We start from the raw sequence: 57,161 nt of genomic DNA, 5'->3' as shown, positions 1-57,161 counted from the left end.
TATCCAGATGCGACGGTGCTGGCACGCGCACGCAACCGCCAGCATGCGTGGCGGTTGATGGACATGTCGGCCGAACCGTTCCGCGAAGTGTTCGGTACCAGCCTGGAAATGAGCGGGCGCGTGCTGACCGCGCTGGGCGTGGCCCCGAACGTGGCCGAGCGCCATGTGCAGCAGTTCCGCGAACACGACGAGAAGCTGCTGCGCGACCAGTACCTGGTCTACGACGACGAGGCGGCGGTGATCCAGACTTCGCGCGATGCGCGCAACGACCTGATGCACCTGTTCGAAGCGGACGCGGAAAGCGACGACAAGTAGATCCACGCCATGCGTGGATGTTTTTGTTTCCGTGCGCGGCGATCATCCACGCATGGCGTGGATCTACTGAAAGCATCCTGCCGACCAACGGTCGGCACCCACCCTATGGAGTGCGACCTTCAGCCGTTGTCGCGCAGGAACCTGGCCATCGACGATACGCCCGGCACGCGCGGCTCGAACTCGGCGGCGACGTCGATGAAGCCGCGCATCACCGCGATCTCGCGCGGGCTGCGGTTCAAGCCATCGCGCGCTTCCGGATCGGCACCGGCGCGCAGCAGGCGCTGCACCAGCAGCGGCAACCCGTGCAGGGCGGCCAGGTGCAACGGACCGAAGCCGCGCGGATCGCGCACATCCAGGCTCACGTCTTCATCCAGCAGGCGCTCGACAGCGGCCATCACCACCTGCTCGTCGCAGGCGGTGCCCGGTTCGGCGCGCGCGCCCATCAGCAGCAGCAGCGGCGTGACCGCACCGGCAGCGGCCTGGTCCGGCTCTGCACCGGCCAGCAGCAGGGTATCGAGCAGCGCCAGCAGGCGCGAACGGTCGCGCGCACTGAAGCCATACAGGGCTGCGCAGTGCAGCGGCGCCAGCTGCTGGGCATCGCCGGCATGCACGTCGGCACCGGCGGTGAGCAGGCGCGCCACGATGTCCGGCAGGCCCAGCGCCGAGGCCAGCATCAGCACGGTGACCCCGCCTGGCAGGCGGTGTTCGAGCTGCGCCCCGGCATCGAGCAGGGCTGAGACGATATCGACCTGGCGCATGCTGACCGCCGCCGACAACGGCGTCGCACCACTGGCAGCGGCATGCTGCGGATCAGCACCGCGCGCCAGCAGCAGGTCGACCACGGCCAGATGGCCACCGCCGGCAGCACGCAGCAGCGCGGTGCAGCCCTGCGCGTCGACGGCGTCGATGGCAAAGCCCAGATCATTCAAACGACGCACGGCATCGACATCACCGGCCATCGCGGCGGCCGGCAGATCGCCTTCGCGCAGGGTCCTGCGCGGCAGCGGCCAGACCCGCCAGTCCAGCCAATCAGCCAGATCGCGACGACCGATCGACAGCGCCACGCCCAGCGGCGTCTGCCCGTCGGCAGCACGCGCTTCGGGCGAGGCGCCGTGCTGCACCAGCAGCTTCAGGGCGCTTTCGCGCGCCAGTGCGGTGGCCAGATGCAAGGCGGTCATGCCATGGCTGTCGCGTGCTTCGCGGTCCACGCCAGTGGCAAGCAGCGCCTGCTGCAGGCGCAGCCAGCCCAGACGCACGGCCAGTGACAGCGGCGGATCACCGGCCGGCGAGGCAGCAAACGGATCGGCGCCGCGTTCCAGCAGCTCCAGCGCCAGCTGTTCCAGGCCACGCGCCGCCTGGTCGTGCTGCGCACAGGCGGCCAGGAAACGCGCCAGGCCACCACGGCCGGCCGGCGACAGGCCATGCTGCAGCATCACCTGCAGGGCCGGCACGGCATCGATGCCACGCGACAGCAGCGCGAACATCGGTGTATCGGCACAGGCGTCACGCACGTACGGATCGGCACCGTGGGCGAGCAGCCAGTCGACCGCGCGCGGCTCCAGCGCCAGCTCCGGATCGAGCAGCAGACCACCCAGTTCTTCCGGCTGGCACAGCCTGGCCAGTGCGGCCATGCCATCGGTATTGCCGAACCCCAGCGCCTCGCGCAGCAGGGTCAGCGGCGGGCGATCGGGCAGCAGACCGCTGGCACTGGCCGTCTCACCGCGCTCGGTCAGGCCATCGCTGACGGCGGCAGGCAACGGGTAAGACGGATCCAGCAGGGCGACGATCGCCCAGCGACCGGCTTCGGCGGCGTAGTCCACCGCGCGTCGGCCGGCCGGATCGCTGCCATCGGCGGCGATGCCCAGTTCCAGCAGGCGCTTGATCAACAGCGGCGAAACGTCCTCGGCCATCGTTGCCAGCAGCACCGCGTTGCGGCCATCGGTGTCGACTGCAACCAGGTCGGGCTTGTGCGGCAGCAGGTGCTCGACCACGGCCGCGCGACCGGCACGTGCAGCTTCCAGCCACGGGGTACGGCCGAGCGCATCGCGCGCTTCCAGGTTGGCACCGGCGGCAAGCAGCACGCCGATGATGTCCACGTGGCCAGCCAATGCCGCTTCGTGCAGCGCGCTGCGGCGCTGGCGGTCACGCGCGTCGGCACGTGCCTTGTGCTTCAGCAGCAGCTGCACGCCGGCCGGATCATCGTCTTCGGTAGCGGCCGCGGCCAGCAGCACCGGGGTGCCGTCAGCCGGTTCGCTGCGGGCGCCGCGCTCCAGCAGGAAGCGCGCCAGGCGCCAGTTGCCGACCTGGCAGGCCACCGCCAACGGCGACCAGCCATCACGGTTCAGTGCGTCGACTTCAGCGGCCGCGTCACGCAGCAGCGCAGCCACGCCCGGGTCGGAACTGCGCGCGGCATGGTGCAGGGGCGTATTGCCCTCACTGTCGGTGGCGCGCGAATCGGCACCGTTGGCCAGCAGGGTCATCACCGCTTCCGGCCGCCCATGCCAGCTGTCGCGGGTCGCGGCCAGCAGCGGGGTCATGCCGCGATGCGGCGCGTTCACATCGACGCCGCGGCCGATCAGCTCACGCAGCAGGCGCAGGTCCGGCAGGACGGCGGCGAGCACTGCCAGGCTGCGCTGGTCGCGCCAGTTCGGGTCAGGCAGGGAATACGGATCGGCGCCGGCCTGCAGCAGTTGCAGCGTACGATCGATGCGGCCGTGGCGCGCGGCTTCGTACAGGGCCGGGGTCAGCTCCTGCGGCGCCAGAGCTTCCAGCGGCGTGGTGTCCACGACCGCGCTGAACAGCGTTTCGCGATCGACTGGCAGTTCCGCGCCAAGCGGGCTGCGCAGCGAGACCAGCGGCGCCGGTGCAATGCGCTGCAGCAGCAGGTGCAGCAGCGGCGACAGCAGCAGCACCGCCAGTGCCGACGGCCAACGTGCGCTTTCCGGCAGCAGGTCCGGCCAGGTCGGCAGTACCACCAGTGCCGCCAGGGCCATCACCAGTGCTGCCGCGCCAAGGCCACGCCAGGCGCTGAGGTCACGACCGGCCAACGCCTGCCAATGTTGGGCCAGGCCACCATCGAGACGCTCGACATCGTTCCACAGCGGCCAGGTGCGCCAGGCCGCCAGCAGGCCGGCGCTGACCAGCACGCTCAGGCCCAGCACCGCGGCAAGACTGCCGCTGTCGCGCAGCGCGGCCAGTGGCCAGGCCAGCAGCAGGGCCAGCAGCAACGGCGCTGCGGTCCACAGTGCCAGCAGCGCCGGCAGGTCCTGGCGGGCGATCACCTTCGGCGGCAGCAGCGTGCGGCTGCGTCGCCACCACGAGATTCCCAGTGCGAACGCCGGTTGCGCCAGGGCCGCCAGTACCGCACCGGGCAGGCCACCCAGCGCAGAACCCAGCGCCAGCAAGGCACCGAGGGTGAAGGCCAGCGACAGAGCGCGGGAGCGGGAAAGCTCAGTCATAGTGGCGCAGCATCATGCTGCTCACCGAGGGCGGCACCTGCAGGTAGAACCCGCGCTCGGTCAGTTCGCTGCGCACCTTGGCCGGGTCGGCCTGGGCCAGCCGGCGCTGCGCGTCCAGGGTCACTTCCAGCACGAAGACGAGCGCACCCAACGACGCCGACAGCGGCGCAGGCAAAGCGCTGAAGTCATCGCGTCGGGCGAGATAGACGTAGGTGTCCGGCTTGAGTTGGCTTTTATAGACGTAGGCGTGCATGTCCACGGGACGATAACCCGGGAAGAGCCGTGATTGTGTCGGAAAGCCGACACCGGGGAAAGCCGTCACGCGACGATGGCGGCGTGATCGACGGCGTTTCCCCGGTGAGGTTCAGCAATGTGGCGGCGCCGTTCAGCCAGCGGGCACGCTCAGTTGGCCGCCACGTCTTCGGTCATCAGCGGATCCAGGGTGGGTTGTTCGAGCCAGCGCGCCACATCGCCGCCCAGCGCTTCGGCGATCAGCTTCAGCGTGGTGCAGGCGCGGAAGGTGAAGGGCCGGCTGGTGGTGCGCTTGAAGCTGAAATTGCCGACCACGCGGCCGTCCTCCTTCAGTTCGCCATAGATCCGGCCCCACTTCGGCCCGGAGATGGCACCGCCACCGGCGGCATGGGCCTTGGTCACCACGATGTCCAGGCGCCTGCTCTCGCTGCCATCCAGCGGCGCGGCCACGACCCTGCCGGCCGCATGGCGCACGATGCTGTCGCTGAGGTAGCTGCCGAACCGGCACTCGCTGCGGATCAGTTCGCCGCCCACGTCGGTGCGGTAGGGAATATCGGCCGCGACGCGAATGGGTTCATCCGCGGCCTGAGCCTGCAGTGCAGGCGCGCACGCAAAAGCCGCTGCCAAGGCAGCGGCGGTCATCACTTTCATGCTGTTCCCCCTGTGGAACGTTGCCCCGGCACCCCGTGCCGGGGGCAGCGATGGCTTACTTGACCTTGGCGTAGGTGCCCTTCAAGGCCACGCCGGCGACAAAGGTGCCGGCCCAGCACTCGTAGTTGGTCGCGCTCTTGAACTCGTTCTTCTTGTAGTAGCTGACGATGTCGACCACGGCGTTGGCGCCGCGCGACTTGGCACCGTCCTGCAGCGCCAGCAGCGCCGACAGGGCCACCCAGTTGCAGGCCTCGACGTCGCTCTTGTTGGCGGCGTTGGTCTTCTTGTTGGTCACGTCTTCGCCCAGGCGCTGCTGCACGCTGACCGGCTGGCCGGCCAGGTAGAAGCGCACGCTGCCGTCGATGCCGGCATCTTTGGCGGCCTGCGAACTGATCAGTTCGCGCAGGGACTGCTCAACGCGGGTATCGCGCGCCGAAGCGGTGGAAGTCAGGGCCAGCAGCGCGGTGGCAGTGGCGATCAGCAGGGTGCGGCGCATCGGAACGTCTCCTTGTTGAGGTGCGGGTACGGCGGGATCACGCGCTCCAGCGACGGAACACCAGCGAGGTGTTGATGCCGCCGAAGGCGAAGTTGTTGCTCATCACGTACTCGGCCTGCAGCTCGCGGCCTTGCCCGGTGATGAAGTCGAGCTGGCCGCAACGCGGGTCCACCTCGACCAGGTTCAGGGTCGGCGCGAACCAGCCGGCGCGCATCATCTCGATGCTCATCCAGGCTTCGAACGCACCGCAACCGCCCAGCATGTGGCCGACGTAACTCTTCAACGAGCTGATCGGCACGCGGCTGCCGAACACCTGGGCGGTGGCCTGGGTCTCGGCGATGTCGCCGTGGTCGGTGGCGGTGCCGTGGGCGTTCACGTAGTCGATCTGCGCCGGCTGCAGGCCGGCGTCTTCCAGCGCCAGGCGCATGGCCTGGGCCATGGTGTCGGCGCTGGGCTGGGTGACGTGCTGGCCGTCGCTGTTGGTGCCGTAGCCCACGATCTCGGCAAGGATGGTCGCGCCGCGTGCCTGCGCGTGCTCCAGATCCTCCAGGATCAGCGTGCAGGCACCCTCGCCCAGCACCAGGCCGTCACGGCCGGCATCGAACGGGCGCGGAGTGGTGTGCGGTGCATCGTTGCGCGTGCTGGTGGCGAACAGGGTGTCGAACACGGCCGCGGCGGTGGCGTCGAGCTGCTCGGCGCCACCGGCCACCATCACCGTCTGCTTGCCGCTGCGGATCGCTTCGTAGCCCGCGCCCACGCCCTGGCTGCCCGACGTACAGGCACTGGAGGTGGTGTAGACACGCCCGGACAAGCCGAAGAACACGCCGATGTTGACCGGCGCGGTGTGGCTCATCATCTTCAGGTAGGTGGTGGCGCTGATGCCGTCGGTGGTGAACTCATGCAGCATGCGGCCGAATTCGCCGGTGGCCTCGTGGCTGCCCGACGATGAGCCGTAGGCCACGCCGGTACGGCCGCTGCGCAGCACCGGGTGCTCGAACAGGCCTGCCTCACGCAGGGCGACCTCGGTGGCGCGCACCGACATGATCGCGACCTTGCCCATCGAGCGGGTGGTCTTGCGGTTGTAGTTCGGCGGCAGCTCGTAGTCCTGCGCCGGCGCGGCAAGCTTGGTGTTCAGGCCCGCATATACATCCCATTCCGGCATCGAACGCACCGCGTTGCGGCAGCTGCGCAGATGGGCCTGGATGGTCGGCCAGTCGTGGCCGAGCGGACTGATGGCGGCGGCACCGGTGACCACCACGCGACGATCGGCGGCCATCAGATCATCCCTCCATTGACCGAAATCACCTGGCGGGTGATGTAGCCGGCCGGCTCGGACAGCAGGAACGCGACCGTCGCCGCCACTTCCTCGGGCCGGCCGACGCGGCCGGCCGGGATCAGCTTCAATGCGTGTTCGACCACTTCTTCGTTGAGCATGTCGGTCTCGATCAGGCCCGGGGCCACGCAGTTGACGGTGATCTGGCGGCTGGCCAGCTCCAGCGCCAATGCCTTGCTGGCGCCGATGATGCCGGCCTTGGCCGCACTGTAATTGACCTGGCCACGGTTGCCGGCCACGCCGGACACCGAGGACAGGGTGACGATGCGGCCCGGCTTGCGCCGCCGCACCATCGGCATGATCAGCGGATGCAGCACGTTGTAGAAGCCGTCCAGATTGGTGTGGATCACCTGGTCCCAGTCATCCTCGGACAGTGCCGGGAAGGCGCCGTCACGGGCGATGCCGGCATTGCACACCACGCCGTAATAGGCGCCATTTGCCTCCACGTCCGCTTCCAGCGCGGCGCGCGCGGCGGCACGGTCGGCCACGTCGAAGGCCAGCACGCGGGCCTGCTGGCCCAGTGCCTGGATCTCGTCGGCCACTGCCTGTGCTTCTTCCACACGGCTGCGGCAATGCACCACCACGTCGAAGCCATCGCGCGCGATACGCAGCGCAATGGCCCGGCCGATGCCCCGGCTCGCGCCGGTCACCAGCACGCTTCGATTCCCTGTCATGCCTGTCCACTCTCCAGATAGGCCATCGAGTCGGCCGGTTCGAACACCGACACGTTGGCAACCGCCCATTCTTCCTCGCCTGCCAGGATGCGGCAGGCGAACATCCCTAATCCATTGTCGCCCAACAGTTCGCAACGCGCCTGTACCTGCAGGCGGGTGCCGCTGGGGAAACTGCTGCGCGTGCTGGCATAGCGCCGGCTGCCGAGCAGGAAGCCCAGCTGCGGCGGGTTGCCGGCCGTGCGCGCACGGCAGCCGGCCCAGGCGGCGATGGCCTGGGCCATGTATTCGATGCCGACCCATGCCGGAACAGCGCCGTCTTCGATGAACAGGCCGGCCTCGGGCACCACCAGTTCCGCTTCGATGCCGTCCTGGTCCCAGCGCAGGATGCGGTCCAGCAGGCACATGTCCTGGCGGTGCGGCACCACTTCTTCGATGGCATACAACGGCATGTTCATCGGCGCTCCAGTGCCAGCACGGCATTGCTGCCGCCGAAGGCGAACGAATTGCTCAGCACCCGCCGCGGCAGCTGCGGCAGGAAGGTCGCCGGGGCGACCAGCGGCAACGCCGGCAGCGCCGGATCGGCCACGCCGTCCCACCAGTGCGGCGGCAGTTGCTGCTGCGGATTCTCGGCCAGCAGGATCCAGCACAGCGCCGCTTCGATCGCACCGGACGCACCCAGCGTGTGGCCGGTCAATGGCTTGGTTGAGCTGGCCGGCACATCGGTGCCCAGTACCTGCGCCACGGCGTGGCTTTCCATCGCGTCGTTGTGACCGGTCGCAGTGCCATGCAGGTTCACGTAATCCACTTCCGAAGCTGCCCAGCCAGCACGCTGCAACGCCTGCTGCAGGGCATCGATGGCGCCCAGACCCTGCGGGTCCGGTGCGGACATATGGTGCGCGTCGGCTGACTCACCCCAACCGGCCAGGCTGACCGGACCGGGTTCGCGGGTCAGCAGGAACAGCGCGGCGCCCTCGCCGATGTTGATCCCGCAGCGATGCTGCGAGAACGGATTGCAGCGCACGGCGGAGACCGATTCGAGCGCGCTGAATCCGGCGACGGTGAACCGGCACAGGGAATCGGCACCACCGGCGATGACAGCATCGACGATGCCCGAACGCAGCATGCGCGCAGCCGACATCAACGCCTTGGCGCTGGACGAACAGGCCGTGGACAGCGTCCAGGCTGGGCCCAGCGCGCCACTGCGCTCCCGCACGAACTGCGCGGCGGTACCCATTTCCTGCTGCGCGTAGTCGAAGCCTTCGGGCCAATGGCCGTGCTCGGCGCGGGTACGCAGTGCCTGTTCGGATTCACCGATGCCCGAGGTACTGGTGCCCAGCACCACGGCCACGCGCTCGGCACCGTAACGGCTGATGGCATCGGCAACGGCCGGCGCGATCTGCGCCAGGGCCACGTCCAGCAGCGCGTTGTTGCGGCCACGCAGGGACACCGGCAATGCTTCCAGCGTCGGCAACGGGCTGTGCACTTCGCCCAGCGCCAGGGTGCGACCTGGCAGCAGCGTGGCGTTGTCGCTCAGCCCGCCCGGCACGTCGGCAAACAGCGCAGCCGCCACCGCAGCGCGGCCGTCACCCAACGCGCAGACCACGCCGAGGTCGTTGAGGAAAATGGGCGCGCTCTTCATTGCTGGCCGGCCATGTCGATCGATTCGATGCGCAGGGTGTAGCCCTCGGCGCGGTTGTCCAGTTGCACGCTGCCATCGGCCAGACGCTGCAGCTGCAGCCACACGGTGCCGTCGCGCGACAGGCTGCGCTGGCGGCCGTCATCGCTCACCTGCCAGCCGGCCGGCAGCGCGGCGGCAATGGCATCGGTCGGCCACAGTGCGAACTGCAGGTCGTCCAGCACGCGTTCGGCGCGCACCTGTGGCGGCAGCCATGGTGCACGCTGCTGGGTCAGCTGCTGGCCATCCCACTGCAGGCGCACGCCGGTCTGGCCCATCGCCTGCACGGCCAGCCGCACCTGCTGCGCGTCAGCCTCCAGCAGCGCATCCAGATCACGCTCGTGGCTGCCGAAGCGGAAGTGCAGCTGCTGCTGCAGGGCCAACGGCGCCGGCAGGCTGGACGGTGCCAGCCGCAACGGCGGCAGTTCGACCAGCGGCCGCGGCATGCGGCTGGCACAGGCGGCCAGCAGCAGGCACAGCAGGACCGCAGAAAGGCGGACGATCAGGCGCTGCACAGTTCCTCCAGCACACGCATGCGGCGGCCGCTGTCGTCGGCCACATACGGATTGTTGGTGTCCCAGGCGTAGCCGGCCAGGATGGAGCTGATCATGTCGCGCACCTGCGGCTGCTGGTCGGGGTGGTAGATGATCTTCTGGAAGCCGCCCTGGTACCAGCTTTCGACGAAGCGGCGGAAGGTTTTCACGCCGGCACGCAGCGGAATCGAGAAGTCGTTTTCCCAGTCAACGGTCTCGCCCGCGTAGCGGCGCTTCAGGCATTCGCTGGCCAGTTGCGCGGATTTGAACGCGATGGTGACGCCGGAGGAGAACACCGGATCGAGGAACTCGCCGGCGTTGCCCAGCAGCGCATAGCCCGGGCCCCACAGCGAGCTGACGTTGGCCGAATAGCCGGTGATGCGGCGTACCGGCAGCACGGCCCATTCGGCGTTGGCCAGCAGCGAGGTCAGGTTCGGATCTTCGCCGACGATGGCCTGCAGCTTCTGCAGGTCGTCGCCTTCGTAGCGCTCGAAGAATGACGGCTCGGCAACGACACCCAGCGAGCAGCAGCCGTTGGAGAACGGGATCGTCCAGTACCAGACGTCGATGTGCTCGGGATGGGTGGTGATCAGGATCTTGTTGCGGTCGAAATCCGCTTCGGCCGGGATGTTGTCGCGCACGTGACAGAAGATCGCGCCACGCACCGGGAAATTGGACGGCGACTCCAGGTTGAGCAGGCGCGGCAGCAGCCGCGCGAAGCCGGAAGCGTCGAGGATGAAATCGGCTTCGATGCGGTACTCGCTGCCATCCGGGCGGCGCACGTTCACCACCGGCTGTTCGCCCGGCTCGACTGCCAGCACTTCGTCGCCGAAACGCAGGGTCGCACCCATGCGCTCGGCGCCGCGCGCCAGCACGTTGTCGAAGTCGGCGCGCTGCACCTGGTAGGTGGTGCCCCAGCCCGGCGAGAACTTCTTCCTGAAGTCGAACGCGGTGCGCGCTTCCCCGTGCACGAAGGCTGCGCCGTTCTTGTACTGGAAGCCCGCCTCGACCACGTCCTGCAGCAGACCCGCCGCTTCGATGTATTCCATGCTCTGCGGCAGCAGGCTCTCGCCGATGGAAAAGCGCGGGAACTGCTGGCGTTCCAGCATCAGCACCTTGCGGCCCTGCTGGCGCAGCATCGCCGCGGCCACCGAACCGGCCGGGCCGGCGCCGATGATCAGGATTTCGGTACGTTCCACGTCTTCGTGGCTGGAAGAATCAGCGGCATCCACAGCAGTAGTCATCGGTGCGTCCTTGTTGCTCGATCAGGTGGAAAAGCGGAGGAATCGGAATGAAGCGTGTCCGCTCAGGCCGGCGGAACATCATGCGGTGGCGGCCGGAACAGCGGCGAGATCAGCCAGACCAGGCCGATGCCGAACAGCAGGGTGAGCCCGAACGCGCGCAGCGCCGGCGTCTGCGAAAGACCCAGCAGGCCGAACGACAGCCAGGTGCTGGCCGCACCCACGCACACCGCCAGCCAGGCACTAGCGTCGCCGCGGTGCTCGATCAGGAAGATGCCGTAGTCGATGCCCATGCCCAGCAGCAGCATCAGTGCCAGCACATTGAACAGCTGCAGCGGCTGGCCGAACAGGCCAAGCAGGCCCAAGGTGAGCGCACCGGCCACCAGGGTGGGGGCGAATACGCGCCAGGCCTGCCGCCGATAACGCAGCCACAGGGCGCCGAACACCAGCGCGATGCCGACCAGCAGCAGGCCGCCCATCAGCTTGCGGTAATGGCCCAGCAGCTGCGAGAAATCAGCGGTGCGGTCGACCCAGCGCACGCCGTCCAGGCCTTCGGCAGCGCCACGCAGGGTGGCCAGCGCATCGGCACGCGACAGGTCATCGACCATCACCACGCTGATCATCTGCCCGCCTACGTTGCCCACCCACAGGTGGCGGAACGGCTGCGACGCCGGCGAAGCGAGGAAGGCCTCTGCGCTCAGCGGCGCCGCCGCGAATGCAGGGCGCTGCAAGGGCTCGCCCACCGCTTCGCCTACGGCGGCCAGTACACCCGGTTCCACCCGGGCGGTCAGCGCCGCATCGGCCTGCTGCCGCGCAGGCGACGGCAGCCAGTCGCTGATCGCGCGGTAACCGCCGATGCGCTTGTCGCTGGTCAGTTCACGCAGGCGCGTGGTCAGCGCTTCTTCGCGCTGCAGCAGTTGTGCGGCATCGCTGCCCTGCACCAGGTAGAACTGCGCCGGGCTGGGCATGCCCAGCAGCTGGCTGAGGCGGATCTGCTGGGCCATCAGCGCCGGTGGCGACGACTGCAGGCTGCGCAGGTCGTCATTGCTCTGCAGGCGGGCGATGCCGATGGCCGACACCAGTGCGGCCATGCCGAGGAAGATCGCCACCGGGCGACGCCCGTGCAGGCGCGGGAAGCGCTCCAGCGTATTGCCCAGCCACTGCGCGAAGCGGGTGGTACGGATCTCGCCACCGTCCAGCCACGGGAACCAGAAGATCACCGTGAGGAAGGCAGCGGCCAGACCGACCACCGAGAACAGCGCCATCTGCCGCAGGCCGGGGAACGGCGCCAGGCCCAACGCCAGGTACGCCAGCGCGCTGGTCAGCAGGGCAAGCCACAGCCCCGGCAACAGATGCCGCAGCAGCTTCCAGCGGCGGTCGGCCGGCTCGGCCTGGCGCGAAGCAAACCAGTGGATGCCGTAGTCCTCGGCCACGCCAACCAGCGAAGCACCGAACACCAGGGTCAGCACATGCACCTTGTCGAACACCAGCACGGTCACCGCCAGCGCCACACCACAGCCGATCAGCAGCGAGGCGGCAACCAGCAGGATCGGCCGCAGCGAGCGGAATGCCAGCCACACCAGCAGCAGCACCGCCGCCAGCGAACCCCAGCCGATGGTGTTGATTTCCTGATTGGCCTGCACCGCGGCTGCTTCGGCATGCAGCGGCACGCCGGCATGCAGGATCTCCAGGTCCGGCGCAGCGGCCTTGGCCACCTCTCCGGCGCGTTCGAGCAGGCCATCGAGATGGCGCTCGCCATCCAGCCTGAAGGCCGAGCCCGGTGTATCGAACTGCAGTGCCGCCCAGTGCTTGCCCTCGGCCTCCAGCAGACCGTCATCGCCCAGGCGCAGACCGGAGCCCTGGGCCTGCTGCTGCCACCACTGCGGCCACAGCGACAGCGGATCCTGCCGCCACTCGGTCAGGCGCGGCGCGCCCATCGGTCCGTACAGCGCACCCAGCGCCTGTTCGGCCAGCGCAGCGGGTTCGGCCTGCTGCAGCTGCTCGCGCTGGGCCGGGGTCAGCAGGCGGTCGCGGTATGGTGCGTAGAACGCACGCGCGTCATCGAACCAGCCTTCGATCGAACCACTGGGCACCAGCAGCGCGCTGTCGGCATCACTGGCCATTGCCGCAGCGAACGCCGCCTGCGCGCGCTTGGCAGCGGCACCGTCGGCGCTGCCGAGCAGCACCACCACCTGCCGCGAACTGCCATCGGCGATGCGCCGGGTGACGTCGCTGAGCAGGCGGTCATGCGCGTCCTGCGGCAGCAGGGCGAGGATGTCGGTATCGATCCGTGATTCCTGGCTCCACAGGCGCCACTGCTGCGCGCCCAGCACCAGCAACAGCAGCAGCCAGGCGATGCCCAGCCAGTGCCACCAGCGACGCAGGCGATCCGGCGCGGCGCTGTCACTCAAAGCGGCGCGCCTCGTCGGCGTTCAACGTGGCCGGCGCTTCGCTCAGGGCAGTGAACTGGATGCGGGTGCGATCCTGGTTGGCTTCGACGATCTCGACCACGCGCACGTAACGGTCGCCCTGCAGGGTCAGCGACTGGAAGGCCTTGGCCAGCATCGCCGACTTCGGCGTCAGCTTCAGTCGCCAGCCCTGCCCTTCACGCGTGGCCTCGACATTGAACTGGCTGGACAGTGCCTGCACGTCGCCGCTCATCAACGCGAACATGATCGCGTTGACCGAGCGCATCGCCGGCTGCTGGCGCGCGTCCAGTTCGACGCGGGTGCTGCCATCGCGCTGGCGGCTGAGGATGCGGTCGGCGGTGACCACCACCTCGGACGGGAACGGCTTGAGCGTGGACCAGATCACCCCATGCTTGCGCGCGACCACGAACTGGCCCTGCGAGCGCAGCGGGTTCTTGAAACCGCTGACCTGCTTTTCCTGGGTGAACTGCCCGCGCAGCACGTCCGGTCGGGCGACGGCCTGGGTGATGGCATCGACGGTGGGATCAGCTGCCTGCAGCAGCGGCGCGGCAACCAGCAGCAGCGCGCACAGCAGCACGCGCGGAAGACGAAGGGATCGGATCACGGGGCAGGCACTCCAAGACGCTGCCACAGCACCGGCGGGCACTGGTACAGCATTTCCTTGCTGGCCGCGTCGACCGCGACCTGGATGGTCATCGCGCGGGTCAGCACCTGGCCGCTTTCCGCATCGAGGATCTCATATTCGATCTTCAGCCGGTTCTCCCACTCGACGATGCGCGAGCGCACGCGCAGCGCCTGGTTGAACAGCAACGGCCGCACGTACTTCACCCGTGCGTCGACCACCGGCCACAGGTAGCCCGATTCGAGCATCTGCGGATAGTCGTAGTCGTAGCGCTTCAGCAACGCACAACGGGCGATCTCGAAGTACTTGAAGTAGTTGCCATGCCAGACCACGTTCATCGGATCGCAGTCATGAAATGCGGGGGCCAGCTCGATTTCGCCGACCAGTTCGTTGCCTTCATTCACCGACATACAGCTCCCAGCGTTGCGCGCGGATCTCCACCAGGAGTTCCCGCAGTTCGCGATCCAGCGCGCGGTCTTCTTCGACCAGGGCGATGCGCTGCCCCAGGTCGGCGTACATGTCGGCCAGACTGCCATGCAGCTGCGCGTTCATGCCAACCCGTTCGCGCAGCGCCAGCCCCTGGCGGGCGGCGATCAGCATGGCCGCCACCACCTGTTCAGTCAGCTCGATCACGCGCAGGCAGTCGCGCGCGGCGATGGTGCCCATGCTGACCTTGTCCTGGTTGTGGCATTCAGTGGAGCGCGAGAACACCGAAGCCGGCATGGTCTGCTTCAGTGCCTCCGCCGTCCACGCCGAAACGCTGATCTGCAGCGCCTTTAGGCCATGGTTGATCGCCGCACGCGGGCCGCTGGCCGCCGACAGGTTGGCCGGCAGGCCATGGTTGTAGCGGGCATCGACCACCAGCGCCAGCTGCCGGTCAAGCAGGTCGGCGATGTTGGCCACGGTGTTCTTCAGCGTGTCCATCGCCAGCGCGATGTGACCGCCGTAGAAGTGGCCGCCGTGCAGGATGCGCTCGCCGTCGGCATCGATCAGCGGGTTGTCGTTGGCGCTGTTCAGCTCGGTTTCGATCAGCTGGCGCAGGAACGGCAGGGTGTCTTCCAGCACCCCGATCACGTGCGGCGCGCAGCGCAGCGAGTAGCGGTCCTGCAGGCGTTGCTCGTTGCGCGGCGGGCGCTCGCTGTGCAGGTCGCTGCGCAGGCGCGCGGCAATGCGCGACTGCCCCGGGTGCGGCTTGGCGGCGAACAGGGTTTCATCGAAGTGGTGCGCGTTGCCGTCGCTGGACAGCACGTTGAACGCGGTCAGGCGCGTCGCCATGCGTGCCAGATAGTCGGCGCGCTGCCAGGCCAGGCAGGCCAGGCCGGTCATCACCGCCGTGCCGTTCATGATCGCCAGGCCTTCCTTCGGCCGCAGCTTCAGCGGGGTCATGCCGATCTTCGCCAGCACATCGGCAGCCGGCTGCACGCGGCCGTCGTGCAGCACCTCGCGTTCACCGCACAGCACGGCTGCCACGTACGACAGCGGGGTCAGGTCACCACTGGCACCCACCGAGCCTTCAGCGGGAATCAACGGCAGCACATCGTGCTGCAGCAGCGTGGCCAGGCCTTCCAGCAACGGCACGCTGACACCGGACATGCCACGCACCAGCGAGGCCAGGCGCGCAGCCAGCACGGCGCGGGTCTCGGCCGGGTCCAGGTAACGGCCCAGGCCACAGCCATGGTAGGTGTACAGGTGGTGCGGCAGCTCGGCGACCAGTGCCGGCGGAATGTTCACCGTGCACGAATCGCCGTAGCCGGTGGTCACGCCATAGATCACGCCATCCTCGCGCAGCAGGCGGTCGAGGAAGTCGGCACCACGCTGGATATGGGCGCGGAATGCCGGCACATCGCTCAGCGCGGCCTCGCACGTGCGCTGGGCCAGGGCGACCACGTCTTCGATGGTCAGCGGTGCATCGCCGAAACGGCACACGGGTACGGCGTCAATCGTCATGAGGAGCCTGATCCCAGAAGGGGAAGAAATTGAACCAGTCCAACGGGGACTGGATGACCTGGAGTTCCAGCCAGTGCGCGAAGCGCTGCGCCTGTTCGGCCAGTGCGGCATCGCGCGAACCGCGCGGCAGCACCACACGCTCGGCGAACTGTTCGAAGGCCACGCGATAGCCGTCGCCCTGGTGCAGGCACGACATCGTGTAGACCGGGCAGCCCAGCGCTGCCGCCAGCACGTAGGCGCCGATCGGGAACGGCGCACGGTGGCCGAGGAAATCGGCCATCACACTGCGCCCGCCCTGCACCGGCACGCGGTCGCCGACGATGGCCACGAAACCACCGGAGGCAACCTTTTCGGCGAGCATCACAGCCGTGGCCGGGCCCATTTCGGTGACCTGCACCAGCTCCACCGCAGCCAGCGGGTCCAGCCGCTGCAGCAGGCGGTTGAAGCGCTGCGCGTGCGCGGTGTGGACCAGCACGGTGATGCGGAACCCCGGCACCTGCTCGGCCAGCACCTGGCACAACTCCAGGCAGCCGATGTGCGCGGTCAGGATCAGGCCGCCTTCGCGGCGTGCGATCTTGCCCAGCACCAGATCGCGCTGCAGGTGAATGCGTTCGGGCGGATAGCGGCCGCCGAGGCCGAGAATCTTGTCCAGCATCGTGTCGGCGAAGCTGAAGAAGTGGCGCAGGCTGTCGCGCCGGGTCGGCGCATGGCCCAGCGCGCCGGTATGCGCCTGCAACCGCTGCAGGTACTGCATCGAGGCCTGGCGACCGACGCGGTTGCCGAGCCAATGGCAGGCCACCACCGGCCATACGCACAGGCGGAACGGCCAGCGCCCGAACCAGCGATGCACCCAGCACAGGAACAGCACGCCGGCCACCGAGGTGGACTCGCCGATATCGGCCCAGTGCGTGGCGTTCTGCGCGCGGCTCATCTCAGCCCTGCCCCTGCAGCCGGCGCCACAGCAGGCGCGGCGCACGCCAGAGCATGCCGAAGAACAGCCGGGTATGCATGCGGCTGATGCGCACGTTGTCGCGCCACACATCGAAATGCGAAACCCCGTCGGCGGGATAGGTCACGCGCGTGGCCAGGTGCTCGACCGGTACCTGCCGCCAGTAGAGGCGGACCATCACTTCGGTGTCGAAATCCATGCGCCGGCCGATGGTCTCTTCGCCGATCAGGCGCAGCACCGGCGGCAGCGGATACACGCGGAATCCACACATGGTGTCGCGCAGGTGCAGCGACAGCGTGTTGATCCACACCCAGATGTGGGTGGCGTAGCGACCGTACAGGCGCGCCTTCGGCACGCTGGCATCGTAGGCAGGAATGCCGCAGATCACCGCGTCCGGGCGCGCGCGTGCGGCATCGATGAAGCGCGGCAGGTCGCCGGTATCGTGCTGGCCGTCGGCGTCGATCTGCAGCACGTGGGTGTAGCCGCGACGCCGCGCTTCGGCGAAACCGGCCAGCATCGCACCACCCTTGCCCTGGTTCACGTCCAGCCGCAGCAGGTCGACGCCCGATCGCTGTGCCAGTTCCCGCAGCACCCGCGCGCAGGAGGACTGCGAGCCATCGTCGACCAGCAGGCAGGGCAGGCCCGCGGCCTGCACGCCGTCGACCACCGCGCCGATGGCATGTTCGTGGTCGTACACGGGAATGACCACCAGCGGCGCGAACGCGCCGCCAGCGGTGGCCGGCTCAATGCGCATCGGCGAAGACCACCCTGCCGCTGGCGTGCACGCCATGCACGGAGGTATAGCGGAAGGTCAGCACACCGCGTTCGGCGTCCCACTGCAGTTGCAGGGTCAGCTCGTCGCCGGGGCGGGCCACGCGCTGGAACTTCACTGCATCCATGCGCTGGAATCCGGTCGGCAGCACGAAGGCCTGGCGCCCGAAGCGCACCGCCCAGTCCAGCTGGGCCACGCCGGGCAGGATCGCCGCCTGCGGGAAGTGGCCCTGGAACGCGCGCAGCGCGGGGTCCAGCTTCATCCGCAGGGTGGCCTCCGCCTCTTCGCGACAGTCCCAGACCGGCACCGGCATCAGCGGCTGGAACAGCGCGACCAGCGCCGCCTGGGTGACCTTGCCCTGCGCATTGATCGGCAGCGATTCGACCAGGCGCCAGCGGCGCGGCCGGGTGACCGCGTCGTGGCCCTGCGCCAGCCGCGTGCCCAGCCGTTGCCCCAGCGCACGCCGTGCGCTGTCACCGGCACGTGCCAGCGCCGGATCGGCCGGCACCACCACGGCCGCCAGCTGCTCGCGCTGGCCCTGCAGGACCAGCACGCGCACGTCGTCGACTTCTGGATCCTCGCGCAGCGCGCGCTCCAGTGCGTCCAGCGAAACGCGACGTTCTTCGATCTTGACGATGCGGTCGGCGCGGCCCAGCAAGCGGAAGCGGCCATCGGCCAGTGCTTCCACGCGATCCTGGGTGCGCCACCAGTCCGACGTCTCCAGGTGCGGCGAAGCGACTGCGAGGCAGTCCTCCTCGATCCGCCACTGCACGCCCGGCAACGGCTGCCACGGCGGCGCATCGGTGTCCCAGCGCCGCCAAGCGATGCCACCGGTTTCACTGCTGCCATAAACCTCGGTGGGCGCCACGCCCAACCACTGGCGGACCTGGCGCGCTGCGTCCTCCGGCAGCGGGCCGCCGGAGGAAAACACAGCGCGTAGGCGACCGTGCAGGCTGGCCCAGTCGAGCTGCTCGGGCAGGCGCTTGAGATGGGCCGGGGTGGCGACCAGCACCGTATCGGTACCGGCCAGCGCGCCCACCAGGTCTTCGTGGAAGAAGCGCCGGGGCTGGATTGCGCGACCGGCCGCCAGCGGCCACAGCACGCGGAACAGCAGGCCATAGATATGCTGGTGGGACACGGTGCCATGCACCTGGGCGCCGTCCAGCTGGGCGCCGAAGGCAGCCTGCAGCGCATCGACCTCGCGCGCCAGCTGGTCCAGCCGCTTGCTGATCGCGCTGGGCTGGCCGGTGCTGCCGGAGGTAAACACGCACAGTTCGCAGGCGCGCTCGTCCAACGGCTCCAGCGGCGCATCGTCGGCGACGGCGGTCGCCTGCAACGGCTGGTAATCGGCCGACAGGTCACCTGCAAAACCACTCACCTGCGGCTGCATCGCCTGCAATGTCGCGGGCAGGTTGTCGGCGGCCAGGAACACCCGCTTGCCGGCATGCCAGGCACCGAACAACGCTGCAGCGAAGGCCACGGTGTCATCGAAGTAGAGCGCCCAGTCACGGCCCTCGGCAGTGCTGAAAGCGTCACGCCAGGCCAGTACGCACAGGCGGAAGCCGACGTGGTCGACCGCAATGCCATCGCAGACACCGATGTCGCGGCCGGGCTGCGCCGTGATCAGCAGCCGATCCAGGTCGATCCAGTCAGCCATGCGCGTGCGCTGCCTTGACCCGACGCCGTACCAGCCATTCGCCCCCGAACAACAATCCCATCATCACGTACGCCAACAATCCGTTGTAGAGCATCCAGACCCGGTCCGACGCATACAGCGCGGTGAGCAGGGCGAGACCACCATTGAGAACGAAAAAGCCGCACCACACCTGGGTGACGCGACGGGTATAGATCACCGCGAACGGTGGCAGGTCCGGCTCCTGCAGGCGCGCCAGGCGTTCCACCAGGGGCGGACCGAAGCGCAGGCTGGTGGCGAACACCGTCAACATCACCACGTTCACCAGCGCCGGATACAGCTTCAGCGGCAGCGCCTGGTTGAGCACGGTGGCCAGCCCGGCCAGCAGGCCCGCGCCGGCGGCAGCGGCCCACCACAAGGGTTGCCGGGTGCTCAGCGCGCGCAGCAGGGCCAGCGCAAACAGCAGCAGCGCCAGCCAGCGCGGCTCGAAGCGGCCCATCGCCGCGTAGACCAGCACCGGATAGGCAAGCGAAATCGCTGCCACCACGACCATGCGTGCCCGTGCCATGGTCGCGGCGTCCGTGCTGCTGTCAGGCAGCGGCCTGACCGGGCAGCAGGCCATGCACGACATCAACGATGTCCTGCACGGTGCGCACGGCCTTGAACGCTTCAGGCTGCAGGTTGCGGCCGAGCAGCGGCTTGAGCTGCACGATCAGGTCCACGGCATCGATGCTGTCGATGTCCAGGTCGTCGTACAGGCGCGACTCCGGGCTGATCCGCGCCGGCTCGATCTCGAAGCTGTCGGTCAGGATGCGGACGATGCGCTCGAACAATTCATTCTTGGTCATGGCAGTTCCTGGCGCCTTACGACTGACGGGCGGCGACGAACTCGCCGAGCGCGCGCACGCTGGAGAAATGGCGACGGGTTTCTTCCGAGTCGGCCGAGAGGCTGACACCGTACTTCTTCTGCAGCGCCAGGCCCAGTTCCAGCGCATCGATCGAGTCCAGGCCGAGGCCTTCCACGAACAACGGCGCGGTCGGATCGATGTCCTCCGGGGTGATGTCCTCCAGTGAAAGCGAGGAAATGATCAATTCCTTGATCTCGTGCTCAAGTGCTTGCACGGGTCGGATCTCCAGACAGGTCGAAATAACGAGTGAGGTGGTCGGTGACGCGACGGGCCGCCAGGGCATCCCCCCTTGGCGAGTCATCTTCGGCCAGAAACGGCGCGATCGGGATATCTTCGCCGATCTGCAGCTGAACGTGAAAACGACGTGAGGGCACACGATACCACTTCTGGCCCTTGGTCAACGTCGGCGGGGTGCAGGTGATGCGCACCGGGGTGATGTCCAGGCGCCCGCGCACGGCGATGTTGGCGGCGCCGCGCTGCAGCCGCAGCGGCTGCCCGGGCACGCTGCGGGTGCCCTCCGGGAAGATGACCAGGGTGCCGCCGGCATGCACGGCCGCCGCGCAGTCATCGACCAGGCCAGCGCCGTCATCATTGGAGATGTAGCCCGCCGCGCGCACCGGGCCGCGCATGAACGGGTTGCAGGCCACCGCCCGCTTGACCACGCAGTCAGCGTTGGGCAGCAGGGCGATCAGGCAGACCACGTCGATCAGCGTCGGGTGGTTGGCCAGCACCAGCAGGCCGTCGCGCTGCAGGCGTTCGCGCCCTTCGACCTGCAGGGTCATCACCCCCAGCCGGCACATCAGCCACACGTGGCTGGCGAAGGCGCGCTGGACCAGCCGGCGGGCCCGGCGGCGACGCGCCACCGGGTCGCGCATCAGCAGCAGCACCGGCATCACCAGCACGCCCAGCAGCAGTCCACCCACGCCGAACGCGGCGAAGCTGAAGCCGGTGCCGAACACCCGCCAAGCATGATCGAGGCGGCGCAGCGCCTCAGCCACGGCGGCGCCAGGACCAGCGCTGGCCTTGGGTCACATGCTGCAGCAGCGGATCCCCGGCCAGCAGGAAGCGGTGCAGGTCCAGCGCATGCGGCAACAGGCCCGGCGCGGTCGGATCGACGTCGTCGGCGACCTGCCAGGAAAGCGAAAGATCGGTGGCACCGGCGGTGCCGGCGGGTGCCAGACGCCAGCACCAGGCAAAGAACGGGTCGGGTTCGTCGGCGAATTCGGCGTAAACGTCGGGCAATGGGGACTCATAGACCACGATCCGCACTTCGCGTGCACCATCACCGAGCAGGCCGACGGCCTCCAGGCACGCCGCTTCCACCGTCGACTGGCCGGCAGACAACGCCAGGTAGTTGCCACGGTGGCCGCGGGCGATCGAGTACAGCGCGGCGATCGCGTTGTGCACCGACAGGCCGAAGCCGGTGGGCGACAGCGGCTGATCGGCCACCAGCGAGCCCAGCAGGTCCATCGAACGGGCGACATCGCCATGGCGGCTGGCGAACACCAGCGGCACCTGGCTGTCAGCGCCCTGCCCGTCCTCGCACCAGCACGCCGCCTGGATCGCCATGCGGCCCAGGCGCTCGATACGGCGGCGCTGCATGGCCGGAATCTCGGCCAGCGCCGGCGTGTCCTCGCCCTGCGGCAGGAACGGCGACCCGGCCCAGCCCATCCATTGGCTACGCTCGGTCAGGCCAGGCGCCCAGGCGGCCCAGTCGACAACGGAAAATTCGATCATTACCGGTGATGTTTCGATGGGCGAACGAGAGTCTCGAGCCATTACGGCGACACGCGGCTGCCCCCCATTCCTGCAGCCATGCATCCGTCCAGGACGTCGCCGGCTGCCCCCCTGGCTGCCGGAAAGGAGCGCACGCTAGCACGTCCGACACAGGGATGACATGTTTCACAAAACACAACGGGGAGCGGTCAGCGACCGCCCCCCGCGTGGACTGATACCAGCGAACGGATTCAGTGATAACCGGCGTCGGCGCGCACCTTGCCGCGGAACACCCGGTACGACCACGCCGTGTAGCCCAGGATCACCGGCAGCAGCAGCACCAGCCCGACCAGGGTGAAGCTGAGCGAAGAGGCCGGCGCGGCGGCCTGCCACAGCGTCATCGACGGCGGCAGCAGGTACGGCCACATGCCCAGCACCAGACCGGCGAAGCCGAGCACGAACAAGGCCAGGCTTAGCAGGAACGGCGGCAGGTCGCGACGCGGATGGGCGGCACTGCGCCACAGCGCGATGGCCACCGCCAGGGTCAGCAGCGGCACTGGCGACAACCACCAGAAGTTGCCGTCGCTGAACCAGCGGTCCATCAGCCGCGACTGCAGGAACGGCAGCCAGCTGCTGACCAGGCCCATCGCCGCGATCACCGCCACCACCAGCGGGCGGGTCATCTGCCGGGCCAGCGCCTGCACGCGCCCTTCCGTCTTCAGGATCAACCAGGTGCTGCCCAACAATGCGTAGCCGGCCACCAGCGCGGCACCGGTCAGCATGGCGAACGGGCTGAACCAGCCGAAGGCGCCGCCCTGGTACACGCCATCGATCAGCGGCAGGCCCTGCACCAGCGTGCCGAGGATCACACCCTGGGCGAAGGTGGCCAGCAGCGAACCGAGGCCGAACGCCACGCTCCACAGCCGCCGCGAGCGGTGCGCCTTGAAACGGAACTCGAAGGCCACGCCACGGAACACCAGCGCCACCACCAGCAGCAGCACCGGCAGGTACAGCGCCGACAGCAGCACCGCGTAGGCCTTCGGGAACGCCGCCATCAGGCCGGCGCCGCCGAGCACCAGCCAGGTCTCGTTGCCGTCCCAGATCGGCGCGGCGGTGTTCATCATCAGGTCCAGCTGTTCCTCGTCCTCGGCGAACGGAGCGAGGATGCCGATGCCGAGCACGAAGCCATCCAGCACCACGTACATCAGCACGCCGAAGCCGATCACCGCGAACCATGCCACCGGCAGCCAGGTCATCAGGTCCATGTCAGCGCTCCTCCAGCGGTTCGTCGGCGGCCGACAGCGGCCGCGCTGGGGTGTGGCTGCCATGGTCCAGCGACGGCCCTGCGTCGTACGGCTGCGGGCCATGGCGCAGGATCTTCACCAGGTACCAGATGCCCCAGCCGAACACGAAGGCATAACCGACCACGTACACCGTCAGCGACAGCGCGGTCATCCACGCGCTCTGCGGGCCGACCGCATCGGCGGTGCGCAGCACGCCGTAGACGACCCACGGCTGCCGTCCCATCTCGGTGACGAACCAGCCTGATATCAGCGCGATGAAGCCACTGGGCAGCATCCAGTTCCAGCCGCGCAGCAGCCACGGCGAATCCAGCAGCTTCTTCCGCCACAGCTGGATGGCCGAGACCCAAGCCAGCACCAGCATCAGCGTGCCCAGCCCGACCATGATGCGGAAGGCGAAGAACACCGGCGTCACCGGCGGCCGCTCGCTGGCCGGCACCGACGTCAGCGGATCGAACGTGCCGTCCAGGGTGTGGGTGAGGATCACGCTGCCGAGCTTGGGAATGGCCACTTCGAAATCGTTGCGCTCTTCCTTCTCGTTGGGCAGTGCGAATACCACCAGCGGCACGCCCTCGCCCTCCTTGGTCTCATGCCAGTGCGCTTCCATCGCCGCGATCTTCATCGGCTGATGCTTGAGCGTGTTCAGGCCATGCATGTCGCCAACGAAGATCTGCAGCGGCACGGTCAGCGCGGCGAACGCGACGGCGGCGATCAGCATCCGCCGGCCGGCCTCCACGTGCGTGCCCTTGCGCAGGTACCACGCACCGACGCCACCGATCACGAAACAGGTGGTGATGAACGAGCCCAGCGCCATGTGCGCCAGGCGGTACGGGAAGGATGGGTTGAACACCACCTGCCACCAGTCGACCGGATGCACGATGCCGTTGACCATCTCGTAGCCGGCCGGCGTATGCAGCCAGCTGTTGGACGAGAGGATCCAGAACGTCGAAAACAACGTGCCCAGCGCCACCATGCAGGTGGACAGCCAATGCAGGCGCGGCGACACCCGACCCCAACCGAACATCATCACGCCGAGGAAGCTGGCTTCCAGGAAGAACGCGGTCAGCACTTCGTAGGTCAGCAGCGGGCCGATGACCGTGCCGGCCACTTCGCTCAGCCGCGGCCAGTTGGTGCCGAACTGGAAAGCCATGACGATGCCGCTGACCACGCCCATGCCGAACGACACCGCGAAGATCTTCTGCCAGAAGAAGTACATCTCGCGCCAGACCGGCAGCTTCGTGCGCAGCCAACGCCATTCGATGAAGGCCAGCCAGCTGGCCGTGCCGATGGTGAAGGCCGGGAACAGTACGTGGAAACTGATGACGAATCCGAACTGGATCCGCGACAACAACAACGCGTCCAAGGGACGCCTCCTGCCAGGAGCCGGTGGGATACCAGACCACTTTAGGGGGATATCGTTAAGCCGGGATGCGACCGGATGACGCGCTGCTTCACTTTGTCGCAGGAAGGGGGACAAAGGATAAATGGGACCTGCAGCTCAGCTGCATTGCCCGCTGAATGGCTGGAACCAAAACAATCCTAGCCGTTCAGCGGGCAACTCGTCCTCGCGGGGAAATCGCTAATGAGGCAGCGGCTGCCGATGCTCAAGGAGGTAGTGCTCCACCTCGGGCATCAGCTCCAAACGCTGCTTGACCTCGATCAGATCGTCGTCTGTGATGCTGAAAGGCGCACCTTCTGGAATCAATTTCACCTTTGGAGTGGTCTGAGGGTTGGTAATGAACCACACATATCCCTTCTCCGTATCCAGCCTCGGTAATCCCAGAACATCGGCATTGGTATCTTCGTCGCGCGCTTTGATGATGAACGAGCTGTCGTGGGCCATGTCTCTTCCACGGAACTCATACCCTTGCAGGACCGAATATTCGTGAGCAGCACCCAATTCTCCATCAGCAAAATGGAGCACAGCAGCGCGCAACAGAAGAATACATCCCGCTACCATAACGATCAGAACAAGCGCAATCTTGAGGAATTTCTTCATGGATTCATGGCGCCGGATCAAATGAACCATACTCGGATGGAATTGCAGCTCCCTGAACGAGGGTTGAGACGTCCGACGCATTCATTGCACCGATGATCGCCGGCACCACAGGGAAAGGGCTATTGATGGGGAAAAGAATCGAACGAATCCCGCCCGCGGCCAAGGCACTTTGAGTTCGGATCGCACAGGTATCTCTCAATGCCGCAATCGGGTCTCTCTTGGGGTCAGGCAATGTTCGACCTTTCGCCTTTGCCCTTGCCTCCAAGTCTGCAATCATCCGTGCCTCCTGTTCTGGAGTCGTCTTTATGCGGCTGATGGTGCTGGTTCTATACTCACCCTGCTTGCTCAAGTAGTCGGTAAGTGAGCTGCCATAGGCTGTGCCTGTTCCGTCGCTGTAGACACCCCGCCCCGTGAAGGCCAGTGCAATGTGACCGAACGGGTTTCCACGCACCCCCGATCCCGTCGCGTGCCCACGTATTACAAGTGTATCTCGCCCCAGCGGGTCAACACGGTTGATGGGGTTAGCCCCGGTATAACCGTAGGGATTACCACCTGCAATCATGCCCTTCGGGTCGCTTTGCAGGTATCGGCCGATCGCAGCATCGTAATCACGGAACCCGTTGTGCCAAAGACCGGACTCCGAGTCAAAATACTGGCCTGGGAACCCGATGTTCAAACCACCAATAGCATCCGCTCGTACGGAGCGACCGTAGGCATAGTTGTAGGCTGCCCAGACCACGGCGCGCCCATCGTCACTGGCCGTTTCCGGACGACCAAGATGGTCGACGTGGACGTGCGATATCTTGCCCTGGCGCGAGAGTCCCACCAGTTCACCATCGAACCATAGATAGTTAGTCCATGTGCCGCCGTTGCGCTCTGACATCATCCGGTTCTGCCCGGCATAGGTGTAGTAGCTGGCTCCGGATGCGCCTCTCTTCGCCAAGCGCTGGCCGAGCGGGTTCAACAGATACTGCGTGGCATGCCCGTTAATCTGAACGGAATTCATCCGGTTGAATGCTGAGTAGCTGTAGGTGCGCTGATCGCCCGCTGCAGTCTCCTCTGTTCGATTACCCATTGCGTCGTATGCATAACTGCGCGACTCGTCACCCGGCTTGCTGGATGAATATGCCAGCAAGCGATTGCTGCCCCCGTCAATGCTGTAGCTGCGGAGATAGCCACCTTCCTTGAAGGTCGTCCAGTTGCTGTTCGCATCGTAGCCCATCACGTGGGTCTGTCCGCCGCGTCGCTGCTCTAAAAGGCGCCCAAGGGCATCGTAGCCGATCTGCTGCGAGGCAGCAGGATCAATACCATCATCGATACGTGTGATCTCGTCAGCGGAATTGTATCCGTATGATTTCGAAAGCACGGTCGATCCCGCGCCCGAGACGAGCAGTGATTTCAACCGTCCATCGATATCGAATTCTTGACGCTCCGTCAGTCCATTTGCAAAAAGAAGCGAGCGACGCGCGCCGCCAGCCTGGTACACAGCCTGGTCGACAAGACGAACCGTCCTTCCATCCTGATTGATCGTCATGGCGTACGGCGAGCCGTCCAGATATTCGTATTGCGCCTGCATACCATCAGGATAGGTGATGGATCGTGGCCGGCGCATTTCGTCATAGGTATAGCGTGTCATCAGCAGCTGGCTGGCATCCACGAAACGAACGTCGTCACCTCGCTCGGCAACTTGTCCGTCCTGCGTGTAGCTGAACGAGGTGATAGCGCCGCCCTCCGTGACGGAGCACAGCCTGCCCTTGCCGTTTCCACAAGCATCATAGCTGTAGGTCTGCACCTGCCCAGCGGCACTGGCCTGCAGCAGGCGTCCCTGGCCGTCGTACTGATACGAGGTACTTACACCATCGCCGCGTGTGCTGGCCAACAATAGACCCGCCGGACTGTATGCCAGCGTCGTCGTTCCCGAATCAGGACTGTCCTGCGCAAGCAAGTTACCCAAGCCGTCAAATTCATAGAGGGTAACCTTGCCCCGAGGGTCCCTGATCTGGACCACACGATCGGCCGCATCATAGGTATACGAGGTAATCCCGCCATCGGGATGCGTCACCTTCGATATCCGCCCCAGCACGTCGTAACTCATGACCAGCCTGCGCCCCAGGGAATCCACCGTCGCAGTGCGGCGTCCCTCCGCATCGTACTCATGGCGGGTCAACTGACCGTTGTTGCCTCGCTCGACGGTCATACGGCCCAGTTCGTCATACTCAATCGACTTGCTGAGAATCACAGCCGACGCCAGTATCAGCAATCCAGCGCTCATCATTCTTCCTCGTAGCAGTTGACGCCGCTGCAGTTGGGGCCGCTCCCCTTCCCGCCAACGGTGATGCGATATTCGTGGTTCGGCCCAAAACGGATACCCGCGTCCATCATCTGGAAGTAGCGGACATGTGTTTTGGTCAACGCTTCAGCGATGGCCTCATAGCTCCAGTTGAACTGCGCCACCTCGCCCGGAAGCACCCTATGACCCAATGCGATCTGCTCCCCGGTGTTGAGCACCATCGCGGTACTTCCCGGCATCCAGACGGTATTGCCCGTGTTTCGTACCGTGAATGTAACGCTCCATACCTGCTCATCACTGAGTGAAGTACCGCGCTCGGGATTGATCAAGTCTGCACCCCGCAGCATTGCGGGAACCGTGAACCCGCCCTGCGGTCCAACGAGCGAGTTCGGCCCTCCTGCCGGCGAAATGCCATGGATGAAAATACCTTTGCCGCCATGGGCACGGCGCACCCCTGCGTCAAGCTGGAGAGTAAATCGATACGCCCCTCCGCCGATCTGGCATGCCGCTGCCACGCCAGGCTCGCTTGCCTGGTTCGCCGAACCCGAAGCTGCGAACGTCCCTGCTCCTGCGGCCCCACCTGCGTAGAGGTGAACGTCGATGGAGCTAGCGACGCCGGTTGCGCAGGCCCATCCGCGAACGTAGTAGTTCCAGTTGGAATCGTGACCTACTTCATCGATGTTCCCGACGACCGTCGGCGCGGGCACGACCGAAGCTCCGCTTCCGCCCAACGATCGATTCTGCCCACCATCAACGGCAATACCGTAGACCGTTATCGTCTTTCCGCCGTGCTGCAGGCGCAGATCCGCAGGCAAACCAATGCGATACCGGTAGTTGCTTCCACCCGCCTTGCAGGACGTGGCAACCTGCGGCTCGCTCGCGAGGTTGGCGGTGTTGCCGCCAAGGAAGGATGATCCGCCTGAAGCATCATTGGCGTAAGCGTGGACGTCAACGGATCCATCCATGCCCACTGAACACGCCCAGCCTTCCACGTACCAGTTCCAGTTGGCGTCATGAGCCACGCGGTCAATCGCACCCGTCACCTGGGTGGTGACCGGGTATGGAGTCTCCATCACCTGCTCGAAGGTCAACTGCGACGCATTGTTGTAACCGAATGCTCTTCGCGAGTAGCCGCCTCGCTTGTTGGGAGACCACGTCTCCAGGAGACGCAATGCGGAGTCATAGTAGTTGTGGACCTGACTGCCGTCGGGGTGGACAACCGTATCTACGAGGCCAGCTGGCGTATAGCTGTAGGTCGTGGTGAACGACTTTCCGTCGATCGTGCTTGTTTCCTTGATCGTCCGACCACGTGCATCGTACACATAGTCATTGATGGCACCGTTGGCAGTCGTTATCCGGCCCGGCTTTCCAAGACCGTTGTGATTCTCGAAGCGGATGGCATGCCCCAATCCATTGATATGGGCGATCAGGTCCCCGGTCGCCGAATACTGAAGGGTAGAGCGGTCTCCGGCGCCTGGCAGCGGGCCATCAATGGTCATTTCAGCGACCAGCCCATTGCCATGCAAGCGATAGCCATAGGTAACCTGCTGCTCACGCCCCGCACCGACTGCGGTCAGATCCTTGTTCGTGATGCTGAGGATGCGGCCCTTGGCATCGTAGCTGTAGCGTATCGTTGCCTGACCCGCCAACGTCTGCGACAACAGGCGATTGGCCGCCGTATCCCATTCGTAGTTCCACGTCCGGGCGACGGGCGTGCCAGCAGCTTCCACGCGCCGAAGGATGTGGCCCTGACCGTCGTAGCTGTACTCGGTCACAACGCCCGCGAAGTCAGTAGTGCGTCGCTCGTAACCGTTTTCATCGTAAGCCTTCTCTTTGAAGCTTGCAGGGCAGTTTCCTGCGGCACCAGAAATCGAGATCAGGCGATCATCCTGATACGAATAGGTGGTCTTACGGCCTAGGGGCGTCGTCTCGGTAACATCCATTCGCACCGGAATCGCCTTCGCCGGGTCAGATGCCTGCTCAGCCGGTGCCCCGGCAGTCATCGCAAACTGTTGCATGGGCTCGTCCACCAGTCGTGGGCCGTGGCAGTTCTGCACACCGTTGGGGCCGTACTCGCACATCCGCCGCTCTTCGTTGAACACGTAGCCACCGGGTGGCAGCGGCGCAGGTGGCGGAATGACCGGCTTGCTGCTCTTCACGTCGTAGGCGAACAGGAAACGCTCGACACCACCACTGTGCTGGGTTGAAGTTGCCCGCCCTTCAGCGTCGTAGGTGAAGGTCGAGTAGCGCGTGTCGTTGAACGCCTTCCCGGTGAGTGCCCCGGGCCAGCGATTGTCTTCGTAGAAGTACGTGATCGTACTGCCCGGCAGCAGAGCGTTGGTCAGACGCCCGGACCCAGCCCCACTTCCGAAGACGTTATGGTCGTAGTAGTAGCGATAGACATTTCCCGCCGGATCCGTGACCTTGGCCGCCATGCCGTTGGCCCATTCGAAGGCCACGAAGCGTCCTGACGTATGAGTTACCCGATCAAGATAGTCTCCGCGGTAGGTGAACGTCCAACCTACCCCTTGTTCGTTCACACGAGCAGTGATGCGCCCCGCTGCCGTGTATGTCTCGTGTCCATTGACGTCGTTGAACAGGGTCAGCGAGCCGTCCTGATTCCGCACGATGTAGGCGATCGGCAATGCCTTCTGTTCAACGAAGTTGCCGCTGGCAGCATCACGCTGGAAGCGGATCCGGCGGCCATCGGGCCTCTGCGCCCAGATCGTCTTCCCGTCGGCTGCGACCGTAATCGAGTAATCGAAGTTGCTCAGCCAGAATCGGCCGAAAAGACCACGGCCACTCCAGAAGGAGTTGTAGGTGCGCGACAGTCGAAGCGGCATTTCGCCTTCGCTGCTGAAGTCGACTTCAGGTTCGACCTTGTTGCCTGTCGAAAGCACAACGGGGTTGCCGCTCACTTCGCCGGCACAACGTGCTTTTTCCAGCTTGTCGGCGGTGCGCTGCTCTTCCACGCTTGGTGTGGTGATCGACCCACCCGAACCGGCGCCGGGCCCCCGATCCCAATCACCGTTGTTGCTGTTGCCACCGCCGCCGCCCCAGCCCATATCCACGATGCCATCGTCCCAGCATTCGACTTGGGACACCGAAACCGGTTGGCTTTCCTGGTTGAACGTCATCCCCGTCACGGTCGTCACACAGTGGCGTGCTGCCTGCGCGTGGGGGGAGAATGATGAGGCTCCGAAGCCGACGATCGCCAGCGCCAGAAGGCTGGGCCGACCAAGGTAGTACGAGTTTTCGCGTAGCACTTGCTGATTCCTGTCAGGCGCATTGCTCGCCATCGGGGAACGCGAAATGCTTCCGCCATCCATGGCGACACAACCAAGGCGGCGATCTTCACATTTGCATTCACAAAACACAATGCATTCATGCTGTGCCAATGTCGGCGCTGTGACAGGATCAGTGAGCCTGCCCAGCCCGGTTGAGATTCAGCCCCGGAAGTACCAGACCGCCCCCGCCACCAGCGCTCCCAGCAACACCACCTGCACCACCACATAGCCCACCCTGCTGTCGCGGCTCTCCGCCTGCAGGCGCTTCTGCAGCGCCTCGCTTACATCCGGCGTCTCTTCCTGCTGCGCCTGCTCACGCAACGCCTGTGCCAGCGCGCGCTCTTCCGCATCGCGGGAATCGATCGGTCGTTTCACAACAGCTCTCCGGCGGTGGCATGCCGCACCAGTTCCTGCTTCAGGACCTGGCGCGCACGGTACAGGTGGCTCTTGATGGTACCGCGGGCCAGGCCAGTCACCTGTTCGATCTCGGCCAGATCGAAATCCTCCAGATAATGCAGGCCTACGATCAGGCGCTGCGGCGCACTCAATCGTTCCAGCGCCGCGCCGAGGTGGCGGCCGGCCTGCAATGTCTCGCTGAGTTCGGAAGGACCCGGACCCTCGTCACCAACCCCCAGTTCCTCGGGCGCTTCCACCGCCACCATCCACTGCGCTTCCAGTCGCCGCCGCCGCAGGTACTGCAGCGCGGTGGTGTAGGCCACGCGCGAAATCCAGGTGCGCAGCGAAGATTCGAAACGGAACCGGTGCAGCTGGCGGAATACCGCCAGGAACGTTTCCTGCAGCAGGTCGGCCACCTGGTCGCGGTCGCCGACCATGCGGCCGATTACATGCGCGCAGGTGCGCTGATGTGTTTCCACCAGCTGCGCGAAGGCCGGTTGCGAACCGTCGATGATCGCGCGCACCAATACCTGGTCCGCATCCAGCGGCTCGGCGGGTGTGGTTGCCGCCGCGGCATCCGGTCGATGCCGCCCCCGCAATGCAGCCAGCGCTCCCCTGAGCAGGCTCATGCGTGGGGCTTCCCCTGTGCCCGCAACATGCGCCGGCTCAGCCCTTGCGCACTGCGGGGCGGGTGAAGTGCCAGGCCAGCAGCTGACCCAGGCCGGCACTGCCGACCATCGCGGCTGCGGCGCCGAACGTCAGGTCGCGTGCGCCGATCGCCTCCAGCAGCGCCATGGCCAGTGCCAGGCAGACCAGGCTGATGCCCCAGCGCAGCGCGCCCTGGCGGCGGCGCTCCTCTTCCAGCAGCGCCAGCGAGCGGATCACCTCTTCCGGCACGTGCGGCGCCACCAGCTTGCCGCGCGCACGCGCATCGGCGATGGCATGGATCGCATAGGCGGTACAGATGAAGAGGGTGATCGGGATGAGTTCCTGCATGGTGGTGCTCCTGTCCGCTGGATGATGCGGGTTCAGGTGATTGGATGCGCGGTCCTGCCGACCGGTTGCACCGCTTTGCCGATCCCGCTGCCATGACCTGTGGCCCCCTCCCCCGGCCCTTGCGGCTGCTACGCTTGCCCGGTTTCCTCTTCTGGTGCTGTCCGCCCATGTCCCGAGTGCTGCCCCTGTCCCTCCTGCTGTCTGCCGTGCTGGCCGCTCCGGCCGCCCAGGCCGCGCCGACGCCGATCACCATCGAACAGGCCATGGCCGACCCGGACTGGATCGGTCCGCCGGTGGAGAAGGCCTGGTGGTCGTGGAACAGCCAGCAGGTGGAATACCAGCTCAAGCGCAACGGCAGCCCGGTGCGCGACACCTTCCGCCAGCCGGTTGCCGGTGGCGTGGCCGCACAGGTGGCCGATGACCAGCGCGGCAGCCTCGACGTGGCCGATCCGGTCTATGACCGCAGCCGCAGCCGCAGCGCCTTCGTGCGCAACGGCGACGTGTTCGTCCGCGACCTGCGCAGCGGCGCGCTGACCCAGCTGACCCGCAGTAACGAACGCGCCGCCGGTGTGAACTTCGCCGCCGACAACGGCGTGATCTGGCGCGTCGGCCAGAACTGGTTCCACTGGACCGCCGCCAGCGGCGTGCAGCAGGTGGCCAGCCTGAAGGCCGACAAGGATCCGAGCACGCCGCCGAAGGCCGACGTGCTGCGCGACCAGCAGCTGCGCACGCTGGAAACCCTGCGCCGCGACCGCGAGCAGCGCGAGGCGCTGAAGGACCAGGACCAGCGCTGGCGCCAGGCCGACCCGACCCGCGCACCGGGCCCGGTGTTCCTGGGTGCCGACGTCGAGATCGTCGACAGCGTGCTGTCGCCGGACCTGGGCCACCTGATCGTGACCACCAAGCCGAAGGACTTCGATGACGGCCGCGGCGGCAAGATGCCGCTGTACGTGACCGAGTCGGGCTACGAAGAAACCGAGGACACCCGTCCCCGCGTCGGCCGCAACGGCTTCGAGCCGCACACCCTGTGGTTCGTGGATGTACGCAGCGGCAAGGCCGAGAAGCTGTCGCTGTCCAGCCTGCCGGGCATCGGCACCGATCCGCTGGCCGAGCTGCGCCGCAAGGCCGGCAAGGACGCGCTGAAGGGCGACCGCAGCGTGCAGGTGATGAGCGACTTCATGGGCGGTGGCATCCGCTGGAGCGCCGATGGCCAGCAGGCCGCGGTGATGCTGCGCGCCAACGACAACAAGGACCGCTGGATCGTCAGTGTTGCCGCTGCCGACGGCCGCGTGCAGAACCGCCACCGGCTGACTGACAACGCCTGGATCAACTGGGGCTTCAACGATTTCGGCTGGATGGCCGATGGCCGCACGCTGTGGCTGTTGTCCGAGGAATCCGGCTTCTCGCACCTGTACACCCAGGCCGGTGGCAGCAAGCCGCAGGCGCTGACCAGCGGCAAGTGGGAAACCTCGGCGCCGGTGCTGTCGGCCGACGGCAAGGGCTTCTACTTCCTGTGCAACCAGCAGGCCCCGCATGACTACGAAGTCTGCGCGGTCGATACCAGTGCCCGCCAGGTGCGCGAGCTGACCAGCCTCAACGGCGTGGAAGATTTCTCGCTGTCGCCGGACGGCCAGCAGCTGCTGGTGCGCTATTCCGGCGCTTACCTGCCGGCGCAGCTGGCGGTGGTGCCGAGCACCGGATCTGGCCAGGCGCGCGTGCTGACCGATACCCGCACCGCCGACTACAAGGCGCGCCAGTGGGTCCAGCCGAAGCTGGTGGCGGTGCCGTCCAAGCACGGCGCCGGCGTGGTCTGGGCCAAGTACTACGAGCCGGAAAACAAGGAACCGGGGAAGAAGTACCCGATCGTGATGTTCGTGCACGGTGCCGGCTACCTGCAGAACGTGCACCAGCGCTACCCGGCCTACTTCCGCGAGCAGATGTTCCACAACCTGCTGGTGCAGAAGGGTTACATCGTGCTGGACATGGACTACCGCGGCAGCGAGGGCTACGGCCGCGACTGGCGCACGGCCATCTACCGCAACATGGGCCACCCGGAACTGGAAGACTACAAGGACGGCCTGGACTGGCTGGTCGACACCCAGCAGGGTGACCGTGACCACGCCGGCATCTACGGCGGTTCCTATGGCGGCTTCATGACCTTCATGGCGCTGTTCCGCTCGCCGGGCACGTTCAAGGCCGGCGCCGCGCTGCGCCCGGTGGTCGACTGGCACCAGTACAACCACGGCTACACCAGCAACATCCTCAACACCCCCGACATCGATCCGGAGGCGTACCGCGTGTCGTCGCCGATCGAGTACGCGCAGAACCTGCAGGACAACCTGCTGATCGCCCACGGCATGATGGACGACAACGTGTTCTTCCAGGATTCGGTGAACCTGACCCAGCGCCTGATCGAGCTGCACAAGGACAACTGGTCGATCGCGCCGTACCCGCTGGAGCGCCACGGCTACGTACGTGCCGACTCCTGGCTGGACCAGTACAAGCGCATCCTCAAGCTGTTCGAGCAGAACCTGAAGTGAGTGCTGCCGCGGCCACGATCCACATCGTGGCCGCGGTCATCCTCGATGATCGCGGCCGGGCGCTGGTGGTGCGCAAGCACGGTGCCAGCCGCTTCATGCAGCCGGGGGGCAAGCCCGACCCCGGCGAGGCACCCCTGCAGGCACTGGCACGCGAACTGCACGAGGAACTGGGCGTGCGGTTGGATGCCGCCTCGGCGCTGCCGTTGGGCACGTTCGAGGACTGGGCAGTAAACGAGCCCGGCCACCGCGTGCAGGCACAGGCCTGGCGGGTGTGGATCGAAGGTGAGCCGTGCGCGCGTGCGGAGATCGCCGAACTGGCCTGGGTACCGCTGCAGCCGCCGCACGGCCGGCCCTTGGCACCCTTGAGCGAACACCATATCCTGCCGGCGGTCGCTGCCCTGGCGACGGCTCGCTGACGAAGCGGGCACCGCCCAGCCGGACAACGGATGTCAGCCTCGATTCCCCCGATCCCCGCACCGACCCCACCCCCACCCAACAACTGGGTCGCCGCGGTGGCGCAGGGCTCGTTCTGGCTGTGCCTGCTGGTCACCCTCTACTTCCTCGCGCAGGCGCTGATGGCGGCGGCACTGGCCCGCACCGGGTTCTGGACGACGCTGGTGACAGTGGCGTGGGAACAGCAGCTCGACGGCAGCCTGTGGTGGATGCTGAAACACCCGGCGGCCACCTCGCTGCTTGTTGCCCTGCTCTGCCTGGTCTCGACCCTGGCCAGCTGGGGTATGTGGCGCGGGCGCCGGTGGGGGCTGTGGGCTTATGTGTGGATGCTGGGCCTGAGTGCGTTGGCCAACTTCGTGATCGCCTGGTGGATGGACCGCCTGCTGCTGGTGTTGATCGCGCTGCTCGCCAGCGACCCGTCGGCGCAGCATGAGCTGCAGGTGCAGCGCGTGCTGTTCACCCTGACACTGGTCGGCACCTCGGTGCTGTTCGCGGGCCTGCAGGGCTGGCTGGGCTGGCGACTGCTGCGGCCGGACATCCGCGCGCGCTTCCACTGAGTTGCACCGTTCCCGCACGACAAGGATCGTCGCATGCGTTTATTGAACTTCCTGCCCACCCTGTTTCTGCTCATCGCACTGCCGGCCGGTGCCGATGCGCTGCGGTGTGGCGAATACCGCAGTACCGATGGCGGCATGGCGCTCGTGTTCATCACCTCCAGCACCGGCTACCGCCACAACGACATCGGTGAGCCGGAGCCGCTGTGGGTCGATCGCAGTGCAGCACAGACCCGGCTGGTCATGCTCGACGATGGCGTGGCGCAGCCGATCCGGATCAGTGCTGATGGGCAGCGCATCGAGGACGACGTCGTCGTGGCCTACACCCTCCGCCAGTCCCGCGCCTGCGCCATCGAACCCAGCGCGATGGACGGCAGCTGCCGCGCCGCCGGCAGCCACTGCATCGCGCAGCTGCCTACGGCCTCGCCCGGCCAGGCCAAACGCGCGTGCAACGAAGGCGTTGGCGCGGGCTGCTCGACGGTGCTGCGACAGCTGCGCGATGCAGTGACTGCGATGGGAAGCGACGACATCGGCCCCGCGCGCTTCGAGCGCCCGGCCGTCTGCCGCGAACACACGCCCGGACATGACACAGCAGCCTGCGAGGCGCTGACCGACGATGCGCTGGCTGCCTCCATGCAGCGGGTGGGTGAACGTCTGCAACGGGAAGACGAAGACACACTGGATTCGCCCCTTCCGGCCGCTGCACGCGATCACCTGCAGCAGCTGTGCCTGCAGCACCGCAATGGCCGCTTCTGCGTCGAAGTGGCCGAACAACAGTTGATCGCGCTGGAACCTGCGCTGGCGGTGCAGGCCCTGCAGGTGGTCTGCGATGCGGGGCGCGTCAGCGCCTGCGAACGTACCGCACCATTGCGTGAACTCGGTGCCGATCTACGCCTGGTGCCGCTCCTGCAGGTGCCGTGCGGCCGTTATCAGGCCGATGGTGGCGTGATCGAGACGCTCGACTTTGGCGATGGCACACGCGCCCGCTTGCAGGAAGGCGCCGTCCACCTGCAGCAAGACGGTGAAACCCTTGTGCTGCGCCAGCTCGGCAACGGCGACCTGCTAGGCATGGACACGCAGACCGGCTACCAGCGTTACCAGCCCGTGCCCGGCACGGCACAATGCACGCCCCCGCGCGAGGGCCGTGGTTCGCCATAGCGCCTGGAGTGTCCCGTTCGATCGTCAAGGAGACGACATGCCTTCACCCGCACCGCACCGCCGCTGGCTGGCCTGGGCGTTGCTGCTGGCCACGCCGCTGGCTGCTGCACAATCGCCACAATGCGGCTTGTTCAAGGCCGATGAAGGCAGCAGCACGCTGCGTATCAGCTCACCCAATCGCGGCGAGCAGAAGAATTTCGGCAGCGCGCCGTCTCCGGTCGTCTTCCAGCAGATCGACGGAAAACTGCAGCTGGTGAGCCTGGAATACGGCCTGCCCAGCGCGCTGCAGGTGCGCGATCATGGCCGCACCGTCGAAGTGGATGGCACGGTCTACACCCTGCAGACGCCGGCACAGTGCGCTGCGGCTGCCACACCTGCCGCTGGCAGCTGCCTGGCCGATGCGGCGGCGTGCCTGGACAATCGCGCCATCGCCCCGCTTTCCGTTCTTGAATCGGCCTGCCAGGAAGGCGTGCCGGGCATGTGCCTGCAGTTGGCTGATCGTTGGCACGATGAGGCCAAACCTGCGGTCGACGCCGATCCTGATCCTGCCGTGCAGAAGGCTGCGCTCGACGCCGCCCTGTCCGGCATTGCGCTCCCTGCCGCCTGCCACGACGGCGGCTTCGAGCAGGGAACCCCGGCCTGTGCCGCCGCCCTGGAGGCCGCCCCTGCGGTGCAGGAGCAGCTGGTCAAGGCCGCGATGACCGCAGCCATGACCGAAGCAGTGGTGACGATGGCGGCGCCCACCGCGCCGGTGATCGTGCCGGCTGAGCGTCGCCAAGCGCTGCTGCAGCTGTGCCGGAAGGTACCGCACGGCGGCTTCTGTACCCGCGTGGCTGAACTTTCCTGGGAAGCGGGAGATCCCCTGCAGGCGGTGCAGGCACTGGCTGCGGCCTGCCCCCCCGGCAATGAAACCTCTGCCTGCGAGCGACTGCCTGCGCTGCAGGCGGTGGGCGCATCACTGCGACCGCAGCCCGCAACGGCCCTGCCCTGTGGCAACTACCGGTCCGACGGCGGCCTGATGGACACGCTGGATTTCGGTGACGCCGGTCTGGTCGGCGTTGGCTGGAGCAGCCAGCTGCGTGCGCGTGTCGAGAGCGGCGACATCCGCATCCGCCATGACAAGGGCGGTGACTTCGTGCTGCGTCCGCTGCCTGGCGGCCAATTGCTGGGCCTGGACAGCTGGACCCGTTTCCAGGTGTTCGCGCCCACGGGTGAGGGCGCAACCGGCTGCAGCGCACCGAAGCAGTACACGGTGCTGCCACTGCCACAGGATTGCCCGCAGGCACTGGCCGATGGCGGTGGTGCCGAGGCCTGCTGCGCACAGGGCAAGCTGCAGGGCTGCAACATCCTCGGCAACCGCCTTGCGCTGTCCGGGAACTGGCTGCAGGCCGCCGAACACTACACCACGGTCTGCCGCGCAGGAGTGCGCGAAGGGTGCGAGAACCTGGTCACCGCGCAGGGCAACGGTGCCGGTGTGGACGCACGTGCAACCCTGGAACAGCTGTGCAAGGCCGACCGGAACGGCCTCCACGTGGCCTGCGACGTGCTCGAAACACAGAACTGGAAGCTGATCGTTCTGGGGGGCGCCCTGCAGAAGGCTGCCGATGAGGCGGCAGTGGAAGACACCCCGGCGCCACGCAGTTCCAACCGCAAGCGCTGAGTCCGCCAGGGCCTGCCCGCAGCTTCGGGCAGGCCCTGCGGTAAAGTACGCGCCATGAACGAATTCGAGCGCGTTCGCGCCTACCTCACCGACCTGCAGGATCGCATCTGTGCGGCGATCGAGTCCGCCGATGGCCGCGCACGCTTCCAGGAAGACCTGTGGCAGCGTGCCGAGGGCGGCGGTGGGCGCACCCGCGTGCTGCGCGATGGCACGGTGTTCGAACAGGCCGGCATCGGCTTTTCCGATGTGGCGGGCAGCCGCCTGCCGCCGTCTGCCTCGGCCAACCGGCCAGAGCTGGCTGGTGCCTCATGGCGCGCCACCGGTGTGTCGCTGGTGTTTCATCCGCTCAATCCCTATGTGCCAACCACCCACGCCAACGTGCGCTTCTTCCAGGCGCAGCGCGATGGCGAAGTGGTGGCCAGCTGGTTCGGCGGTGGCTTCGACCTGACCCCGTTCTACCCGTTCGACGAGGACGTGCAGCACTGGCATCGGGTGGCGCGCGATCTGTGCGCGCCGTTCGGTGAAGAGCGCTACGCCGCGCACAAGCGCTGGTGCGATGAGTATTTCTTCCTGCGCCATCGCAACGAAACACGCGGCGTGGGCGGTCTGTTCTTTGACGATCTGCACGGCGATTTCGAGCGTGACTTCGCCTACCTGCGCGCGGTCGGCGAGGGTTTCCTCGATGCGTATCTGCCGATCGTGCAGCAGCGCAAGAACACGCCGTACGGCGAACGCGAACGCGAGTTCCAGCTGTACCGCCGTGGCCGCTACGTGGAGTTCAACCTGGTCTACGACCGCGGCACGCTGTTCGGCCTGCAGAGCGGTGGCCGCAGCGAGAGCATCCTGATGAGCCTGCCGCCGCGGGTGCGCTGGGAGTACGGCTTTACCCCGGAAGACGGCAGCGCCGAAGCGCGCCTGGCCGATTACCTGGTGCCACGCGACTGGCTGTAGGCGCTTCGGGTACCGGACGCTGCACGCGTTGCCGCTGTGCGGACCGCCGCCCGCGCGGCGGTGGCCCGGCTGCGGCGTGCTCTGCTTCATTTCCCCCTCTTGTCTTGAATCAAGGAAGACCGTGATGCCCGTTGTTGTTTCCCCACGCCGCCGGATGACCACCTGGCGCGCCATGCTGCTGCTCGCGCTGGCCGTGCCCAGCCTGCCGGTGGCCGCGCAGTCGATGGCCTGCGGCACCTACCTGCAGGACGACGGCAACGCCAGCCTGACCATCGAAAGCGAAGCCCACGGCTTCCTTTCGGGCCCCTACCAGGCCACGGAACGGCTGCGGCTGGTACGCCAGGACAACCTGCTGGGTACCGGCAACCTGTCCACCGGCCGCCTGGAGAACTGGGAGTTCAGCGACAACGACCGCACGGTCACCGGCGGATACCACACGTTCCACCTGAAAGCAGCGGCCGCCTGCAAGCCGGTACCGGAGATGGTCGAAGGCAGCTGCATGGCCGACACCAGCGACTGCCTGGAGGCACTGCCTGAGGCCGCGCCCTTGCAGCTGCACGCCTGGTGCAGCGAGGGCGTGGAGGCAGCCTGCACCCAACTGCAGGAGACCTACCAGCGCCAGGCCACGGAGGCGCAACCGCAGCGTGCCCAGGCCGAGCCGCAGATGCCGGCCTACTGCCGCGATGATGCATCGCCCGAGGAGGGGGAAGCCTGCATGGCCGTCATGAAGGCCATGGCCGGCGAACTGATGGGCAGGGCGGTGATGGGTCTGGAGCAGACGCTGGACGCACCGCTGCCAGCAGCGCAGCTGGATGAACTGGCGGCGCTGTGCGCACAGCAGCAGGGCGAGTCGTTCTGCAGCAACGTGGCCGAAGCGCTGTGGAACGGCGGACGCCTGCAGCAGGCGCAGCAGGCCCTGCAGCGCTCGTGCACGCAGCGCGAGGGCACCTACGCCTGCGGCCCGGCCAAGGGCCTGGCGATGCTGACCCCGCTCGCGTCGTCGGCGCTGACCCCGGTCGCAGCTACCGCGCTTCCCTGCGGCCGCTTCGAGGCCGAGCTTGGCCTGCTGTCGTCGTTGCGGTTCCTGGATGCCGGCCTGGTCGAAGTGGAGGGTGTCGGCACCCGCCTGCGCGCACGCGTGCAGGACGGCAGGATCCTGATCAGTCGTGACGTCGGCAGCGATTTCGTGCTGCAGCCACTGAGCAACGGAACCTTGGCCGGGATGGACAAGGACAACCGCTACGGCTACTACCAGCGCATGGACAAGTCCGCGACGAGCTGCCAGCCGCCGCCGGCATTCGTGGAGATCCCGCAGCCGCTGGACTGCCCGATCCTGGCCCGCAAGGGCGGCGCCGCGTCATGCTGCAACGACGGCAAGCTGCTCGGCTGCAAGGTCGCGGGTGAGGAACTGCACAGCGCGGAGAAGTGGGCACAGGCCCAGCCCTATTTCATCAAGCTGTGCAGCGCCGGCGTGCGCGATGGCTGCCTGGGGCTCGCCGCAGGCTATGCGCATACCGCCGACCCCAAGGTTCCGCAGACGATGGCCGCTATCTGCGCCAAGGACGGCAAGGGCACGCATGTAGCCTGCGATGTGGACGCCACACGTGATTGGGCGGGCATGAAGGCGCAGGCGGCCGAACAGTAAACCGTAGTGCCGTGGGTCGGAGGAAGACTTCCTTCGGCCCACGCTGTGGCGCGCCTCAATCGTCCTTGCGCTTGGGAATGATGGTGATGTGGCCGTTGGTTTCCAGCAGCGCCAGTTCCACCTCTTCCACGCCGATGCAGCTCTGCTGGCGCATGGCGACCTCGAAATCGGCGCGGCTGACCAGCTCGCGCCGCAGCACGCTGTCGAAGAGCTTGCCGTTGCGTGCGATCACCACCGGTTCGCCCTCGATCAGCCGTTCCATGCGGCGGCTGCGGGCGGTGATCCAGCCCACGCCGTAGTTCAGCAGGATCAGCGTGGCGGCCAGCAGCAGGCCACCGGCCAGCGACGTATCGGTGCCCAGCAACGCGTTCTGCACCGCGTTGCCGAGCAGCACGATCAGCAGCACATCGAACGGCGTGACCTGCCCCAGCGCGCGCTTGCCACTGAGCCGGACCATGCCCAGTACCACCGCGTAGACCACCACCGCGCGCAGGATGAACTCCCACCACGGCATCGCCAGGGCGAACAGATCGGGCATTGCGGATTCCCCTGCTGAGCGATGGCCCAGCGTGGCGCAGCAGCGCACAAATAAAAAGCCCCGCTGACCAGGGGGAGGTCAACGGGGCCGGGGAACGGGTGCTTGGGGAGGAGCCCCCGTTCCGAGATCTGCTCCAGGGGATGGGAGAGATCCACAACAGGCATTGCGCCTGTCGGGAGTTATAGAAGCACTCCGAACACTAACGGTTCGTGAAGGGGCCCAATTTAATAAGCACCCCTCAGGGGAACATTCATGTTCGAGTCAGAAATATCACGCAAATGAACGAATTCACGGCGTTTTCGGCCTGAATGCGACTCAGTGCGCCTCATCCCAGTTACTGCCGGTGCCGGTATCAACCACCAGCGGCACGCGCAATTGTGCTGCTTGCGACATGTGCTGCACGACATTGCTGCGCAGCTCTTCAATGAATCCGGTCTCGGCTTCGAATACCAGTTCATCGTGCACCTGCAGGATCATCCGCGCCGGGGCACCGCTGTCACGCAGCCACTGATCCACCGCGACCATGGCGCGCTTGATGATGTCGGCGGCCGTGCCCTGCATCGGGGCATTGATCGCCGCACGTTCAGCGCCGGCACGCAGGCCCTGGTTACGTGCATGAATGTCGTTCAGGTACAGGCGGCGACCGAACAGGGTCTCCACGTAGCCCTGCTCCCGGGCCTGCTCGCGCATGCGCTCCATGAAGTCACGCACGCCCGGATAGCGGCTGAAGTACAGCGCCACGTAGTCCTGCGCCTGGCCGCGGTCGATGCCGAGGTTGCGGGCCAGTCCGAACGCGCTCATGCCGTACATCAGGCCGAAGTTGATCGCCTTGGCCGCGCGACGCTCGTTGCTGGTCACTTCTTCCAGGGTGCGGCCGAATACCTCGGCGGCGGTGGCGCGATGCACATCCGCGCCCTGCTCGAAGGCGCGCACCAGGCCCGGGTCTCCGGACAGGTGGGCCATGATCCGCAGCTCGATCTGCGAATAGTCGGCCGCCAGCAGCTGGAAACCTTCCGGGGCGATGAACGCGCGGCGGATGCGGCGGCCATCCTCGGTGCGGATCGGGATGTTCTGCAGGTTCGGATCGGACGAAGACAGGCGGCCGGTGGCGGCGCCGGACTGGTGGTAGCTGGTGTGCACCCGGCCGGTATCCGGGTTGACCATCTCCGGCAGCTTGTCGGTATAGGTGCTGCGCAGCTTGGCCAGGCCACGGTATTCAAGGATCACCCGCGGCAGCTCGTGCTGCTCGGCAATCGCCTCCAGCGCCTCTTCATTGGTGCTGGGCTGGCCCTTGGGGGTCTTCACCACCGCCGGCAACTTCAGTTCGTCGAACAGCACCGCCTGCAGCTGCTTGGGCGAATCCAGGTTGAAGCTGCGTCCGGCCAGTTCGGTGGCCTTCTGCTGCGCGGCCAGCATGCGCGAGGACAGGTCTTGGCTCTGCCGGCGCAGTTCGTCGGTGTCGATCCGCACGCCGTTGGCTTCGATGCTGGTCAGCACCGGCACCAGCGGCATCTCGATGCTGCGGTACACGCTGTCCAGGGTCGGTTCGGCCCGCAGCTGCGGCTGCAGCGCATGGTGCAGGCGCAGGGTGATGTCGGCGTCTTCGGCGGCGTAGCGGCTGGCCTCGTCGATGCCCACCTGCGAGAACGAGATCTGCTTGGCGCCCTTGCCGGCCACCTCCTCGAACTTGATGGTGTTGTAGCCCAGGTAACGCAGGGCCAGCGAATCCATGTCGTGGCGGGTGGCGGTGGAATTGAGCACGAAGCTCTCGAGCATGGTGTCGTCGTGGTAGCCCTGCACGTCCACGCCATGGCGGCGCAGCACGTGCAGGTCGTACTTGCCATGCTGGCCCAGCTTCTTCTTCGCCGGGTCCTGCAGCACCGGCCGCAGCGCGTCGAGCACCTGCGCCAGCGGCAGCTGTGCCGGCGCGCCCGGATAGTCATGGCCGACCGGGATGTAGGCGGCCTTGCCCGGTTCCACCGCCAGGCTGATGCCCACCAGTCGCGCACGCATCGCATCCAGCGCGTCGGTCTCGGTATCGAAGCTGATCAGATCGGCCTGCTGCACGCGCGCGACCCAGGCCTGCAGCTGCTCTGTGGTCAGCACGGTCTCGTACTCGCCGGGCGCCGACAGCGCCGGATCGAGTTCGCCCGCCGGCGGCGCTTCTGCGCTGCCGCGGGCAAAGCCGGCCGCGGTGCCGCGCAGGCTCGGGGTGGCCTCGCTGACCTGCGCCGGTGCGGCGATCGGACCACCCAGTTCCTTCAATGCCTGGGTGAAGCCGTAGCGCAGGTACAGCTCGCCCAGCGTGGGCACGTCCGGGTCACGCAGGGCCAGCGTGGTCGGGCTGGCGTCCAGCGCGACGTCGGTGCGGATGGTCACCAGCTCCTTGTTCAGCGGCAAGCGCTCCAGCGCGGCGCGCAGGTTCTCGCCGATCTTGCCCTTCATGGTCGGCGCGGCCGCGATCACCCCGTCCAGATGCTGGTATTCGGCCAGCCACTTGGCCGCCGTCTTCGGCCCGCACTTTTCGACCCCGGGCACGTTGTCCACGGTGTCGCCCATCAGCGCCAGCAGGTCGACGATCTGGTCGGCACGCACGCCGAACTTGTCCATCACCGCCGCATCCGAATCCATGCGGCTGCCGGTCATGGTGTTGACCAGTTCGATGCCCGGCCGGACCAGCTGGGCGAAATCCTTGTCGCCGGTCGAGATGGTGACCTTCAGGTCCTGTGCCACGCCCTGCAGGGCCAGGGTGCCGATCACATCGTCGGCTTCCACGCCGTCGATGCGCAGGATGCTGATGCCCAGCGCTTCGACGATGCGGCACATCGGCTCGACCTGGCTGCGCAGTTCATCGGGCATCGGCGGGCGGTTGGCCTTGTACTGGTCGTACAGGTCGTCGCGGAAGGTCTTGCCGGGCGCATCGACGACGAACGCGACGTAGGCCGGGCGTTCCTTCAGCGTCGAGCGCAGCATGTTGACCACGCCAAACAGCGCGCCGGTGGGCTCACCCTGTGCATTGGACAGGGGCGGCAGCGCGTGGAACGCGCGGTACAGGTAACTGGACCCGTCGATCAGGACTAATCTGCTCATGCGACGATTCTACGCGCCCACGCCTGCACCGAGGCGACACGGCAGTGACGCGACGATGGGGCATAATCAAGGCTCTTTCCAGGCAAAGGCCCCGCCGATGAAAACCCTGATGCTGGCTTCCGTGCTCCTGCTCGCTGGCTGCGCCAGCATGGGCGGCGCCGGCGCGCCCCCGGTGGACGTCAAGGGCGCCGATGTCTCCAAGCGCACGATGGACAACGGTGACACCATCGAGGAGTACCGGGTGTCCGGCCAGCTGCGCATGGTCAAGGTGACGCCGGCACGCGGCGCGCCGTTCTACATGTACGACAAGAACGGCGATGGCCGCTTCGACAACGACAAGGATGGTGTGTCGCCGGTGTACTGGAAGCTGTACAGCTGGTGATGTAGGCAGGGTCGGATCCCTTTCCGCAGGAAAGGGCTCTGACCCCATCAAGGCGATCGGCGATGTCCATCCACCCATGGGGTGGATCTACTGGATGTTTCGGTGGCCTTATCCGCCGGGCGCCGGAAAAAACAACGCCGGCGCGCATCCTGCGGCCGGCGTTGGGTCCCCTCCCCGGGAACGCTTCTGTATCAGCGGATGACCAGCACCGGCAGCGTGCTGCGCGCCAGCACCTCGGCGGTCTGGCTGCCCAGCAGCACGCGGGTGACACCGCGGCGGCCGTGCGAGGTCATCACGATCAGATCGCTGTTGCGCTGGCCCGCCGTCTCGATGATGCCGTCGGCCGCATAGCGGTCCAGCACATGCACCGGATTGGCGGTGATGCCCTGCTCGGCCGCCTTGGCCAGGGCAGGCTGCAGCACCTTCTGCGCGCCTTCCTCGCGGTCGGCCTTGTACTCCGGGCTGTTCATGTAACCCACGCTCCAGCCCATGGCGTCGTACATGCCGACGGCCCATGGCTCGGAGACGGTGACGATGTCGACCTCGGCATTGAGGTCCTTGGCCAGCTCCAGGCCCTTGGCCAGGCCCTTGTCGGCCAGCTCCGAACCGTCGGTGGCGATCAGGATGCGCTTGTACATGGTGGGGCTCCGCGGTGATCTACCCAGTGGGAACGACACCATTACATACCCGATGTGGAGATCGTGCCTTGCGCAGGATCAATCCGGCAGCGCGCAGCGATGCCTGCGCAGCGCGGGTTGACCGGCCGATGCGCGGCCGGGCATCGCCCGGCGCAACATGCCCAGGATCGACACGCGGCTGCGATACGCCGGTAGCGCCGGGCCATGCCCGGCGGGCACTCAGGCCTGCACCGTCACCCGCCAGCCACCCTCGTGCGGTTGCCAGTCGAATTCCACCGGCAGGAACTTCTCGATCAACCGCGCATTGCTGACCAGGTGATCGCTCAGCACATGGGTGGTGAACGCACCGCCGCCCGCCAGCGCCATCGGCAGCAGCAACTGGTCGGACAGGTACTCGCCAACGGCACCCGCCCCGTCCAGGTACTGCTTCACCTGCCCGGCCAGGCGCGCGCCGACCTGCTCGGCGGAGACACTGCGCTCGCCATGCCCGCTGAACACCTCCACGTGGTCGCCATGCCGCACGCGCACCAGGGCAACGTTGCCCGGTCCCAGCGCCGGCCGTATCGACTGCACGTTGCGCGGATGCGGGTCCACGCCCAGCGTCTCGGCCAGTACCTGCAGTTCGCGCAGGCCGATGCCGCTGGACAGACCGGACATCAGCACCTGTGCCTCGATCGCCTGCAACGGCGCACGCACCTCCAGCGACGGCGGCTGCAATGCCCCGCACGGCTGCACCTGCACCTCCATCACGCCACCGCCTGCCGGGTGAAAGCCGTGCTGCAGCAGCTGCATCGACGCCTGCACGCCCATCCGTTGCAGCGCCGGCAGATAGCTGTCGGCGATGAAGTCCGCACTGGGCGCCAGCGGGTTGTGGGTACCGCCTTCCAGGCGCAGCTGCGACGCCCCCTGCGCGCGCCACAGCGCCGGCAGCACGGTCTGCAGCACCAGCGTTGCCGAGCCGCTGCTGCCGGTCGCGAAATGATAGTCGCCAGCGCTCACCGCACCCGGCTCGAAGCGAAGCGAGGTAGCGCCCAGTTCTGCACCGTGCACACACGCGTTGCCGACCCGCGCCGCGGCGTTCACCGCGGTCAGGTGCTGGCGCATCAATCCCGGCTTACGCCGGATCGCGCGGATGTTGTGCAGCGTGAAGCCTGTGCCTGTGCACAGGCTCAATGTCAGTGCCGAGCGCAGCAGCTGTCCGCCACCATGCCCGCCATCCAGTTCAATCATGTCCATCTGTCTGTTCCTCCATGCCCGTTGTGTCGATGCCGGGCCCTGCTGCCGTGCGCGGCGCAGTGTACGCCGCGCACGGGCTGCCTCATCCCTTCACGCACACCACCTGGCGCAGCGTGTGCACGATCTCGACCAGATCGCGCTGGGCCTCCATGACCGCCTCGATCGGCTTGTAGGCCGCCGGCGATTCATCCACCACCTCCGCATCCTTGCGGCATTCCACGTGCGCGGTGGCCTTGGCGTGGTCATCCACCGTGATCAGCTTGCGCGCCTGGGTACGGCTCATTACGCGGCCGGCACCGTGACTGCAGCTGTGGAAGCTGTCCTCGTTGCCGAGGCCACGCACGATGAAGCTCTTGGCCCCCATGCTGCCCGGAATGATGCCCAGCTCGCCCTTGCGCGCACTCACCGCGCCCTTGCGGGTCAGCATCACTTCCTTGCCGAAGTGGGTCTCGCGGTTCACGTAGTTGTGGTGGCAGTTCACCGCCTCGGCTTCGGCCTCGAACGGCTTGCTGATCACCGTGCGCACTGCAGCCACCACGTTGCGCATCATCACCTCGCGGTTCATGCGTGCGAAACGCTGCGCCCAGTCCACTGCGAACACGTAGTCGCCGTAGTGCTGGCTGCCCTCGGGCAGGTAGGCCAGGTCCTGGTCGGGCAGGTTGATCATCCAGCGGCGCATTTCCTGCTTGGCCAGCTCGATGAAGTAGGTGCCGATGGCATTGCCCACGCCACGCGAACCGGAGTGCAGCATGAACCACACGCGCTGCTCCTGGTCCAGGCAGACCTCGACGAAGTGGTTGCCGGTACCCAGCGTCCCCAGGTGCTTGAGGTTGTTGGTGTTCTTCAAGCGCGGGTGACGCTCGCAGATCAATGCGAAGTCGTCCACCAGCTGCGCCCAGCCTTCCACCGCCAGTTCGGGCGGCGTGTCCCAGCTGCCCTTGTCGCGGCCACCGCGGGTGACGCTGCGGCCATGCGGCACCGCCCGTTCGATCGCGCTGCGCACAGCGGACAGATTGTCCGGCAGGTCGCTGGCAACCAGCGTGGTGCGCACCGCGATCATGCCGCAGCCGATGTCCACGCCCACTGCCGCTGGAATGATCGCGCCGATGGTCGGCACCACCGAACCCACGGTCGCGCCCTTGCCCAGGTGCACGTCGGGCATCACCGAAATCCACTTGTGGATGAAAGGCAGCCTGGCGATGTTCTGCAGCTGCTCGCGCGCCTGGTCTTCCAGCGGCACGCCGCGGGTCCACAGCTTGATCGGTGCAGCACCCGGCTGCTGGATCACGTCGTAATTGAGAGTGGTCATGGTGATGTTTCCTTTCATCCAAAGCAAAAACAAAGAAGGTGCGGTGACAAAGGTGGTGGAACATTCCGTCCCCCACGTTGCCGTGGGGGGCGGCCGGGACTTGAACCCGACCCCGAAGGGCTTCCGATGTAGTTCCACCTGCATTCCCCGCGCAACGAAAGCGAAGGTGCCGGCAGCACGACAAGAATCTGGAGGAACATCCTGCTCTACCACTGAGCTACCGCCGCGTTGCCGCGGCGGGCGGGAGTCGAACCCGCGACCTGGAGCTTAAGAGGCTGTAGTTCCTCCGGCATTCGCGCTGCCGGCGGTGAATCGGTGGCACCGTTGCCGGTGCCGTTTGAAAAGGTGCGGTGACAAGGGAAGTGGAACGTCTGCTTCCTCACGACAGGCAGGAAACGCGGGACTCGAACCCGACCCCGAAGGGACAACCAATGTAGTTCCACCAGCATTCACCGCAAAAACGAATTCCTGGCCCTGCCCGGCTGGCCCCATTGCCAGCCGGGCGGTCCGTGGCGACATCCTTGCCGCCTTACAACGCCATGTCCTGGATGCGCTGGACCCAGCTGCTGCCGTCCTCGGCCGCAGCGGCGTACTGCGCGATCAGGTCGAACACCGCATCGCTGAAGCCTCCGATGTGCAGCACGTCACCGCGCTGCACGGTCTGGCTGCTGGCCACCGGCTGCAGGTCGATGCACACCAGCCGCGCCTGCGGGCAGCGACGCTTCAGTGCATCCCACTGCAGCATCGTGGCCGTCTGCCCACCCTGGCGGGTGTCACGCCAACTCTCGTTGTCCGACACCATCACCACCAGGTCCACCGGCTCGCGCTTCAGGTTGAGGTACTGCAGCGGCGCGCTGACCGACGTACCGCCACCGTTGATCGCCAGCTGGCGGGCCAACGTCATCACGCTGTCGCGCGGGTTCAACCGCACGTGGCGCACTTCGGTATCGAACGGCAATACCTTGGCCTGCGGCTGTCCGCGCAGCACGCAGGCTGCAACCAGCGCCGCCACGTCCACACAGCGTGCCGCGGTACTGGCGCCCTTGCGGTAGCCGGTTACCGGCGACTGCATGGAACCGGATACGTCCACCGCCACCACCACCCGCCCCGGCAATGCCGGTGCCGACGCCGTCGCGATCTCCATCGAATCCTGCAGCGCTTCCAGGATCGGCGACGGCAAGCCAGCACCCGCGTGGAAGGCCATCAGCAGCTGGTACGGCAGTACACGGGCACGACGCACCTGCTGCGGATCACGCAGGCGATCTGCGATCACCTGCACCATCGCCGGATCATCGAACACGCCGTTGCGGGCGAACGTGTTGAGGTTCATCCGCATCGATTGCCACGATGCATTGCGGGCCAGCGCCGACCACTGCGCCGCATCCAGCGGCAGCGTGCTGTAGTACTGGAACGGCAGGTCCGGCGGCAGTCCGCACGGGTCACGCTTGAACGCTTCGTAGGCCTGCACGACCGCCGGCAGCTGCGCCTCGTCGTACGGACGACCGATGATCCACGCGTACAACGCCTTGCGCTCGGCGTTGGCGGGCTTCGAGTGCACCATGCGGATCACATCGGCCAGCGACGGCTGCTGGCCGATTGCCGCACGCACCAGCGTTTCCGCCGACGCCTGCTGAATCCACTCGCGCACCCTGCGCTTGGGCAGCGAGCCCAGCGAACGGCGCCCCACCTGGCCACTGCGCATGATCTGCACGAAGGTGCGCAGCTGGCGGCCGTTGTCGATCACCTGCGGGAACGCCAGGGCGAATGCCTCCGGATCACGCAGGCTGAGCACCGCCAGCAGCAGCGCCGGCATGTCCTTCATGTGTGCGACCTGGCGGGCGTACAGGGCAGTGCGGGCGATGAAGCGCGGCTCGACCTGCGCGGTCAGCGCCAGCACCTGCTGCAGCTGCGCCTCGGCGTCGCTGTAGAAGGTGTTGTTCAGGCACCCGGTGGCCGCATACAGCGCCAGCGCTGCACGCGGGTCGCGGCGGTAGGCCAGGCCACCAGCTTCATTGACGGTGTCTGCCTGCGGCGGCTGCGGCGTGCGCATCCAGGAGAAGAGCGAAAGGTTGGCCATGCTGATGTCCTCGGCGGGAACAGCCCGCGTCGTGTCTTGCTGGACATAGAGCAATGGCCGTGCCAACTTTTCTCGCAAGTATCCATGCGATTGATTTTCATGGGATTTCTTTTGAATCGAGCTATCTTGACCAGCGAGACGTGGCGAAAAGATATATATTTCTCGCGCCAATTTTATAGGAATGGATATGACGCGTCGGCAGGTGGTCTTCGGCATGCTCGGCACCCAGCTCGACGCGGGCGAAGGCCCGGGGCGCTGGCAGAAGTGGCGCCCGACGGTGTCACTGGGCATGCATGAGGATTTCCTGCCCGACCGCATCGAGCTGCTGCTGGATGAGCGCCGCTACAGCAAGCTGGCGCGCGTGGTCTGCGAGGATCTGGTGCAGGCTGCGCCGGACATCAGCGTGCAGCGACACGACACCTACCTGGCAGATCCGTGGGAATTCGAAGGGGTCTACGCAACCCTCCACGACTTCCTCGCCAGCTATCCGTTCCAGCCGGAGGAGGAGGACTACTACGTCCATATCACCACCGGTACGCACGTCGCGCAGATCTGCTGGTTCCTGCTGACCGAGAGCCGGCACTTCCCCGGGCGCCTGCTGCAGACCTCGCCGCCACGCAAACAGGATGGCGCCGCCGGCACGTACGCGGTCATCGACCTCGATCTATCGCGCTACGACCATATCGCCCAGCGTTTCGCCCAGCAGCAGCTGCAGGACCGCGACCTGCTGAAGGGCGGCATCGCCACCCGCAACGCGGCCTTCAACCGCATGATCGAGCAGATCGAAACGGTGGCTACCCGCTCGCGCGCGCCGATGCTGCTGATGGGGCCGACCGGTGCAGGCAAGAGCCAGCTGGCCAAGCGTGTGTTCGACCTGAAGAAGCTCAAGCACCAGTTGCCGGGTCGCTTCGTCGAGGTGAACTGCGCGACGCTGCGCGGCGACGGTGCGATGAGCACCTTGTTCGGCCATACCAAGGGCGCCTATACCGGCGCTTCCAGCGACCGTGCCGGCCTGCTGCGCTCAGCCCACCAGGGCCTGCTGTTCCTGGATGAGATCGGCGAACTCGGCCAGGACGAACAGGCGATGCTGCTGCGGGCGCTGGAAGAGAAGCGGTTCCTGCCGGTAGGCAGCGACCGCGAAGTGGAGAGCGACTTCCAGCTGATCGCCGGCACCAACCGCGACCTGCAGCAGTCGGTGCTGGAAGGCCGCTTCCGCGAAGACCTGCTGGCACGCCTCAACCTGTGGACCTACCGCCTGCCGGGCCTGGCCCAGCGCATGGAGGACATCGAACCGAACATCGAGTTCGAGCTGGAACGCTGATCGCAGGACCAGCACGCGCGGGTCCGCTTCAACGTCGAGGCACGCACGCGCTATCTCGCGTTTGCCACCAGCCCGGAAGCGGCGTGGCGCGGCAACTTCCGCGACCTGGGCGCGTCGATCATGCGCCTGGCCACGTTGGCGAGTGCCGGACGCATCCAGATCGAGGGCGTGGAAGACGAGATCGCGCGCCTGCAGGCGCAGTGGCGCGGCGGCGATGCGCCGTCACCGCTGGATGCACTATTGGGCGATGCCGTGGACACGCTGGACCGTTTCGATCGCGTGCAGCTGGAAGAGGTGTTGCGGGTCTGCGCGCGCTCGAAGTCGCTGTCCGCTGCGGGTCGCGAGCTGTTTGCGGTCTCGCGCACGCAGCGCGCCAGCACCAACGACGCCGACCGCCTGCGCAAGTATCTGGCCAAGTTCGGGCTGGACTGGGAGCAGGTGCAGGGTCCGGCCATGTCCTAGCGCCGAGCTTGCTCCGACTGCCACCCACGGCGCATGCTGGGCGCGCGGCACCGCGCCGCCTCCAAGGATGACAGGCATGCAAAACAACAGACCACCCGTCTGGAGCTCCCAGAAGTCCATCCTGATCGCCGCGATCATCGCATTGGCGGTGCTGTTCGGTGCCTACCAAGTCGGCAAGGACATGGCGCTGCGCGACAACGCCCGCGGGGCCGCAAGTCGGTAACGCTCTTCTGTAGAGCCGAGCCATGCTCGGCTGCTCTCCGCGACCGACGACATCGTGCCAACCAAGGTTGGCACCTACCGGTAGAGGCCTACGCTCAGGCGATCTGCACCACGCGTGCGTTCTGGCACAGCGGGTAGCTGCTGACGAATTCAGCGATCGCATCACGCATCGCCTCGAACGACTGGCCATACATGTACAACGCGGTCTCGCTCGGGCCCTGCCACCAGCTGCAGATCTCGCCCAGGCCATCGATGCGCTCGGACAGCTGTTCGAACACATGGTTCGAATCGCACTGCTCGTACACCTCATCCGGCAGGGTCAGGCCATCCAGGTAGATGCCCAGGCCCTCGGTCACGCCGAAGCTGCGATCGGCCTCGCCTGCGCCCTGTATCTGCGAACCCTTCGGTGCACCCAGCTGCTCCAGCAGGTCGACCAGCTTCGGCACGCCCGCGGCATCAACCAGCGCCACTTCGATATCACCGTATTCGACTTCGCCTTCGTCGGACATGGCGGTACCGCCACCGGTGATCCCGCCCAGTTCGGCTGCCTGCAGCAGCGCATCCAGCGGATCCTCGAACAGCTCATGGCGATGCTCGGGCTGCAGCCTGGCGTTCAATTTCACGGTCACATGCAGCGTGGGCTCGGTCATGAGGGCGTTCCTGGGAGATGTGGCCGCTATTGTAGAGCCGCGCCGTGCTCGGCTGCCTTTCGCCGGAGAAGCAGCCGAGCATGGGCTCGGCTCTACAACGAATGCTCAGCGCAGGAACGGCGGCACTTTCCGTTTCAGCAGCTCCACCAGCACCGGGTCCATGTACTCGTAATCATCCGGGATATCCAGGCAGATCACCCGCTTGCCCTTCAGCCAAGGCTTGTAGCGGCTGGAGAGGCGGTTGCGGTGGGCTCGCTCCATCACGAACACCAGGTCGGCCCACTGCAGCAGCTCGGGGCTGAGGATCTCTTCGGCGTCGGCGAGCAGCCCGGCCGAGGCGGTCTCGATGCCCGGCCAATCAGCGAACACCTGCTCGGCCGTCGGGCTGCGCAGGCGGTTCTGGCTGCAGAGGAAAAGAATCTTGCGGGTCATGACCGCAGCGTATCGGGGTCGGATCCCTTTTCCAACGGAAAAGGGCTCTGACCCTGCGCAGTACCTTCAGAGACGTTGCATGGCCGCCGCAGGCTTCATCAGCGATCATGGGGCTATCGCATCTTGGACACGCCCATGATTACCAGAGATGACCTGTTGCAGGAGTTCGGGGAGGTAACCGAGGTCCACGGCTGCTACTTCGCCAAGTACACCGTGGCGACATTCGATCTTCATTGCTGTTTGAGGATCACCGATGGCCAGGATCTGATGGTTGTCTCAAAGAACATCAACGATCCGGAACTCGCCTCCAGCGTTGTACTGGAAGCACCGCGCCATCTGTCTCACGACAGGCCAACGATCTTCACTATTTCTTCCAATGCTTATGGGTTCACCCACGCAATGGCGGTGCCCAGCACGTATCACGGGTTCCTCAACCAGATTGAGGGTCGTGCGAACCTGTTCCTGTGCGTGCCGATCTTCCAGTGCGAGTTCAGCGGCGAGGAATCAGCAGAGGAGTTCCGGCTGGCCACGACGCATGTCGTTCCGATCCACGAGTGGGACAGAACCGTGCAACCCAAGGTCAGCGTGTACTTCGACAACCCCCGCACCGGCGGCGGCACAGACGAGTCCGGCGCCCTCGTGCCGTTGCGGGTACTCCTGGCTGAAATCGACAATCTGAGCGGCGTAGGCGACGGCTTCATCGAGATCACCAATTATCGCGACGAGGTGATCGAGGTGTTGTCGCCGGAAAAAGGCAGCTATGTGTTGATCCGCAACCGGCAGGATGAGGAAATGATGGAGCGCGTGCGGCTGGTGGCAGCAGTGGAGACGTTCACCACCAAGTGACGCCCAGCCGTTTTTGTAGAGCCGAGCCCATGCTCGGCTGAATTTCCCGGCCAACCGCAGCCGAGCATGGCTCGGCTCTACAGATGTCCCGGCCCCCTGACAGCGATCAGATCACCGTCAGGTTGGCATACGCCATCACCAGCCACTTGCTGCCGGCGTCGGCGAACTCGATCTGCACGCGTGCATGGGCGCCGTTGCCTTCGTAGTCGGTCACCATGCCTTCGCCGAACTTGGGATGGTTGACCAGCGCACCCAGCTTGATCGGCGGCGCTTCGATGGCGGCGTGACCCATCACCCGGCTTGCGCCCATCGAGGCCGGTCGCGAGACCTGCACCTTCGGCCGCACTTCATGCAGCAGCTCGCGCGGGATCTCGCGCAGGAAGCGCGACGGCAGGCTGTAGTTGTCCTGGCCGTGGATGCGCCGCGATTCGGCGTAGCTCAGCACCAGCTTCTGTCGCGCACGGGTGATGCCAACGTAGGCCAGTCGACGTTCTTCCTCCAGCCGCCCGCTTTCCTCCAGCGACCGCGCGCTGGGGAACAGGCCCTCTTCCACGCCGGCCAGGAACACCAGCGGGAATTCCAGCCCCTTGGCCGAGTGCAGCGTCATCAGCTGCACGCCCTCCTCGCCCGCCTGCGCTTGGCCTTCACCGGCTTCCAGCGCGGCATAGGCCAGGAACGCGACCAGCTCGTCCATGTCCTCACCCACTTCCTCGATGTCGTCGGCACGGCGCACGAAGCGCGAGGCCACCGACACCAGCTCGTCGAGGTTGTCGGTGCGCGATTCCGAATCCAGCGCGTTGCGGCTTTCCTTGCTCCAGTGCTCGCGCAGCTGCGAACGCACCAGGACATGGTCCACGCGCTCGGCCAGGGTCATCTGCAGGGTCTGCGCCTGCAGTTCATTGACCAGCACCAGGAAGCCGGCCAGCGCGTTGCGCGCACGCGCCGCCAGTGCGCTGCCCTGGGTCACCAGCATGGTCGCTTCCCACAGCGAGATGCCCTGGGTGCGTGCTTCGCGGCGCACTTCGTCCAGCGTGCGGTCACCGATGCCACGCGTGGGCGTGTTCACCGCGCGCTCGAATGCAGCGTCGTCGTTGCGGTTGGACAGCAGGCGCAGGTACGCCAATGCATCCTTCACTTCGGCGCGCTCGAAGAAGCGCATGCCGCCATACACGCGGTACGGCACCTGTTCGCTCAGCAGCGCTTCTTCCAGCGCGCGCGACTGCGCGTTGCTGCGGTAGAGCACGGCCACTTCGGTGTAGCTGCCACCATCGCGCACCCACTGCCGCGCGCGCTCGACGATGTAGCGCGCCTCGTCCATCTCGTTGTACGCCGCGTACAGGTCGATCGGATCGCCGTCGCCGCTGTCGGTCCACAGCTGCTTGCCGATGCGGTCCGGGTTGTGCGCGATCACCGCGTTGGCGGCGTTGAGGATGTTGGCGGTGGAGCGGTAGTTCTGTTCCAGGCGGATGGTCTGCGCGCCCGGGAAATCGCGCAGGAAGCCCTGCACGTTCTCGACCTTGGCGCCGCGCCAGCCATAGATGGCCTGGTCATCGTCGCCGACCACGAACACGTGGCCCTCATGCCCGGCCAGTACACGCACGAAGGCGTACTGGATGGCGTTGGTATCCTGGAATTCGTCCACCAGGATCTCGCGGAAACGCGCACGGTAATGCGACAGCAACGGCGGGTTGTCGCGCAGCAGTTCGTGCGCGCGCAGCAGCAGCTCGGCGAAATCGACCAGACCGGCGCGGTCGCAGCGCGCCTGGTACTCGGCATAGGCCTGGCGCATGGTTTCCAGCCACGCGTCGTTCGGCTCGGGCTGGATGTGCTGCGGGCGGCGGCCTTCATCCTTCTGCGCGTTGATCCACCAGGCAATCTGCTTGGGCGGGTACTTGCCGTCATCCAGCTCCAGCGCCTGCACCACGCGCTTGACCAGCCGCAGCTGATCGTCCGAATCCATCACCTGGAAGCTTTCCGGCAGCTTGGCGTCCTGCCAGTGCAGGCGCAGCAGGCGGTTGGCCAGGCCGTGGAAGGTGCCGATCCACATGCCGCGGCTGCCATGCGGCAGCTGTGCGTCGATGCGATGGCGCATCTCGCCGGCGGCCTTGTTGGTGAAGGTCACCGCAAAAATGCCATGCGTCGGCACGCCTTCGACTTCATGCAGCCAGGCAATGCGGTGGGTGAGTACGCGCGTCTTGCCCGACCCGGCACCGGCCAGCACCAGGTGGTGACCGAGGGGAGCGGAGACGGCTTCGCGCTGGGCCGGGTTCAGGCCATCAAGCAAGTGGGAGACATCCATGCCTCCATTTTACGGCATCGACGTCGCAGCTCCTGCGACCACCTGTGCGGCCAGTGCCTGTGCCTGCTGACGCAGTTCAGGCACCGCCAGGCTTTCCCACAGGTTGCCGATGCGCAGGCTGCCGAGTACGCCCAGGCGCGCCTGCGACTGGCCGCCCGCTGCGCACAGCCGGTCGCCCGGCACGCTGCTGTCCAGGCCCAGCCCATGCGGACCGGGACGGGCCAGTCCATCGGCCTGCAGCTGCTGCAGCAAGGGGTTGCGCAGCGCCGAGGCGCGGGTTTCCACACCCGTGGCATTGACCACCGCGCCGATCGTCCACTGCACGTTGCCGCCGCCCGCCTCGCGACCCGACAGCCACAGGGCGTCCCCGTCGCGCCACACGCGTTGCAGGCGGGCGCGGTGAACCCGCAGCTGGCCGCTGGCCTGCAACCCCTGCAACTGCTCGGCCACCGGTTCAGCGATGCGGTGGCGGTGCACATCCCAGTAGCGCACCACGTGGCGCAGGAAGCGGCGCTGGTCGGCGACGTCCAGGCTGCACCAGAGCGCTTGCCCATGCGGGCGGATGCGATCCATCACGCCCTGCCATGGGATGCCATCGGCCTGTGCCTGCCGTGCGTGCTGGCGCAGTGCACGCAGGCGCTGGCGCAGGGTCATCGTCAGCAGCTCCTGCGGGTCGAACGCCGGCAGGCCACCGTGTGCATGCGGCAACGGCAGCAGGCCATGGCGCGAGATGACGTGCAGCGGCCCGCTGTGACCGGCGGCCACGAGCGCCAACACGGTGTCCGCCATGCTCAGCCCGGAGCCGACGATGGCCAGTGCATGGCC

The 57,161-nt window shown here is 66.6% G+C and carries 53 protein-coding genes (2 of these 53 cut by a window edge); 13 read left to right on the top strand and 40 right to left on the bottom strand.

The window, feature by feature from the left end; all coding sequences use genetic code 11:
- Positions 1-315, top strand: the final stretch of a protein-coding gene (locus AC27VL_RS08880) for a monovalent cation:proton antiporter-2 (CPA2) family protein (RefSeq protein WP_191077619.1). Its footprint begins 1,464 nt before the window's first position; the window shows 315 of its 1,779 coding nt (coding positions 1,465-1,779); the start codon falls outside the window, past its left edge; its stop codon occupies positions 313-315.
- Positions 316-434: 119 nt separating this feature from the next.
- Here AC27VL_RS08880 and AC27VL_RS08875 read toward each other — a convergent pair whose 3' ends face one another.
- From AC27VL_RS08875 to AC27VL_RS08730, 30 genes are all read right to left on the bottom strand, one after another.
- Positions 435-3,773, bottom strand: a complete 3,339-nt coding sequence (locus AC27VL_RS08875; RefSeq protein ID WP_488766066.1) for an ankyrin repeat domain-containing protein — start codon at positions 3,771-3,773, stop codon at positions 435-437.
- On the bottom strand, positions 3,766-4,026 hold the full coding sequence (locus tag AC27VL_RS08870) for a YcgL domain-containing protein (protein WP_165378427.1): 261 nt from the start codon (positions 4,024-4,026) through the stop codon (positions 3,766-3,768). Before AC27VL_RS08870 ends, AC27VL_RS08875 begins: the two co-directional genes overlap by 8 nt.
- Before the next feature lie 149 nt (positions 4,027-4,175).
- The gene (locus tag AC27VL_RS08865) at positions 4,176-4,676 is read right to left on the bottom strand and encodes a hypothetical protein (RefSeq protein WP_133120121.1); all 501 of its coding nucleotides are present in this window, start codon (positions 4,674-4,676) and stop codon (positions 4,176-4,178) included.
- A 55-nt stretch (positions 4,677-4,731) separates the two neighbouring features.
- A complete protein-coding gene (locus AC27VL_RS08860; RefSeq protein ID WP_025877987.1) occupies positions 4,732-5,172 on the bottom strand; it encodes a hypothetical protein in 441 nt (146 codons plus the stop codon).
- A gap of 37 nt (positions 5,173-5,209) precedes the next feature.
- Entirely contained in the window at positions 5,210-6,448 is a 1,239-nt protein-coding gene (locus AC27VL_RS08855; protein WP_025877989.1) for a beta-ketoacyl-ACP synthase, read from the bottom strand.
- Complete coding sequence (locus AC27VL_RS08850) at positions 6,448-7,179, bottom strand: 3-ketoacyl-ACP reductase FabG2 (protein WP_488766065.1); 732 nt, start codon at positions 7,177-7,179, stop codon at positions 6,448-6,450. The genes AC27VL_RS08855 and AC27VL_RS08850 overlap by 1 nt, the downstream gene beginning before the upstream one ends.
- Positions 7,176-7,634 carry a hotdog family protein gene (locus tag AC27VL_RS08845; protein ID WP_191077615.1) on the bottom strand — a complete coding sequence of 153 codons (459 nt, stop codon included), beginning with the start codon at positions 7,632-7,634 and terminating at the stop codon, positions 7,176-7,178. The genes AC27VL_RS08850 and AC27VL_RS08845 overlap by 4 nt, the downstream gene beginning before the upstream one ends.
- Positions 7,631-8,818: a beta-ketoacyl-[acyl-carrier-protein] synthase family protein gene (locus AC27VL_RS08840; protein WP_108267720.1), complete on the bottom strand. Its 1,188-nt coding sequence runs from the start codon at positions 8,816-8,818 to the stop codon at positions 7,631-7,633. The genes AC27VL_RS08845 and AC27VL_RS08840 overlap by 4 nt, the downstream gene beginning before the upstream one ends.
- Positions 8,815-9,369, bottom strand: coding sequence for a DUF3261 domain-containing protein (locus tag AC27VL_RS08835; protein WP_488766064.1), 555 nt, complete (start codon positions 9,367-9,369; stop codon positions 8,815-8,817). The genes AC27VL_RS08840 and AC27VL_RS08835 overlap by 4 nt, the downstream gene beginning before the upstream one ends.
- Complete coding sequence (locus tag AC27VL_RS08830; RefSeq protein ID WP_353098848.1) at positions 9,357-10,631, bottom strand: NAD(P)/FAD-dependent oxidoreductase; 1,275 nt, start codon at positions 10,629-10,631, stop codon at positions 9,357-9,359. The genes AC27VL_RS08835 and AC27VL_RS08830 overlap by 13 nt, the downstream gene beginning before the upstream one ends.
- Before the next feature lie 62 nt (positions 10,632-10,693).
- Positions 10,694-13,039, bottom strand: a complete 2,346-nt coding sequence (locus tag AC27VL_RS08825) for an MMPL family transporter (protein WP_100553987.1) — start codon at positions 13,037-13,039, stop codon at positions 10,694-10,696.
- Entirely contained in the window at positions 13,032-13,661 is a 630-nt protein-coding gene (locus AC27VL_RS08820; protein ID WP_100553988.1) for an outer membrane lipoprotein carrier protein LolA, read from the bottom strand. The genes AC27VL_RS08825 and AC27VL_RS08820 overlap by 8 nt, the downstream gene beginning before the upstream one ends.
- The gene (locus AC27VL_RS08815; RefSeq protein WP_100553989.1) at positions 13,658-14,089 is read right to left on the bottom strand and encodes an acyl-CoA thioesterase; all 432 of its coding nucleotides are present in this window, start codon (positions 14,087-14,089) and stop codon (positions 13,658-13,660) included. Before AC27VL_RS08815 ends, AC27VL_RS08820 begins: the two co-directional genes overlap by 4 nt.
- Positions 14,076-15,626 carry an HAL/PAL/TAL family ammonia-lyase gene (locus AC27VL_RS08810; protein ID WP_100553990.1) on the bottom strand — a complete coding sequence of 517 codons (1,551 nt, stop codon included), beginning with the start codon at positions 15,624-15,626 and terminating at the stop codon, positions 14,076-14,078. The genes AC27VL_RS08815 and AC27VL_RS08810 overlap by 14 nt, the downstream gene beginning before the upstream one ends.
- Positions 15,616-16,557: a lysophospholipid acyltransferase family protein gene (locus tag AC27VL_RS08805; RefSeq protein WP_488766063.1), complete on the bottom strand. Its 942-nt coding sequence runs from the start codon at positions 16,555-16,557 to the stop codon at positions 15,616-15,618. Before AC27VL_RS08805 ends, AC27VL_RS08810 begins: the two co-directional genes overlap by 11 nt.
- 1 nt (position 16,558) lies before the next feature.
- Positions 16,559-17,329, bottom strand: coding sequence for a glycosyltransferase family 2 protein (locus AC27VL_RS08800; protein ID WP_100553992.1), 771 nt, complete (start codon positions 17,327-17,329; stop codon positions 16,559-16,561).
- The gene (locus tag AC27VL_RS08795; protein WP_488766062.1) at positions 17,319-19,004 is read right to left on the bottom strand and encodes an ApeI family dehydratase; all 1,686 of its coding nucleotides are present in this window, start codon (positions 19,002-19,004) and stop codon (positions 17,319-17,321) included. Before AC27VL_RS08795 ends, AC27VL_RS08800 begins: the two co-directional genes overlap by 11 nt.
- The gene (locus tag AC27VL_RS08790) at positions 18,997-19,548 is read right to left on the bottom strand and encodes a COG4648 family protein (protein ID WP_089238175.1); all 552 of its coding nucleotides are present in this window, start codon (positions 19,546-19,548) and stop codon (positions 18,997-18,999) included. Before AC27VL_RS08790 ends, AC27VL_RS08795 begins: the two co-directional genes overlap by 8 nt.
- 22 nt (positions 19,549-19,570) lie before the next feature.
- Positions 19,571-19,828 carry an acyl carrier protein gene (locus AC27VL_RS08785; protein ID WP_025878014.1) on the bottom strand — a complete coding sequence of 86 codons (258 nt, stop codon included), beginning with the start codon at positions 19,826-19,828 and terminating at the stop codon, positions 19,571-19,573.
- Between the two features lie 16 nt (positions 19,829-19,844).
- Positions 19,845-20,102: a phosphopantetheine-binding protein gene (locus AC27VL_RS08780; RefSeq protein ID WP_005411610.1), complete on the bottom strand. Its 258-nt coding sequence runs from the start codon at positions 20,100-20,102 to the stop codon at positions 19,845-19,847.
- Complete coding sequence (locus tag AC27VL_RS08775; RefSeq protein ID WP_230112262.1) at positions 20,089-20,886, bottom strand: lysophospholipid acyltransferase family protein; 798 nt, start codon at positions 20,884-20,886, stop codon at positions 20,089-20,091. The genes AC27VL_RS08780 and AC27VL_RS08775 overlap by 14 nt, the downstream gene beginning before the upstream one ends.
- Positions 20,879-21,625: a beta-ketoacyl synthase chain length factor gene (locus AC27VL_RS08770; RefSeq protein WP_488766061.1), complete on the bottom strand. Its 747-nt coding sequence runs from the start codon at positions 21,623-21,625 to the stop codon at positions 20,879-20,881. The genes AC27VL_RS08775 and AC27VL_RS08770 overlap by 8 nt, the downstream gene beginning before the upstream one ends.
- Before the next feature lie 230 nt (positions 21,626-21,855).
- Complete coding sequence (cydB, locus tag AC27VL_RS08765; protein WP_180164964.1) at positions 21,856-22,869, bottom strand: cytochrome d ubiquinol oxidase subunit II; 1,014 nt, start codon at positions 22,867-22,869, stop codon at positions 21,856-21,858.
- A 1-nt stretch (position 22,870) separates the two neighbouring features.
- A complete protein-coding gene (locus AC27VL_RS08760; RefSeq protein WP_488766060.1) occupies positions 22,871-24,268 on the bottom strand; it encodes a cytochrome ubiquinol oxidase subunit I in 1,398 nt (465 codons plus the stop codon).
- 216 nt (positions 24,269-24,484) lie between these two features.
- On the bottom strand, positions 24,485-24,904 hold the full coding sequence (locus tag AC27VL_RS08755; protein ID WP_488766059.1) for a hypothetical protein: 420 nt from the start codon (positions 24,902-24,904) through the stop codon (positions 24,485-24,487).
- A 4-nt stretch (positions 24,905-24,908) separates the two neighbouring features.
- Entirely contained in the window at positions 24,909-27,176 is a 2,268-nt protein-coding gene (locus tag AC27VL_RS08750; RefSeq protein ID WP_488766058.1) for an RHS repeat-associated core domain-containing protein, read from the bottom strand.
- A complete protein-coding gene (locus AC27VL_RS08745) occupies positions 27,176-30,493 on the bottom strand; it encodes a DUF6531 domain-containing protein (protein WP_488766057.1) in 3,318 nt (1,105 codons plus the stop codon). Before AC27VL_RS08745 ends, AC27VL_RS08750 begins: the two co-directional genes overlap by 1 nt.
- A gap of 147 nt (positions 30,494-30,640) precedes the next feature.
- Positions 30,641-30,856, bottom strand: a complete 216-nt coding sequence (locus AC27VL_RS08740) for a hypothetical protein (protein WP_488766056.1) — start codon at positions 30,854-30,856, stop codon at positions 30,641-30,643.
- A complete protein-coding gene (locus AC27VL_RS08735; protein ID WP_229978942.1) occupies positions 30,853-31,506 on the bottom strand; it encodes an RNA polymerase sigma factor in 654 nt (217 codons plus the stop codon). The genes AC27VL_RS08740 and AC27VL_RS08735 overlap by 4 nt, the downstream gene beginning before the upstream one ends.
- 37 nt (positions 31,507-31,543) lie before the next feature.
- On the bottom strand, positions 31,544-31,873 hold the full coding sequence (locus AC27VL_RS08730) for a hypothetical protein (protein ID WP_176022349.1): 330 nt from the start codon (positions 31,871-31,873) through the stop codon (positions 31,544-31,546).
- A gap of 167 nt (positions 31,874-32,040) precedes the next feature.
- Here AC27VL_RS08730 and AC27VL_RS08725 point away from each other — a divergent pair, with 167 nt between their 5' ends.
- The 7 genes from AC27VL_RS08725 (at position 32,041) to AC27VL_RS08695 (ending at position 40,834) form a co-directional block, all read left to right on the top strand.
- Positions 32,041-34,413, top strand: coding sequence for a S9 family peptidase (locus tag AC27VL_RS08725; RefSeq protein WP_108267692.1), 2,373 nt, complete (start codon positions 32,041-32,043; stop codon positions 34,411-34,413).
- Complete coding sequence (locus AC27VL_RS08720) at positions 34,410-34,829, top strand: NUDIX hydrolase (protein ID WP_488766055.1); 420 nt, start codon at positions 34,410-34,412, stop codon at positions 34,827-34,829. Before AC27VL_RS08725 ends, AC27VL_RS08720 begins: the two co-directional genes overlap by 4 nt.
- A gap of 30 nt (positions 34,830-34,859) precedes the next feature.
- A complete protein-coding gene (locus AC27VL_RS08715; protein ID WP_488766054.1) occupies positions 34,860-35,423 on the top strand; it encodes a hypothetical protein in 564 nt (187 codons plus the stop codon).
- Positions 35,424-35,456: 33 nt separating this feature from the next.
- Positions 35,457-36,578: a hypothetical protein gene (locus AC27VL_RS08710; protein WP_488766053.1), complete on the top strand. Its 1,122-nt coding sequence runs from the start codon at positions 35,457-35,459 to the stop codon at positions 36,576-36,578.
- Between the two features lie 37 nt (positions 36,579-36,615).
- Complete coding sequence (locus AC27VL_RS08705) at positions 36,616-38,238, top strand: hypothetical protein (RefSeq protein WP_488766052.1); 1,623 nt, start codon at positions 36,616-36,618, stop codon at positions 38,236-38,238.
- Between the two features lie 54 nt (positions 38,239-38,292).
- Entirely contained in the window at positions 38,293-39,189 is an 897-nt protein-coding gene (gene hemF / locus AC27VL_RS08700) for an oxygen-dependent coproporphyrinogen oxidase (protein ID WP_100554006.1), read from the top strand.
- 124 nt (positions 39,190-39,313) lie between these two features.
- On the top strand, positions 39,314-40,834 hold the full coding sequence (locus AC27VL_RS08695) for a hypothetical protein (RefSeq protein ID WP_488766051.1): 1,521 nt from the start codon (positions 39,314-39,316) through the stop codon (positions 40,832-40,834).
- A 55-nt stretch (positions 40,835-40,889) separates the two neighbouring features.
- On the opposite strand, the gene AC27VL_RS08690 is transcribed toward AC27VL_RS08695, so the two are convergent.
- Both AC27VL_RS08690 and polA read right to left on the bottom strand, forming a co-directional pair.
- Entirely contained in the window at positions 40,890-41,372 is a 483-nt protein-coding gene (locus AC27VL_RS08690) for a DUF421 domain-containing protein (protein WP_089237785.1), read from the bottom strand.
- Between the two features lie 315 nt (positions 41,373-41,687).
- On the bottom strand, positions 41,688-44,462 hold the full coding sequence (gene polA / locus AC27VL_RS08685) for a DNA polymerase I (RefSeq protein WP_488766050.1): 2,775 nt from the start codon (positions 44,460-44,462) through the stop codon (positions 41,688-41,690).
- Positions 44,463-44,559: 97 nt separating this feature from the next.
- Here polA and AC27VL_RS08680 point away from each other — a divergent pair, with 97 nt between their 5' ends.
- The gene (locus AC27VL_RS08680) at positions 44,560-44,844 is read left to right on the top strand and encodes a DUF2782 domain-containing protein (RefSeq protein ID WP_099819903.1); all 285 of its coding nucleotides are present in this window, start codon (positions 44,560-44,562) and stop codon (positions 44,842-44,844) included.
- A 191-nt stretch (positions 44,845-45,035) separates the two neighbouring features.
- Here AC27VL_RS08680 and AC27VL_RS08675 read toward each other — a convergent pair whose 3' ends face one another.
- From AC27VL_RS08675 to AC27VL_RS08660, 4 genes are all read right to left on the bottom strand, one after another.
- Positions 45,036-45,482, bottom strand: coding sequence for a universal stress protein (locus AC27VL_RS08675; RefSeq protein ID WP_025878044.1), 447 nt, complete (start codon positions 45,480-45,482; stop codon positions 45,036-45,038).
- A gap of 219 nt (positions 45,483-45,701) precedes the next feature.
- Complete coding sequence (rtcA, locus tag AC27VL_RS08670) at positions 45,702-46,718, bottom strand: RNA 3'-terminal phosphate cyclase (RefSeq protein ID WP_100554009.1); 1,017 nt, start codon at positions 46,716-46,718, stop codon at positions 45,702-45,704.
- Positions 46,719-46,800: 82 nt separating this feature from the next.
- Entirely contained in the window at positions 46,801-48,027 is a 1,227-nt protein-coding gene (locus AC27VL_RS08665) for an RtcB family protein (RefSeq protein ID WP_032976791.1), read from the bottom strand.
- A gap of 529 nt (positions 48,028-48,556) precedes the next feature.
- Complete coding sequence (locus tag AC27VL_RS08660) at positions 48,557-50,104, bottom strand: vWA domain-containing protein (protein ID WP_488766049.1); 1,548 nt, start codon at positions 50,102-50,104, stop codon at positions 48,557-48,559.
- Positions 50,105-50,291: 187 nt separating this feature from the next.
- Here AC27VL_RS08660 and AC27VL_RS08655 point away from each other — a divergent pair, with 187 nt between their 5' ends.
- The 3 genes from AC27VL_RS08655 to AC27VL_RS08645 all read left to right on the top strand — a co-directional run bounded on the left by AC27VL_RS08655 (position 50,292) and on the right by AC27VL_RS08645 (position 52,110).
- Complete coding sequence (locus AC27VL_RS08655; RefSeq protein ID WP_488766048.1) at positions 50,292-51,425, top strand: RNA repair transcriptional activator RtcR family protein; 1,134 nt, start codon at positions 50,292-50,294, stop codon at positions 51,423-51,425.
- A 120-nt stretch (positions 51,426-51,545) separates the two neighbouring features.
- Positions 51,546-51,887: a hypothetical protein gene (locus AC27VL_RS08650; RefSeq protein ID WP_488766047.1), complete on the top strand. Its 342-nt coding sequence runs from the start codon at positions 51,546-51,548 to the stop codon at positions 51,885-51,887.
- A gap of 76 nt (positions 51,888-51,963) precedes the next feature.
- A complete protein-coding gene (locus tag AC27VL_RS08645) occupies positions 51,964-52,110 on the top strand; it encodes a hypothetical protein (RefSeq protein WP_165781013.1) in 147 nt (48 codons plus the stop codon).
- 94 nt (positions 52,111-52,204) lie between these two features.
- Here AC27VL_RS08645 and AC27VL_RS08640 read toward each other — a convergent pair whose 3' ends face one another.
- Positions 52,205-52,759: a hypothetical protein gene (locus tag AC27VL_RS08640; protein ID WP_488766046.1), complete on the bottom strand. Its 555-nt coding sequence runs from the start codon at positions 52,757-52,759 to the stop codon at positions 52,205-52,207.
- A 105-nt stretch (positions 52,760-52,864) separates the two neighbouring features.
- Positions 52,865-53,191 (bottom strand): low molecular weight protein tyrosine phosphatase family protein, encoded by a 327-nt coding sequence (locus AC27VL_RS08635; RefSeq protein WP_488766045.1) that lies wholly within the window; start codon positions 53,189-53,191, stop codon positions 52,865-52,867.
- Positions 53,192-53,326: 135 nt separating this feature from the next.
- On the opposite strand from AC27VL_RS08635, the gene AC27VL_RS08630 reads away from it, so the two are divergent.
- On the top strand, positions 53,327-54,037 hold the full coding sequence (locus AC27VL_RS08630) for a hypothetical protein (RefSeq protein ID WP_488766044.1): 711 nt from the start codon (positions 53,327-53,329) through the stop codon (positions 54,035-54,037).
- 106 nt (positions 54,038-54,143) lie between these two features.
- On the opposite strand, the gene uvrD is transcribed toward AC27VL_RS08630, so the two are convergent.
- Complete coding sequence (gene uvrD, locus AC27VL_RS08625) at positions 54,144-56,336, bottom strand: DNA helicase II (RefSeq protein WP_108267661.1); 2,193 nt, start codon at positions 56,334-56,336, stop codon at positions 54,144-54,146.
- Between the two features lie 9 nt (positions 56,337-56,345).
- A protein-coding gene (locus AC27VL_RS08620; protein ID WP_488766043.1) for an FAD/NAD(P)-binding protein crosses the window boundary here: on the bottom strand, positions 56,346-57,161 show its 3' portion. The gene runs 606 nt beyond the window's last position; only the last 816 of its 1,422 coding nucleotides appear in the window; its start codon lies off the right edge, out of view; the stop codon is at positions 56,346-56,348.

It is taken from the genome of Stenotrophomonas sp. 14P6.2.3, from assembly GCF_057799055.1.
The sequence above is the reverse complement of the archived record's forward strand: the minus strand, read 5'-3'. Positions and strand labels throughout refer to the sequence as shown.

Bases quoted from the DNA above. Each gene is read 5' to 3' on its own strand.
- AC27VL_RS08875 (WP_488766066.1), bottom strand. From the start codon at position 3,773: ATGACTGAGCTTTCCCGCTCCCGCGCTCTGTCGCTGGCCTTCACCCTC.
- AC27VL_RS08870 (WP_165378427.1), bottom strand. From the start codon at position 4,026: ATGCACGCCTACGTCTATAAAAGCCAACTCAAGCCGGACACCTACGTC.
- AC27VL_RS08865 (WP_133120121.1), bottom strand. From the start codon at position 4,676: ATGAAAGTGATGACCGCCGCTGCCTTGGCAGCGGCTTTTGCGTGCGCG.
- AC27VL_RS08860 (WP_025877987.1), bottom strand. From the start codon at position 5,172: ATGCGCCGCACCCTGCTGATCGCCACTGCCACCGCGCTGCTGGCCCTG.
- AC27VL_RS08855 (WP_025877989.1), bottom strand. From the start codon at position 6,448: ATGGCCGCCGATCGTCGCGTGGTGGTCACCGGTGCCGCCGCCATCAGT.
- AC27VL_RS08850 (WP_488766065.1), bottom strand. From the start codon at position 7,179: ATGACAGGGAATCGAAGCGTGCTGGTGACCGGCGCGAGCCGGGGCATC.
- AC27VL_RS08845 (WP_191077615.1), bottom strand. From the start codon at position 7,634: ATGAACATGCCGTTGTATGCCATCGAAGAAGTGGTGCCGCACCGCCAG.
- AC27VL_RS08840 (WP_108267720.1), bottom strand. From the start codon at position 8,818: ATGAAGAGCGCGCCCATTTTCCTCAACGACCTCGGCGTGGTCTGCGCG.
- AC27VL_RS08830 (WP_353098848.1), bottom strand. From the start codon at position 10,631: ATGACTACTGCTGTGGATGCCGCTGATTCTTCCAGCCACGAAGACGTG.
- AC27VL_RS08815 (WP_100553989.1), bottom strand. From the start codon at position 14,089: ATGTCGGTGAATGAAGGCAACGAACTGGTCGGCGAAATCGAGCTGGCC.
- AC27VL_RS08810 (WP_100553990.1), bottom strand. From the start codon at position 15,626: ATGACGATTGACGCCGTACCCGTGTGCCGTTTCGGCGATGCACCGCTG.
- AC27VL_RS08805 (WP_488766063.1), bottom strand. From the start codon at position 16,557: ATGAGCCGCGCGCAGAACGCCACGCACTGGGCCGATATCGGCGAGTCC.
- AC27VL_RS08800 (WP_100553992.1), bottom strand. From the start codon at position 17,329: ATGCGCATTGAGCCGGCCACCGCTGGCGGCGCGTTCGCGCCGCTGGTG.
- AC27VL_RS08795 (WP_488766062.1), bottom strand. From the start codon at position 19,004: ATGGCTGACTGGATCGACCTGGATCGGCTGCTGATCACGGCGCAGCCC.
- AC27VL_RS08790 (WP_089238175.1), bottom strand. From the start codon at position 19,548: ATGGCACGGGCACGCATGGTCGTGGTGGCAGCGATTTCGCTTGCCTAT.
- AC27VL_RS08785 (WP_025878014.1), bottom strand. From the start codon at position 19,828: ATGACCAAGAATGAATTGTTCGAGCGCATCGTCCGCATCCTGACCGAC.
- AC27VL_RS08770 (WP_488766061.1), bottom strand. From the start codon at position 21,625: ATGATCGAATTTTCCGTTGTCGACTGGGCCGCCTGGGCGCCTGGCCTG.
- cydB (WP_180164964.1), bottom strand. From the start codon at position 22,869: ATGGACCTGATGACCTGGCTGCCGGTGGCATGGTTCGCGGTGATCGGC.
- AC27VL_RS08755 (WP_488766059.1), bottom strand. From the start codon at position 24,904: ATGAAGAAATTCCTCAAGATTGCGCTTGTTCTGATCGTTATGGTAGCG.
- AC27VL_RS08750 (WP_488766058.1), bottom strand. From the start codon at position 27,176: ATGAGCGCTGGATTGCTGATACTGGCGTCGGCTGTGATTCTCAGCAAG.
- AC27VL_RS08745 (WP_488766057.1), bottom strand. From the start codon at position 30,493: ATGGCGAGCAATGCGCCTGACAGGAATCAGCAAGTGCTACGCGAAAAC.
- AC27VL_RS08735 (WP_229978942.1), bottom strand. From the start codon at position 31,506: ATGAGCCTGCTCAGGGGAGCGCTGGCTGCATTGCGGGGGCGGCATCGA.
- AC27VL_RS08730 (WP_176022349.1), bottom strand. From the start codon at position 31,873: ATGCAGGAACTCATCCCGATCACCCTCTTCATCTGTACCGCCTATGCG.
- AC27VL_RS08725 (WP_108267692.1), top strand. From the start codon at position 32,041: ATGTCCCGAGTGCTGCCCCTGTCCCTCCTGCTGTCTGCCGTGCTGGCC.
- AC27VL_RS08715 (WP_488766054.1), top strand. From the start codon at position 34,860: ATGTCAGCCTCGATTCCCCCGATCCCCGCACCGACCCCACCCCCACCC.
- AC27VL_RS08710 (WP_488766053.1), top strand. From the start codon at position 35,457: ATGCGTTTATTGAACTTCCTGCCCACCCTGTTTCTGCTCATCGCACTG.
- AC27VL_RS08705 (WP_488766052.1), top strand. From the start codon at position 36,616: ATGCCTTCACCCGCACCGCACCGCCGCTGGCTGGCCTGGGCGTTGCTG.
- hemF (WP_100554006.1), top strand. From the start codon at position 38,293: ATGAACGAATTCGAGCGCGTTCGCGCCTACCTCACCGACCTGCAGGAT.
- AC27VL_RS08695 (WP_488766051.1), top strand. From the start codon at position 39,314: ATGCCCGTTGTTGTTTCCCCACGCCGCCGGATGACCACCTGGCGCGCC.
- AC27VL_RS08690 (WP_089237785.1), bottom strand. From the start codon at position 41,372: ATGCCCGATCTGTTCGCCCTGGCGATGCCGTGGTGGGAGTTCATCCTG.
- polA (WP_488766050.1), bottom strand. From the start codon at position 44,462: ATGAGCAGATTAGTCCTGATCGACGGGTCCAGTTACCTGTACCGCGCG.
- AC27VL_RS08680 (WP_099819903.1), top strand. From the start codon at position 44,560: ATGAAAACCCTGATGCTGGCTTCCGTGCTCCTGCTCGCTGGCTGCGCC.
- AC27VL_RS08675 (WP_025878044.1), bottom strand. From the start codon at position 45,482: ATGTACAAGCGCATCCTGATCGCCACCGACGGTTCGGAGCTGGCCGAC.
- rtcA (WP_100554009.1), bottom strand. From the start codon at position 46,718: ATGGACATGATTGAACTGGATGGCGGGCATGGTGGCGGACAGCTGCTG.
- AC27VL_RS08665 (WP_032976791.1), bottom strand. From the start codon at position 48,027: ATGACCACTCTCAATTACGACGTGATCCAGCAGCCGGGTGCTGCACCG.
- AC27VL_RS08660 (WP_488766049.1), bottom strand. From the start codon at position 50,104: ATGGCCAACCTTTCGCTCTTCTCCTGGATGCGCACGCCGCAGCCGCCG.
- AC27VL_RS08655 (WP_488766048.1), top strand. From the start codon at position 50,292: ATGACGCGTCGGCAGGTGGTCTTCGGCATGCTCGGCACCCAGCTCGAC.
- AC27VL_RS08650 (WP_488766047.1), top strand. From the start codon at position 51,546: ATGCGCCTGGCCACGTTGGCGAGTGCCGGACGCATCCAGATCGAGGGC.
- AC27VL_RS08645 (WP_165781013.1), top strand. From the start codon at position 51,964: ATGCAAAACAACAGACCACCCGTCTGGAGCTCCCAGAAGTCCATCCTG.
- AC27VL_RS08640 (WP_488766046.1), bottom strand. From the start codon at position 52,759: ATGACCGAGCCCACGCTGCATGTGACCGTGAAATTGAACGCCAGGCTG.
- AC27VL_RS08635 (WP_488766045.1), bottom strand. From the start codon at position 53,191: ATGACCCGCAAGATTCTTTTCCTCTGCAGCCAGAACCGCCTGCGCAGC.
- AC27VL_RS08630 (WP_488766044.1), top strand. From the start codon at position 53,327: ATGATTACCAGAGATGACCTGTTGCAGGAGTTCGGGGAGGTAACCGAG.
- uvrD (WP_108267661.1), bottom strand. From the start codon at position 56,336: ATGGATGTCTCCCACTTGCTTGATGGCCTGAACCCGGCCCAGCGCGAA.